Here is a 57,352-nt window from a genome sequence, read left to right on the forward strand (position 1 = left end):
AGCACGTTGCCGATCTTGCGCTTGTCCAGCCCCTTGGTTTTCAGCACCAGATCCAGTGCCTGATCCCACGGCACGTTTTGCAGGCGCAACGTGATGCCGCCCTGCACCGTGTCGCTCGCCACCAGGTTGAGATTGGTGAAGTCCGCGATCAGTTGCAGCACCGAGCGCACGTCGATGTCCTGAAAATTCAGCGAGAGCTTGTCGCCGACATAGGCCTGACGGTCGGCGTTGCGCTTTTGCAGGTCGTCGATGCTCATCGGACGAACGCTCACGGTGAGCTTGTTGTCGGTCTGGAATGTGGAATAGTCGAAGGTGCCGCTGGGCTCGACACTGATCACCGTACGATCGCCGGTGAGCGCTGCGTTGACGAACTGCACCGGGGTGGCGAAGTCCTTGACGTCGAGGCGCACGCGCAGTTTTTCCGGCAGTTGCGTACGGGCGAAGCTGAGGATGATCTTGCCGTCGTGCTCCTGGATATCCGGGGCGATGGTCGGATCAGAGAGATCGATGACCACATTGCCCTCGCCCTCGGTGCCGCGCTGGAAATCGACGCCGCGAATCGCCCTGCTGCGTTGCGCGGCCGGTCTGGCCGGTGCTGCGGCGGCCGTGGCGGCACGCGGTGCAGCGACGGCCGGGCGCGGCGCAGTCGCGGAAGCGCCCTGACCGACCACTACAAACAGATTATTGCCCTCGACCCGCGTGCTGTAAGGCGCCAACTGCGTCAGGCTGACAATCAGCCGCGTGCGATCCTTGGCTTCGGCCACCGTGGCCGTGCGCGCGTTGCCGCTGCCCAGATCAAGATTCTTGTTGGCCATCTGGCTGGTCACGCCCGGCAGATCCAGTGCAATGCGTGCCGGTGACTCGGTTGTGTAGCCCTTGGGCTGTGGTGGCGGGCCGTCGAACGACAGCTTCAGTTCGACGCGGTCACCCGGCAGCGCGGCAACATCCAGCGCTTTCAGACTGGCCGCCATTACCATCGGTGACACCAGCGCTATCCATAGCGAAAAACCGAGGGTGGAGAAAATCCTGTTCATTATTCGACTTCCACTATGAGTGCTCTTTCAAAGGAATGGTGCGCGGCCGCTCCAGCCAGGCGCCGGCGCCGTCGGGCACGATCTCGACGACATCGACCTGGGTAGGGCTGATGGCGACGATGCGGCCGTCGTTGCGGCCCAGGTAGTCTCCGACCTTGAGACGATGCACCCCGCCTGCGCCGCGCAACAGCGCAAACGAGCCCGAGGCATTGGCAATCGTGCCGACCATTTCGAACTGCTCGATATTGAACCCTTCAAGGTATTGCTTGACCCGATTGGGGTCGGGTTTGACGTTGCGCGAACCGTGTTTCTGCCCGGCCAGATCGACCCGCGCCTGCCGCGAAAACGGGCTGCGCAGGTTGGCGGCGCTGTAAGTGAATGTGGGGTAAGACCGGAATGTCGGCGTTGGTTCAATCCTGCCCGCCGGACGCAGGCGCACTTCGTTGAGGTACGCGTCGAGGTCGCTGAAGTCATCGCCGCCACCGCAGCCGCTTAACGCCAGCATCATGGGCAGGACGAGATAACGAATCGGGGTCATTTCTCCAGCCCCTTGTCGTTATAGCGGTACGTCTTGGCAAGAATGCTCATGCGCAGCTTCGTCCCGCCCTCGGGATTGGCTGGCGCCAGTTCGAAATCGTGCAGAGTGACAATTCGTGGCAGCCCGGCGACGCCGCTGACGAAGGTCGCGAGGTCGTGATAGGCGCCTGTCACGGTGATCTGGATCGGCAGCTCGATGTAGAACGGCTGGGTCACTTCCGGCAGCAGCTTGATCTCTTCGAATTCCAGGCCGCTGCCCAGACCGGTGCGAGTGATGTCTTCGAGCAGGCCCGGCACTTCGGTGTCGCTGGGCAATTGCCGCAGCAGCACGCCGAAGGTGTTTTCCATTTCCTTCATTTGCTGGGTATACAGCTCAAGGTTCGCCGACAGCCGCGCCTTGCTGGCGAATTGTTCCTTGAGGGTGGTTTCCTCTTCGCGCTTGAGGTCGAGCTGATTTTCCATATCGCTGATAAAGAAGTAATAGCCAAGCGCGAGGATCAACACCATCACCAGCGCACCGCACAGGGTTTTTACCGCCGGGGGCCAGGAGCCGATGTTGCTGGTGTCGAGGTCGTTGAAATCGATATTGCGCAGGCTTTGCAGCCATTCGGAGGCGTTCATTGCTCGTCCTCCACAACCTTGGGCTGAGTCTGACGGACGGTAAGCTGGAAGACATTAGCCTGTTCGACCTGATCGGCGCTGGTGGCCTTGACCTCATTCAGGCTTGGCGCGTCGAACCAGTCGGACGCGTCGAGATTGCGCATCAGCTCGGAGACCCGGTTGTTCGACTCCGCCGCGCCACTGATGGACAGGGTCTTGCCGGCCATTTTCACATCGGTGAAATACACGCCGTCCGGCAGGGTACGCGCCAGTTGGTCGAACACCCGCCCGCTGATCTGCCGATTGCCCTGCAGGTCCTGGATGATGCGCATGCGCTCGACCAATTGCTGGCGGCGCGCCTTGAGTTCGCTGATCTGTTTGATGCGTTCGTCGACCACGGCAATCTGTTTGCCGATGTAATCGTTGCGCGCCATCTGCCGCTCGATCGCTGCGGTGATGATCTGGTCGGCAATCAGCACCGCGCCGATCGAGCCGGCCAGCACGCCGATAAGTACCAGCAGAAAGCGTTTGCGCCGTTCTTCGCGGCGTTCCTCGCGCCAGGGGAGAAGGTTGATCCGCGCCATCAGTCGAAACTCCTGAGCGCGAGCCCGCAGGCAATCATCAAGGCTGGCGCGTCGCTGGCCAGCGCTCCTGCGTTGACCTTGCTGCCCAAGGCCATGTCGGCGAATGGGTTGGCGACCTGCGTCGGCGTGTCCAGCCGCTGTTCGATCAGACGGTCCAGGCCGGGCACCGAGGCGGTGCCGCCGGCCAACAGGATATGGTCGACCGCGTTGTACTGCCCGGAGGCGAAGAAGAACTGCAGCGAACGCGAGACTTGCTGCACCAGCGCCTCGCGAAATGGCTGCAAGACCTCGCTGACGTAATCGTCAGGCAGCCCGCCCTGTTTTTTCGCTAGGCCCGCCTGTTCGACCGTGAGGCCGTAGCGGCGCTGGATCTCTTCGGTGAGCTGGCGTCCGCCGAACAATTGCTCTCGGGTATAGATGATCTTGCCGTTGTGCAGGACGCTGAGAGTGGTCATGGTCGCACCGATGTCGACCACCGCCACGGTCAGGCGCTCCTGGGAGGCCGCCAGATGCGTCGCCAGCAGACCGAACGAGCGCTCGAGGGCGTAGGCCTCGACGTCCACCACCCGCGCGGTCAGGCCGGCGAGCGCCAGCGCCGCTTCACGCACCTCGACGTTTTCCTTGCGACAGGCGGCAAGCAGCACGTTGACCCGATCCGGGTTGCGCGGCGAGACGCCCTGGACTTCAAAATCGATGGCGACTTCGTCCAGCGGATAGGGAATGTATTGGTCGGCCTCGATCTTGAGCTGGTTTTCCAGTTCGTCGTCAGACAGCCCGGCGTCCATCTCGATGACCTTGGTGATCACCGCAGAACCGGCCACCGCCACCGCCACGCTCTTGACCCCGGTTCGCGCTTTCACCAGCAACCGGCTCAGCGCCTGGCCGACGCCTTCGAGGTCGGCGATGTTCTTTTCGACCACGGCGTTCGCCGGCAACGGCTCCACCGCATAGGCCTCGACCCGGTAGCGCTCGCCCTGACGGCTCAGTTCCAGCAGCTTCACCGACGTGGAGCTGATGTCGATCCCCAGTAACGCATTGGTCTTTTTATTGAAGAGTCCCAGCACTACCAATTCCCTATGACTTTCCGTGAGTTACGGACTCTGTAATACGCATTGCGTTCCTTCACCCCCGTCTTGACAGAAGCGCCAATGACGCCCCCGACGGAAAAGTGCTTATAATGCCCAGCGATTTTTTCCGCTTTTTACTGCCAGCGCGGATGGCTCTGTGTGTAACCGCAGCCCCGTGCCAAATTCATTCTTTGCCCTGGATGTCCAAAAGCCTTGATTCGTCTGCTGAAATTTTTCGGTTGGTCCATCGTCGCCGTTTTCTGCGGACTGCTCTTAGGTCTCAGCGGCGCCTTTCTTTACCTTAGTCCGGGTTTGCCGTCTGTGGAGGCGCTGAGAAGCATTCAGTTGCAGATTCCTCTGCGCGTATACAGCAGCGACAACAAGTTGATCGCAGAATTTGGCGAAATGCGCCGTACACCGATTCGTTTCGCCGACATTCCGCCCAACTTCATCAATGCGTTACTAAGTGCTGAAGACGACAATTTTGCCAACCACTATGGCGTCGACCCGAGCAGCCTGATGCGCGCGGCGACGCAACTGGTCAAGAGCGGGCATATTCAGTCCGGCGGCAGCACCATCACCATGCAGGTGGCGAAGAACTTCTTCCTCACCAGCGAGCGCAGCTTCTCGCGCAAAACCACCGAAATTCTTCTGGCCCTGCAGATCGAGCGACAGCTGACCAAGGACGAGATTCTTGAGCTGTACGTCAACAAGATCTACCTGGGCAACCGCGCCTACGGCATCGAGGCGGCGGCGCAGGTGTATTACGGCAAATCGATCCGTGACATCAGCCTGGCGCAGATGGCGATGATCGCCGGTCTGCCAAAAGCACCGTCGCGTTTCAACCCGCTGGCCAACCCGGCGCGCAGCAAAGAACGCCGCGACTGGATCCTCGGGCGCATGTATAAGCTGGGCAAGATCAGCGAAGCCGACTACACCGCGGCGATCAACGAGCCGCTGAACGCCAGCTACCACGTGCCGACCCCGGAAGTGAACGCACCGTACATCGCCGAAATGGCCCGTGCCGAAATGGTCGGCCGTTATGGCAGCGACGCCTACACCGAAGGCTTCCGTGTCACCACCACGGTGCCAAGCAATCTGCAGGAAATGGCCAACACCGCGCTGCACGAAGGCTTGATGACCTACGACCAGCGCCACGGCTACCGTGGCCCCGAGTCGCGCCTGCCGGGCAAGACCCGCGAAGCCTGGGCCAGCGAGCTGACCAAGCAGCGCACCATCAGCAGCCTCGAACCTGCGATCGTCACCCAGGTCGATAAAACCGGCCTGCAGGTGTTGACCCGCACCGGTGAAGAGCACGTAGCCTGGGACACGATGAAATGGGCGCGACCGTTCCTCAACACCAACAGCATGGGCGCCAACCCGCGCCAGCCGTCGGATGTGGCGCAGGTCGGTGATTTGATCCGCGTGCAGCGCCAGACGGACAATTCGCTGAAATTCAGCCAGATACCACAGGCTCAGGGCGCACTGGTGTCGCTGGATCCGCAAAACGGTGCGATCCGTTCGCTGGTGGGTGGCTTCGCTTTCGAGCAGAGCAACTACAACCGCGCCATGCAGGCCAAGCGTCAGCCGGGTTCGAGCTTCAAGCCATTCGTTTACAGCGCCGCGCTGGATAACGGCTACACCGCTGCCAGCCTGGTCAACGATGCGCCGATCGTGTTCGTCGACGAGTACCTGGACAAGGTCTGGCGCCCGAAGAACGACACCAACACCTTCCTCGGCCCGATCCGCCTGCGTGAAGCGCTGTACAAGTCGCGCAACCTGGTGTCGATCCGCCTGTTGCAGGCCATGGGCGTGGGCAAGACCATCGACTACATCACCCGCTTCGGCTTCAACAAGCAGGACCTGCCGCCGAACCTGTCGCTGGCACTCGGCACCGCAACGCTGACGCCGATGGAAATCGCCACTGGCTGGAGCACCTTTGCCAACGGTGGCTACAAGATCACCCCGTACATCATCGACAAGATCGAAAGCCGTAACGGTGACACTTTGTTCGTCGCCAACCCGCCGACCGTGCCACAGGGTGGCGCGGCGACCGACGGTATCGCTGCGCCGGCTACCGAGTCGTTCACGGTCAATGCCGCTCCGGTTGCCGGTGAAGCGTCGGCCAATCCGGCAGTGCCGCAAGCGCCGGCCGTGGCCGAACGGATTGTCGATGGACGTACCACCTACATCCTCAACAGCATGCTGCAGGACGTAATCAAACTCGGCACCGGCCGGCGCGCACTGGCCATGGGCCGCAGTGACATCGCGGGCAAGACCGGTACCACCAACGAATCGAAAGATGCCTGGTTCTCTGGCTACAACGCTGATTACGTAACCACGGTGTGGACTGGTTTCGACCAACCGGAAAGCCTCGGACGCCGTGAGTTCGGCGGTACTGTGGCGCTGCCAATATGGATGAATTACATGTCGGCCGCGCTGAAAGACAAGCCGCCGCATGTGCAGCCTGAGCCAGAAGGCTTGCTCAGCCTGCGGGTAGACCCGATCAGCGGCCGTGCAGCAACACCGAGCACACCGGGGGCGTACTTCGAACTGTTCAAGGCCGAAGACACGCCGCCATCGGTGAACGAGCTGGGCAACGGCGCCGTACCGGGCAGCCCGCTGCCGGCGGATGAACAGGCGCCGATCGATTTGTTCTGATCCTGATGCCGCAAAAAGGCCCCGTCTTCGTGAGAAGTGCGGGGCTTTTTATTACCCGAAGATCAAAAGCCCCTCACCCTAACCCTCTCCCAGAGGGGAGAGGGGACTTACCGAGTTGTCTGGGGTCAAACACCGACCTGAAAGTGTGGTGTCGATTATGGATTCAAAACCATACATTCAGGTCGGCGTAGCTCCCAAGCGTCCCCCAATCAGTCCCCTCTCCCTCTGGGAGAGGGTTAGGGTGAGGGGCTCTTGATCTTCAGGCATAAAAAAGCCCCGACTCTCACGAGCCGGGGCTTTTGTTTGACACGCTACAACGACTTAGCCGTTGAACACGTCATCCACGCTTTTCAGCGGGTAGTTCTTCGGATACGGCAGGGTGGCCACGCCGGTCTCGATCGCAGCCTTGGCCACGGCGTCGGAGATCAGGGTGATCAGGCGCTTGTCCATTGGCTTCGGAATGATGTACTCACGGCCGAATTCCAGCGGAGCACCGCCGTAGGCATCGCACACGTCCTGTGGAACAGGCAGTTTGGCCAGTTCGCGCAGGGCGTTGGCGGCGGCGACTTTCATTTCTTCGTTGATGCGCTTGGCGCGAACGTCCAGGGCACCACGGAAGATGAACGGGAAGCCCAGTACGTTGTTGACCTGATTCGGGTAGTCCGAACGGCCGGTTGCCATGATCACATCGCTACGGGTGGCGTGCGCCAGTTCCGGGGAGATTTCCGGATCCGGGTTGGAGCAGGCGAACACGATCGGGTTGGCCGCCATCGAGAGCAGGCCTTCGGCGCTCAGCAGGTTCGGACCGGACAGACCGACGAATACGTCAGCGCCTGCCAGTGCGTCTGCCAGGGTGCGCTTCTCGGTAGCGTGGGCGAACACGGCTTTGTACTGGTTCAGGTCGTCACGGCCGGAGTGGATCACGCCGGTACGGTCAACCATGAAGATGTTTTCGATGCGAGCGCCCATGCTCACCAGCAGTTTCATGCAGGAGATGGCGGCAGCGCCGGCGCCGAGGCAGACGATTTTTGCTTCCGGCAGGGTTTTGCCAGCGATTTCCAGGGCGTTGATCATGCCGGCAGCGGTCACGATTGCGGTGCCATGCTGGTCATCGTGGAACACCGGAATGTCGCACTGCTCGATCAGAGCGCGTTCGATCTCAAAGCACTCTGGCGCCTTGATGTCTTCCAGGTTGATGCCACCGAAGGTGATGGAGATGCGCTTGACGGTGTCGATGAAGGCTTGCGGGCTTTCCGAGTCGACTTCGATGTCGAATACGTCGATGCCGGCGAAGCGCTTGAACAGCACGCCCTTGCCTTCCATCACAGGCTTGGAAGCCAACGGGCCGAGGTTGCCCAGGCCGAGAATCGCGGTGCCATCGGAAATGACTGCCACCAGGTTGCCCTTGCCGGTGTATTTGTAGGCCAGTTCAGGATCGCGAGCGATCTCGCGTACTGGTTCAGCTACGCCGGGGCTGTAGGCCAGCGACAGGTCGCGGGCGGTAGCAGTGGCCTTGGTGAGCTCGACACTCAGCTTCCCCGGACGAGGATTGGCGTGGTATTCGAGAGCGGCAGTTTTCAGATCAGACATTTTGGCATTCCGCTTTTTTACTGTTGGACAGACTGGTCAGCGAGGATACGCGCCTCGCAAAGTCCCCACAAGACTGGGCAGTCACCGCTGTCAAGCGCCCTGCCCTACGACTTTGGGCCAAGAGCCACGGCGCACAAGGGCTGGACTGTTCACAATCAGCTGTAAAAATGTCTACAATTTTTCTTCAACGCGGTACGTGCAGCATCGAAGGATCGGTCAACGGCAACAACCAGCGCGCCTGACCCTTTTGCAATCCACCGCGCCGGGATCGGTCAACCACCCAGCCACGCGCCTCGATCTGCCTGCCTTTCAGTGCTTCCAGATCAGCACTGTCAAATCGTCCGAGCAGATTGGGTGCAACCCGCAATACAACCCTGTCCTGCAACTCGATCCAGATTCCGCCGCGATTGCGCTGCACCTTGCTCACCCGACCGCTGACTACGGCAAAGCCTGAACGCTGGATCTCCTGCGCTTTCCGCACCGGCGATTGCCGCCAGAGACCAACCCCGGCCTGTCGAGCGCTGCGTTCGGCGGCCTGCTGGCAGGCGACCAGGTCGACATTCGGCGCGACCGCAACGTGAAAACCCAGGCCATCGGCAAGCATTTGCGCTTCGAGATTCACTCCGCTGGCGCTGTAAACATGCGCGAGCGTACGGCCGTAATGGTCTTTCGCCTGCTTGCCGGGCCGCAAGCCGACCCGGCCGCCGCTGTCATCGACCAGCGCTTGCAGGCGTTTACGCGCCGCCACGGCGAAGGGTTCGTCGCTGCGGCCCTGCTTGCCCAGCTCCGGCGTATTGAGGCCGATCATGCGCACATTGCGCCCGTCGTTCAGGCGCAGGGTGTCGCCATCGACCACCCGCTGCACGGAGACGCTGGTCAGCCCTGCGGGTGTCGGGCAGAACGCCTGGGCGGCGGACAGCCAAATCGCAGACACAAAAAAGGCGCCCGCAAGGGACGCCTTTTTCATCAGTCTGGAGAAGTCGAAACGACCATCCAAAATGATCAGCCTCAGGCTTTTTTGCCGACGCCGAAAGTAGCGAAACGGTCTGCGAACTTCTGCACACGGCCGCCGGTGTCCAGAGTCTTCTGCTTACCGGTGTAGAACGGGTGGCATTCGTTGCAAACGTCGATCGCCAGGGCTTTGCCGTAGGTCGAACGAGTTTCGAACTTGTTACCGCAGCTGCAGGTAACAGCAATTTCCGGGTAGTTCGGATGGATATCGGCTTTCATGGTGTCTTCCTCAGGCTAGCGTGCCGCCACCCAACACTATTGTTGAATACCGCACGTAATTAGGCCGCGGATTCTACCAGACCTTTTCAATCGCGCAAGCTGTCACCGAGACCGACCGTCTGCTAGGCTCCCGGCCTTGAACGCACTTCCCTGTGGGAGCGAGCCTGCTCGCGAAGGCGCCATGGCAGTCGACACATGTGTTGCCTGACCCACCGCCTTCGCGAGCAGGCTCGCTCCCACAGGTCATGCATATCCGATCATTTTGCGTATCGAGATCCCCCCGCGTGCCCGACGCCATTTTGCGCCTTGCCCTGCCTTCGCCTCTGCGCCGCCTGTTCGATTACCGGGCGCCGGCCGGGGTGCGGCGTGAGCAATTGCAGCCGGGCATGCGCTTGCGGGTGCCGTTCGGTCGGCGCGAGATGATCGGGATTCTGGTCGAGGTCACCGACACCAGCGAGGTGCCGGCAGAAAAACTCAAACCGGCACTGGCCCTCCTCGACTCGACTTCACCGCTGCCGCCGGCGCTGTTCAAGCTGTGCCTGTGGACGGCGCAGTATTATCAGCACAGCCTCGGCGACACCTTGAACTGGGCCTTGCCAGTGCTGCTGCGTCAGGGCGAGCTGGCCGAAGCCCGCCAGGAACGCTTCTGGTCGGTGGCCCCCGGCGCCAGCGTCGATGACCCGCGAGTGGCCCGTGCGCCACGCCAGCGCGAGGCGCTGACCACGCTGGCCCAGCACCCCCACGGCGTCGCCCATCAGTTGTTGAGCAAACTGATGCTGAGCAAGGACAGCCTCGATCTGCTGCTGGCCAAGGGGCTGGTGCAGGTCGAAATCCGCCGCCACGCCCCCGGCGCTCGCCATGAACATTGGCTGGCGCAACCGGAGCTGCCGCTCAACAGCGAACAACGCGCGGCGTATGAAGCGATTCGCGCCGGTTTCGACAGTTATCACGCGTTTCTCCTGGCCGGCGTCACCGGCAGCGGCAAGACCGAAGTCTATCTGCAACTGATCCGCGAAACCCTCGAAGCCGGCAAACAGGCACTGGTGCTGATCCCGGAAATCAACCTCGGCCCGCAGACCCTGGCGCGTTTCGAACAGCGTTTCAATGCGCGCATCGCCCTGCTGCATTCGGCAGTGAATGATCGCGAACGCCTCGACGCGTGGCTCGCCGCCCGTGATGGCGAGGCCGATATTATTATCGGCACCCGCTCGGCGCTGTTCACGCCAATGAAAAATCCCGGGCTGATCATCATCGATGAAGAGCACGACGGCTCCTATAAACAGCAGGAAGGTCTGCGCTACCACGCTCGCGATCTGGCACTGGTACGCGCGCGGCAGGAAAACATCCCGATCGTGCTCGGCTCCGCCACGCCGTCGCTGGAAAGTCTGCATAACGCTTACACCGGTCGCTATGGCCTGTTGCGCCTGAACGAACGCGCCGGCGGCGCCAAGCAACCGCGCTTCCTGCGGCTGGACGTGAAAAGCCGTCCGCTCGACAGCGGTATTTCCGGGCCGATGCAGCAAGCCATCGGCCAGACCCTCGCCAACGGCCAGCAGGTGCTGGTGTTCCTCAACCGTCGCGGCTTTGCCCCGACCCTGCTCTGCCACGATTGCGGCTGGATGTCCGAGTGCTCGCGCTGCGATGCGCGCATGACCGTGCATCAACGTTACGGCGAGTTGCGCTGCCACCACTGCGGCAACGTCGAGCGCACGCCGCGCCAGTGCCCGAAGTGCAGCAAGGTCGATCTGCGCCCCGTCGGCGCCGGCACCGAACGCGCCGAAGAACGCCTGGCGATTCTGTTCCCGGATTACCCGGTACTGCGCGTCGATCGCGACAGCACCTCGCGCAAGGACGCGATGAATCAGCTGTTTGCGACGATTCAAAAGGGTCAGCCGTGCATTCTGGTCGGCACGCAGATGTTGGCCAAAGGGCACCATTTCCCCCGGGTGACGCTGGTATCGATTCTGGATGCCGACGGTGGCCTGTTTTCCGGCGACTTCCGCGCCAGCGAGCGCATGGCGCAGTTGATCGTCCAGGTCGCCGGGCGCGCCGGCCGGGCTGAGGAGCCGGGCAGGGTGATCATCCAGACGCATTTGGCCGACCATCCTTTATTGGTGCAACTGACCGAGCAGGGTTATTTCGCCTTCGCCGAACAAGCCTTGAGCGAGCGCCGCGCGGCCGGGTTGCCGCCGTTTGCCCATCTGGCGCTGCTGCGCGCCGAAGCGCACAAGCCGGGGCAGGCGGAAGGCTTTCTCGATGAAGCGTGCAGCGCGGCCGAACGCTTGCTGGCCGAATTGAATCTGAGCGGCATCGAGTTGCTCGGGCCGGTGCCGGCGCCGATGGAGCGCCGAGCCGGGCGTTATCGCGCCCAGCTGTTGTTACAGGCGACCGCGCGGGCACCGCTGCACCGCTTGCTGGCGAGCTGGATGCTGGTGCTGGAGCAGATGCCGAGTGGGCGGGCAGTGCGCTGGTCGCTGGATGTTGATCCCGTCGACTTGTACTGATTGATCGATTGCTATCGCTGGCAAGCCAGCTCCCACAGGGACTGCGCCGCTCTTGTGGGAGCTGGCTTGCCAGCGATAACGGTCGAATTGTCACCACAAATCCATAAGCTGCCTGCTAAGGTTGGCAAGCCCGTCTTCGCAACGGATAATGCCCAGTTTTTCCACCCGCGCATCGATGCGCCCGCCGCGCTTGCGGTCGAAAGAGAAGACCATGAAAGACACCATTCGCCAGCTGATCCAGCAAGCCCTCACCCAACTCGTCAACGAAGGTGTGTTGCCTGAAGGCCTGACGCCGGCGATCCAGGTGGAGAACGCCCGCGACAAGACCCACGGCGACTTCGCCAGCAACATCGCCATGATGCTGGCCAAGCCGGCCGGCATGAAGCCACGGGATCTGGCGGAGAAAATCATCGCCGCCCTGCCCTCTGACGAGAACGTCACCAAGGCCGAAATCGCCGGCCCGGGCTTCATCAATTTCTTCCAGAACACCCAGGCACTGGCCTCGCGCCTCGACGCCGCACTGGCCGACGCCCATGTCGGCGTGCGCAAGGCCGGCCCGGCGCAACGCACCGTGGTCGACCTGTCGGCGCCGAACCTGGCCAAGGAGATGCACGTCGGCCACTTGCGCTCGACCATCATCGGCGACGGCGTGGCCCGCGTGCTTGAGTTCCTCGGCGACGAAGTGATCCGCCAGAACCACGTCGGCGACTGGGGCACCCAGTTCGGCATGTTGATGGCGTACCTGCAGGAAAACCCGATCACCAGCGACGAATTGTCCGATCTGGAAAACTTCTACCGTGCGGCCAAGCAGCGTTTCGACGAGTCCGAAGAATTCGCCGATCGCGCGCGTGGCCTGGTGGTCAAGTTGCAGGCTGGCGATGCCGAATGCCTGGCACTGTGGACCAAGTTCAAGGACATCTCGCTGTCGCACTGCCAGAAGATCTACGAACTGCTCAACGTCAAACTGACCATGGCCGACGTGATGGGCGAAAGCGCCTACAACGACGACCTGATCAACGTGGTCAACGACCTGAAAGCAGCGGGCATGCTGGTCGAGAGCAACGGCGCCCAGTGCGTGTTCCTCGACGAGTTCAAGAACGCCGATGGCGACCCGCTGCCGGTGATCATCGTCAAGGCCGATGGCGGTTACCTGTACGCCACCACTGACCTGGCGGCCGTGCGCTACCGCAGCGGCAAGCTCAAGGCTGATCGCGCGTTGTATTTCGTCGACCAGCGCCAGGCCCTGCACTTTCAGCAGGTCTTCGCGGTGGCGCGCAAGGCCGGTTTCGTCACCCATCCGATGGAAATGGAACACATGGGGTTCGGTACCATGAACGGCGCCGATGGCCGTCCGTTCAAGACCCGTGATGGCGGCACCGTGAAGCTGATCGACCTGCTGACCGAAGCCCAGGAACGTGCCTACAACCTGGTGAAAGAGAAGAACCCGACCCTGGCCGAAGACGAGTTGCGCAACATCGCCAAGGTCGTCGGCATCGGCGCGGTGAAATACGCCGACCTGTCCAAGCATCGCACCAGCGACTACAGCTTCAACTTCGACCTGATGCTCAATTTCGAAGGCAACACCGCGCCGTATCTGCTGTACGCCTACACCCGTGTGGCCGGTGTGTTCCGCAAACTGGGCAAGGACTTCAGCGAAGTCGACGGCCAGATCGTCCTCGAAGCGGCGCACGAGCAGGAGCTGGCGGCGAAGCTGGCGCAGTTCGGCGAAGTGCTGAACAACGTGGCTGAAAAAGGCACGCCGCACATTCTCTGCACCTACCTGTACGACGTCGCCGGCCTGTTCTCCAGCTTCTACGAGAACTGCCCGATCCTCGCCGCCGACACCCCGGCGCAGATGCAGAGCCGTCTGCGTCTGGCCGCACTGACCGGTCGCACCCTCAAGCAAGGCCTGGAGCTGTTGGGTCTGGAAACTCTGGAGCGTATGTAAGTTGGCTGCCAAGAAAAAACCTGCACCCAAACGCGGCGCCAGCCGCTATCAGGCCCCGGCGAAACAACCGATTCCGGGCTGGCTGTGGATGGCCATCGGCCTGACCGTCGGCGCGTTCATCGTGTTTCTGATGAAACTGGAACCGGGCAAGGGCAGCGACACGGTCAAGCGCGAGAAGGTCGAACAGCAGCAGAAAGCGTCAAAGATCGCCGAGGCCAACAAGACCCCGCCGAGCCCGACGCAACCGGTGAAACCGAAGTACGACTTCTACACCCTGCTGCCGGAATCGGAAGTGATCGTGCCGCCGGACGCGGTACCGGAGAAGACCCTGCCGACGCCGCAAGTGCCGGCCGTCCCGACCACGCCGGTAACCCCGGCCGAAGCGGCGAAGATCGACACCGCACGGGCTCAAGCGGCTTTGGCCGGGATCACGCCGCCGCCAGCGCCACCGGTGAGCAAGGCCGCGCCAGTGACCAAGTTCTTCCTCCAGGCCGGTTCGTTCCGCAAGGAAACCGATGCCGACAAGGTTCGCGCGCAGATCATTCTGCTCGGCCAAGCCGTGGCGGTGGAGTCCGGCACGGTCAAGGATGAAACCTGGTATCGCGTGCTGGTCGGCCCGTTCAGCAACCGTGAACAACTGACCACGGCGCAGAAACAACTGGCTGGTGCCGGCTTCAGCAACCTGTTGTTACAACAACGCCAGAGCCGCTAAGGCTCTCAGAGGTCAGCTGCAACTTGCAGGTGACCTTCAAACTTTGTGGTGAGGGGATTTACCCCCGTTTGGCTGCGAAGCAGCCCTGAAACCAGCCATTGCGGTGCAGCAGGCATACCGCAAATGATGGTTTAGCGACTGCTCCGCAGCCGAACGGGGATAAATCCCCTCGCCACAGTCATCACACACACCATTCGTCTCCCATCGTCCCTGCCGGTTGAAATCCCCTCCAGCACCCCCATATGAATGGGCATAAGGCATTTTCGCCCCGCTGCGTGGAGACTCTTCCCTTGACCACCATCGTTTCAGTCCGCCGCCACGGCAAAGTCGTCATGGGCGGCGACGGCCAGGTTTCTCTCGGCAACACCGTGATGAAAGGCAACGCCAAAAAAGTCCGTCGCCTGTACCACGGCCAGGTCATCGCCGGTTTCGCCGGTGCCACCGCCGACGCCTTCACCCTGTTCGAACGTTTCGAAGGCCAGCTCGAAAAACATCAGGGTCACCTGATCCGCGCCGCCGTCGAACTCGCCAAAGAATGGCGCACCGACCGCTCCCTGAGCCGCCTCGAAGCGATGCTCGCGGTCGCCAACAAGGACGCCTCGCTGATCATCACCGGCAACGGTGACGTGGTCGAACCCGAAGATGGCCTGATCGCCATGGGTTCCGGCGGCGCCTACGCGCAAGCCGCCGCCAGCGCCCTGCTGAAAAAGACCGACCTGTCGGCGCGCGAGATCGTCGAAACCGCTCTCGGCATCGCCGGCGACATCTGTGTATTCACCAACCACACCCAGACCATTGAGGAGCAGGATCTCGCTGAGTAAGCCTGTTGCGGCCCGTGTGCCACGGCTTGTTTCTGCTTGAGGACCGTCAATTATTATGTCCATGACTCCCCGCGAAATCGTCCACGAACTCAACCGCCATATCATCGGCCAGGACGATGCCAAGCGCGCCGTCGCGATTGCCCTGCGCAACCGCTGGCGCCGCATGCAGCTGCCTGAAGAGCTGCGCGTTGAGGTGACCCCGAAGAACATCCTGATGATCGGCCCGACCGGTGTCGGTAAAACCGAGATCGCCCGTCGCCTGGCGAAACTGGCCAATGCGCCGTTCATCAAGGTCGAAGCGACCAAATTCACCGAAGTTGGTTATGTCGGCCGTGACGTCGAGTCGATCATTCGTGATCTGGCCGATGCCGCGATCAAAATGCTCCGCGAACAGGAAATGACCCGCGTACGTCACCGGGCCGAAGACGCCGCCGAGGATCGCATCCTCGACGCGTTGCTGCCGCCAGCACGCATGGGCTTCAGCAACGAAGAAGCGCCGAGCTCCGATTCCAACACCCGTCAGCTGTTCCGCAAGCGCCTGCGCGAAGGCCAGCTGGACGACAAGGAAATCGAAATCGAAGTCGCCGAAGTCTCCGGCATCGAAATCGCCACGCCGCCAGGCATGGAAGAGATGACCAACCAGCTGCAATCGCTGTTTGCCAACATGGGCAAGGGCAAGAAGAAGTCGCGCAAGCTCAAGGTCAAGGAAGCGCTGAAACTGGTGCGCGATGAAGAAGCCGGGCGTCTGGTCAACGAAGAAGAACTGAAGGCCAAGGCGCTGGAAGCGGTCGAACAGCACGGTATCGTCTTCATCGACGAGATCGACAAGGTCGCCAAGCGCGGCAATGTCGGCGGCGCCGATGTCTCCCGTGAAGGCGTACAGCGCGACCTGCTGCCGCTGATCGAAGGCTGCACCGTCAACACCAAGCTGGGCATGGTCAAGACTGACCACATCCTGTTCATCGCTTCCGGTGCGTTCCACCTGAGCAAGCCGAGCGATCTGGTACCGGAGCTGCAAGGTCGTCTGCCGATCCGCGTCGAGCTCAAGGCGCTGAGCCCGGAAGACTTCGAACGCATCCTCAGCGAACCGCATGCATCGCTCACCGAGCAATACTGCGCGCTGCTGAAAACCGAAGGCCTGAACATCCAGTTCCAGCCCGAGGGCATCAAGCGTCTGGCGGAGATCGCCTGGCAGGTCAACGAGAAAACCGAGAACATCGGTGCCCGTCGCCTGCACACCCTGCTCGAGCGCCTGCTCGAAGAGGTGTCGTTCAGCGCCGGCGACCTCGCCAGCGCCCACGATGACAAGGCGATTCTGATCGACGCCGAATACGTCAACAGCCACCTCGGCGAATTGGCGCAGAACGAAGATCTGTCCCGTTATATCCTGTAAGCCATACTTACAGCGGTAGCGGACCCTGTGGGAGCGAGCCTGCTCGCGAAGAGGTCGTGTCAGGCGGTATCAATGCCGTCTGACCCGCCGCTTTCGCGAGCAGGCTCGCTCCCACATTTGAATCAGGGTCGCCCACACATCGGACGCCAGCCCATGAATCGAATCCCCACCGACATCAAACTGCACAAAGCCTCGAAAACCCTGACGCTCACTTACGCGTCCGGCGAGGAATTCACCCTGCCCGCGGAGTTTCTGCGCGTGCACTCCCCCTCCGCCGAGGTCCAGGGCCACGGCAAACCGATCCTGCAATTCGGCAAGCTCAACGTGGGTCTGAGCAAGCTGGAGCCGGCCGGCAACTACGCACTGAAACTGACCTTCGACGACGGTCATGACAGCGGCCTGTTCACTTGGGAATACCTCTACGAACTCGGCAAACGCCAGAACGAACTCTGGGACGATTATCTTGCCGAGCTGCGCGCGGCCGGAAAATCCCGCGATCCGAACGAGTCGTTCGTCAAGCTGATGCTCTAGGCCGTGGCTCTCGCTCTTTAGAGGGCATTTTCTAACTTCATCTGTTTGAATGCTCCGCGCATATGGCCCCGGATCGGCCGCTTGCGAAAAAAATTAAACTCGGGTAACCAATGGAGCTGGCAAGTTCCCTGCAGTGCTCTACGACTGTAAAGCAGCTATGCAGAATCAACGGTCACCCGAGCAGTAGTACCCGGCATTGGCTGTGGAAGCGACAGCGTGAAACCGGGTACTCGTCTCAGGACAATGGAGCGTCGTAGATGAGTGACAAGAATAACGATGACCTGAAGTACCAAGCCTCGGAAAACACTCTGGGGCTTAACCCCGTCGTCGGGCTGCGCGGAAAGGATCTGCTGGCCTCTGCTCGGATGGTGCTGAAACAGGCCATCCGACAACCGATTCACAGCGTCAGGCACGTGACCCATTTCGGCCTCGAGCTGAAAAACGTGCTGCTGGGTAAGTCCGCGCTGCAACCGGCCGGTGATGACCGCCGTTTCGCCGACCCGGCGTGGAGCCAGAACCCGCTGTACAAACGTTATCTGCAAACCTACCTGGCCTGGCGCAAGGAACTGCATGCCTGGATCGATGACAGCAGCCTGTCCCCCAAGGACATCGCTCGCGGGCATTTCGTCATCAACCTGATGACCGAAGCCATGGCGCCGACCAACACGGCGGCCAACCCGGCGGCGGTAAAACGCTTCTTCGAAACCGGCGGCAAAAGCCTGCTCGATGGTCTCTCGCATCTGGCCAAGGATCTGGTGCACAACGGCGGCATGCCGAGCCAGGTCAACATGGGCGCGTTCGAAGTCGGCAAGAGCCTCGGCGTCACCGAAGGCGCGGTGGTGTTCCGCAATGATGTGCTGGAGCTGATCCAGTACCGGCCGATCACCGAGCAGGTCCACGAACGCCCACTGCTGGTAGTGCCGCCGCAGATCAACAAGTTCTACGTCTTCGACTTGAGCCCGGACAAGAGTCTGGCGCGCTTCTGCCTGCGCAACAATGTGCCGACCTTCATCATCAGCTGGCGCAACCCGACCAAGGCCCAGCGCGAATGGGGCCTGTCTACCTACATCGAAGCGCTGAAAGAAGCCGTCGATGTGGTCACGGCGATCACCGGCAGCAAAGATGTGAACATGCTCGGCGCCTGCTCCGGCGGCATCACCTGCACCGCCCTGCTCGGCCACTACGCTGCGCTCGGCGAGAACAAGGTCAACGCCCTCACCCTGCTGGTCAGCGTGCTCGACACCACCCTGGACAGCGACGTCGCCCTGTTCGTCGATGAGCAGACTCTGGAGACCGCCAAGCGCCACTCCTACCAGGCCGGCGTGCTCGAAGGCAAAGACATGGCCAAGGTCTTCGCCTGGATGCGCCCCAACGATCTGATCTGGAACTACTGGGTCAACAACTACCTGCTCGGCAATGAGCCGCCAGTGTTCGACATTCTGTTCTGGAACAACGACACCACCCGCCTGCCCGCTGCGTTCCACGGCGACCTGATCGAGATGTTCAAAAACAATCCACTGATCCGCCCCAATGCACTGGAAGTGTGCGGCACGCCGATCGACCTCAAGCAGGTCACCGCCGACATCTTCTCGCTGGCCGGCACCAACGATCACATCACGCCGTGGAAGTCCTGCTACAAGTCGGCGCAGCTGTTCGGCGGCAAAGTTGAATTCGTGCTGTCGAGCAGCGGCCATATCCAGAGCATTCTCAACCCGCCGGGCAATCCGAAATCGCGTTACATGACCAGCGAAGAGATGGCGGCGACTGCCGATGACTGGCAGGAAAACTCGACCAAGCACACCGATTCCTGGTGGCTGTACTGGCAGGCATGGCTGGCCGAGCGCTCGGGCAACCTGAAAAAGGCCCCGACGAAACTGGGCAACAAAGCGTACCCGGCAGGCGAGGCTTCGCCGGGCACTTACGTTCACGAGCGGTAACTGACACCACCCATTGTGGGAGAGGGCCTTGTGGCGAGGGGATTTATCCCCGTTGGGTTGCGAAGCGACCCCGAATCCTGAAACCGTGATTTGTCAGACGCACCGCGGCTACTCGATTCACGACTGCTTCGCAGCCGAACGGGGATAAATCCCCTCACCACAAGGTCCGCTCCTACAGGAATACGGGTCTACTTGAAATCTACAGGGCCTGAAGCATGCCGCAACCGTTCATATTCCGCACCGTCGATCTGGATGGCCAGACCCTTCGCACGGCGGTGCGTCCCGGCAAGCCTCATTTGACGCCTCTGCTGATTTTCAACGGCATCGGCGCCAACCTGGAGCTGGTGTTCCCGTTTGTCGCTGCGCTCGACCCGGATCTGGAAGTGATCGCCTTCGACGTGCCCGGGGTCGGCGGCTCGTCGACGCCGAACCGGCCGTATCGCTTCCCCGGCCTGGCCAAACTGACGGCGCGGATGCTCGACTATCTTGACTACGGTAAGGTCAATGTGATCGGCGTGTCGTGGGGCGGAGCTCTGGCGCAGCAGTTTGCCTACGACTATCCCGAGCGCTGCAAGAAACTGGTACTGGCGGCCACTGCGGCCGGTGCGGTGATGGTGCCGGGCAAACCGAAAGTGCTGTGGATGATGGCCAGCCCGCGCCGCTACATTCAGCCATCCCATGTGATCCGCATCGCGCCGATGATCTACGGCGGCTCGTTCCGTCGCGACCCGACGCTGGCTGCCAGCCATGCGGCGAAAGTGCGCTCGGCGGGCAAGCTCGGTTACTACTGGCAACTGTTCGCCGGCCTCGGCTGGACCAGCATCCACTGGCTGCACAAGATCCATCAGCCGACGCTGGTGCTGGCCGGCGATGACGATCCGCTGATTCCGCTGATCAACATGCGCATGCTCGCCTGGCGCATTCCCAACGCCCAGTTGCACATCATCGATGACGGCCATCTGTTCCTGATTACCCGCGCCGAAGCGGTGGCGCCGATCATCATGAAGTTTCTCGAAGAGGAGCGTCTGCGCGCAGTCATGCACCCGCATCCGACCCCGCTGGGCAGCTGATCGCGGCGGCCTGCTTTATGCAGCACTTTCCAAATCAAGCGCGCGGCAGGACGCCGCGCAGGCAGCAACCGGTTACAGCGTCTATGGTGTTCTGGTTCGGTGAGTGTGTTTTTGCCCTGAAGACGAAGGAGTGTTGAGTCATGCGCGAAAAACCAGCGACGGGCGTGGTGCCCAGCCCCGCCGTGTTTATCAACGCCCAAAGTGCGATCGCCGGTCTGCGTGGCAGGGATCTGCTGTCGACACTGCGCAGCGTCGCCGCCCACGGCTTGCGCAATCCGTTGCACAGCGCAAAGCATGCGCTGAAGCTTGGCGGACAGCTGGGCCGCGTACTGCTCGGCGAAACCCTGCACCCGACCAATCCGCAAGACAGCCGCTTCGCCGATCCGGCCTGGAGCCTAAACCCGTTCTACCGGCGCAGCCTGCAGGCGTATCTGGCCTGGCAGAAACAGGTCAAGAGCTGGATCGATGAAGGCGACATGAGCCCTGAAGATCGTGCCCGTGCGCACTTCGCTTTCACTCTGCTCAATGACGCCGTGGCGCCCTCCAACACCCTGCTCAATCCGCTGGCGGTCAAGGAGCTGTTCAATTCCGGCGGGCAGAGTCTGGTGCGTGGCCTGAGCCATCTGTTCGATGATCTGTTGCACAACGACGGCCTGCCACGGCAAGTGACCAGGCAGGCGTTCGAGGTCGGCAAAACCGTAGCGACCACCACTGGGGCTGTGGTGTTTCGCAATGAAATGTTCGAGTTGATCCAGTACAAATCGATGAGCGAAAAGCAGTACGCCAAGCCCTTGCTGGTGGTGCCGCCGCAAATCAACAAGTACTACATCTTCGATCTGAGCCCGCAGAACAGCTTCGTCCAGTACGCCCTGAAAAACAGCCTGCAGACCTTCATGATCAGCTGGCGCAACCCTGATGTGCGCCATCGCGAGTGGGGCCTGTCGAGTTACGTCGAAGCGGTCGAAGAAGCGATGAACGTCTGCCGGGCGATTACCGGCGCCCGCGAAGTGAACCTGATGGGCGCCTGCGCCGGCGGCCTGACCATTGCCGCCCTGCAAGGGCATTTGCAGGCCAAACGGCAACTGCGCCGGGTCGCCAGCGCGACGTACCTGGTCAGTCTGCTCGACAGCCAGATCGAAACTCCGGCGACGTTGTTTGCCGATGAACAAACACTGGAAGCGGCCAAGCGTCGCTCGTACCAGCGAGGCGTGCTCGACGGTCGCGACATGGCCAAGGTCTTCGCCTGGATGCGCCCCAACGATTTGATCTGGAGCTATTTCGTCAACAACTACTTGCTGGGCAAGGAGCCGCCAGCCTTCGACATCCTCTACTGGAACAACGACAACACGCGCCTGCCGGCGGCGCTGCACGGCGATCTGCTGGACTTCTTCAAGCACAACCCGCTGATCCACGCGGGCGGTCTCGAGGTGTGCGGTACGCCGATCGACCTGCAGAAGGTCAATGTCGACAGCTTCAGCGTCGCCGGCATGAACGACCACATCACGCCGTGGGACGCGGTGTATCGTTCGACCCTGCTGCTCGGTGGCGAACGACGTTTCGTGCTGTCCAACAGCGGCCATGTGCAGAGCATCCTCAACCCGCCGAGCAACCCGAAAGCTGCCTACGTCGAGAACGCCAAACTGAGCAGCGACCCGCGTGCCTGGTACTACGATGCCAGACACGTCGACGGCAGCTGGTGGCCGCAGTGGCTGGAATGGGTCGCCCAGCGCTCCGGCGCCCTGAATGAGACTCGCACCACCCTCGGCAATCCGAACTATCCACCGATGGAAGCAGCACCTGGCACCTATGTGCATGTGCGCTGACGCTCAACCGAAATTTTCTAAGAAGACTGGATGAAAACCCGCGACCGGATCCTCGAATGTGCGCTGCAACTGTTCAACGAAAAGGGTGAACCGAACGTTTCCACCATGGAGGTGGCCAACGAAATGGGGATCAGCCCGGGCAATCTCTACTACCACTTCCACGGTAAGGAACCGCTGATTCTCGGCCTGTTCGAACGCTTCCAGCACGAGCTCGCGCCCCTGCTCGACCCGCCGCCGGACGTGGAGCTTGCACCGGAGGATTACTGGCTGTTTCTGCATTTGATCGTCGAGCGCCTGGCGCAGTATCGGTTCCTGTTCCAGGACCTGTCGAACCTCGCCGGGCGCTTGCCGAAACTGGCCAAGGGGATTCGCAATCTGCTCAATGCGCTGAAGCGCACGCTGGCGTCGTTGCTGGCGCGATTGAAGGCTTCGGGGCAACTGGTCAGCGACACCCAGGCGCTGGGGCAACTGGTCGAGCAGGTGACCATGACGCTGCTGTTCTCGCTGGATTACCAGCGGATTCTGGATCGTGAGGGCGAGGTCAGGTTGGTGGTTTATCAGATCATGATGCTGGTGGCGCCGCATTTGCTGCCGCCAGTGAAGGTGGCGACAGAGCGGATGGCGCTGCAATACCTTGAGGATCACGACTGACCCGAAAAGCCCCTCACCCTAACCCTCTCCCGGAGGGGAGAGGGGACTGATTGGGGGATGTTCGCGAGCTACGCCGACCTGAGCGAGCTTCTTTGAATCGATAATCGACTCGATTTGTTCAGGTCGACGTATGACGCAGGACACCTCGGTCGGCTCCCTCTCCTTGGGGAGAGGGCTGGGGTGAGGGGCCGCTTGGAATGCACAAACAAAAACGCCCGACCTTCACAGGCCGGGCGTTTTTGATTTGCCCTGAAATCAGGACTGACTGGATGGCGTCGACGGTGTCGATGCTGCAGTCGGAGTAGCGGCTGCCGTAGGTGCCGCAGCGGAGTTTGCCGCGTTGGCCGGAGCTGTTGGAGCAGTCGATGGTGCGGCGGCCGGTTTCGGCGCAGCGGCTTTCGGCGCGGCCGGTTTTTTCACTGCTGGCTTTTTCGCCGCAGCCGGTTTGGCCGCAGGCTTCGCAGCGGGTTTGGCGGCAGCAGTTTTCGCTGCTGGCTTGGCCGCTGGTTTCGCTGCAGCTTTAGCCGCAGGTTTTGCTGCTGCTTTGGTTGCCGGTTTGGCAGCGGCCTTGGCGGCAACCGGTTTGGCTGCCGCTTTGGCCGCAGGCTTGGCGGCCGCAGTTTTGGTCGCAGCTTTCGCAGCCGGTTTTGCTGCCGCTTTGGTCAGTGGCTTGGCTGCGGTTTTCGCCGCAGGTTTGGCCGCTGCAGTTTTACTGGCAGGTTTCGCCGCAGCGGTTTTCGCCGCCACAGGCTGAGCTTTCAGACCGGTGAGTTTTTCAATCTGCCTGGTCAGCGTATCGACCTTGGCGTTGAGCGCCTTGACCTCATTGCGGCTCGGCACACCCAGGCGCGAAATCGCGCTGTTCAGGCGCTTGTCGAAAGCCCCTTCCAGCTCGTCCCACTTGCCCAGTGCGCGATCTTTCACGCCGCTGATACGCGACTTGGCCGAGGAGGTCGAGTCCTCGACTTTCTTGCCGACGGCAGTCTTGGTGAGCTTCTCGGCTTTCTCGCCGTCTTTGACCAATGCATCGAAGAGTTTGCTGCCGTCAGTGTCGATCTTCGAGTACACGCCTAAACCAGCCAGCCAGATTTTGCGGGAGTAGGACTCGACCTTCCCGACCCACGAGCTGCTTTCTTTATCGGTGTTCTTTTTGCCAGCCATCCCGTTCTCCTTAAGATTTTCGCGCGACGCGTTCGAGCAATGCCGTCAGCTCATCGAGCTTAGCAGAGAGTGCCTCAACGTCATGTTTAGACGGAATGCCGATCCGATTCAAGGCGCTGGCCACACGGTTGTCGAAGGCCTTCTCGACCTTGTCGAGCTGAACTTCAACGCGACCCTTGAACGAGCTGACCTGAGTGGCCGCGTCATCGATCTCGGCGTTGGCCGCATGGAGTTTTTCGCTGACGGCTTTTTTGCCTTTCTTTTCAACAGTTTGACCGGCGGCTACGAGCTCTTGAAAGTACTCGCTGCCCTCTTGGCCGACCTTAGTGTAGGCGCCCAGGCCTGCCAGCCAGATCTTGCGGGCATAGGATTTGACGTCGCTCAGAGTGGAAGTCGGAGCGTCGATTTTTTTCTTCAAAATGACTTTGGCCATGGTGCACCTCACGCGCAGAAGGTTTGAGGAACTGCCGGACGAGTGTCGGGCTCAGGCACAAAGTAGGGAGAAAAATTAGAAAGGGCACCCTAACCAGCGGGAGCATCACTAAACAAATGTGGGAGCGAGCCTGCTCGCGAATGCGTCATATCAGCCAACATTTCAGTCAACTGATACACCGCTTTCGCGAGCAGGCTCGCTCCCACAGGGGACTGGATTTCAACCTGGAAATCAGGCGAGGGCTTTATCCAACGCCTTCTCGATCTCGGCTTTGATCATGCCGCTCATGGCCGACATCATCAGGCCCAGTTCGACGTCGACCCTGATCGAATCGTCCGCCACATGCACTTCGCCTTTCACGCCGGAGCGCTTGAGGTTCAGGGTGTCGCCTGACCATTGCGGCTCCAAGCCGTATTGTTCATTGAGCTTTGTGGCCAGTTTGTCGGCCTTTTCGCGGGCGGCTTCCTTGCCCAGGGTGTGGGCGCGCTCAACACTGATTTTGGCCATGGAATGACTCCTGATGATTGAATGGCTTACGTTGAATCTTGACCGCATCTGCGGCAAATCGTCCCGAAGGTTGCCCATCTTACCTTTAGCCATTCCAAGACAAAGCATGGCTTGGGGATTAGAATGTCGCGCATTCTCTTTTGGTGACAGCGATATGACTGATCAGCGCAAAGGCAGCGATGCCGAACCCACCACTCACTTCGGCTTCAAAAACGTTCCGGAAAGCCAGAAAGCGGAAAAAGTCGCTGAGGTTTTCCATTCCGTAGCCGCGAAATACGACCTGATGAACGACCTTCTGTCGGGCGGCATGCACCGTCTGTGGAAGCGTTTCGCGATCGAGCTTTCCGGCGTGCGCAGCGGCAACCGCGTGCTCGACATCGCTGGTGGCACCGGCGACCTGACCCGCAAGTTCTCGAACCTCGTCGGCCCGACCGGCCAGGTCGTGCTGGCCGACATCAACGAGTCGATGCTCAAGGTCGGCCGTGATCGTCTGCTCGATCTGGGCGTTGCCGGCAACGTCGAATTCGTCCAGGCCGACGCGGAAAAACTGCCATTCCCGGACAACCATTTCGACTGCGTGACCATCGCCTTCGGCCTGCGCAACGTGACGCACAAAGAGGACGCGTTGCGTTCGATGCTGCGCGTGCTCAAGCCTGGCGGCCGCCTGCTGGTGCTGGAATTCTCCAAGCCGACCAACGCGCTGATGTCGAAAGCCTACGACGCCTACTCGTTCGCCTTCATGCCGCTGATGGGCAAGCTGATCACCAATGACTCGGAAAGCTATCGCTACCTGGCCGAATCGATCCGCATGCACCCGAATCAGGAAACCCTGAAGTCGATGATGGTCGAGGCCGGTTTCGACCGCGTGACCTATCACAACATGACCGCAGGCATCGTCGCCCTGCACCGCGGCATCAAACCCTGATGTTGCTCACCGGGCTGCTCGCCAGCGTCGAACTCGGCCTCAACCGGGTGCTGCGTCTTGACAGCACGGCGCTGCCGCGCCTGGCGCATCTGACCGGCAAGGTGATTGCCGTCGACTGCCGCAGCCCGGCGCTGCAACTGTTCATACTGCCCAGTGACGAAGGCCTGATGCTCGCCTCGCAGTGGGCAGCGGATGTCGATTGCACGTTGCGTGCACCGGCCTCAAGCCTGCTGAAACTGGCCCTGAGCAAGGACAAGACCGCCGTGCTGCACGCTCCGGAAGTCGAGCTCGATGGCGACAGCGGTGTGTTGCTGGAGCTGGCCGGCGTGCTGCAAAACCTCGAGCTGGACTGGGAGTACGAACTCTCGCGCTGGCTCGGTCCGGTCGCAACGCAATTGCTCGGTGGCCATCTGCGCAGCCGCGCACGCTGGTATCAACAAGGATTTGCCAGCCTCAACCAGAATCTTGCCGAATACCTCGCCGAAGAATCGCGCACCCTTGTCGGGCAGCGTGAAGCCGAAGCGCGGTTCAGCGAACTGGACCGGATCAAACTTGATCTGGAACGACTCGAGGCGCGTTTCGAGCGCCTTTCCCGATCCCTCGACCCAAGCGATAACGCATGAAGCTGCTTGCCGTCCGCCGTCTGTTGCGCATCCAGCGCGTCGTGATCCGCTACCGCCTCGATGACCTGCTGTTCGATCTGCCGCTGCCCTGGTTCCTTCTGGCCGTGCGCTTTTTGCTGCCGTGGCGCTGGCTGCCCCGCAAGCCGCTGGAACTCAATCGTGGTGCGCGCTTGCGTCTGGCGTTGCAGGATCTGGGGCCGATTTTCATCAAGTTCGGGCAGATTCTTTCGACCCGCCGCGACTTGCTGCCGGAAGACATCGCCGATGAGCTGATGCTGCTGCAGGACCGCGTGCCGCCGTTCGATTCGCAAGTGTCGATCAAGCTGATCGAAGAACAGCTGGGCAAGAAAATCAGCGAAGTGTTCAGCCGTTTCGACGTCGCCCCGCTGGCCTCGGCCTCGGTAGCGCAGGTGCATGCGGCGCAGCTCAAAAGCGGCGAAGAAGTCGTGGTCAAGGTCATTCGCCCAGGCCTGAAACCGATCATCGCGCAGGATCTGGCGTGGCTGTTCATCCTCGCCCGCGCCGCCGAGAAGTTCTCTGCTGACGCGCGCCTGCTGCACCCGGTCGATGTGGTGCAGGACTACGAAAAAACCATTTACGACGAACTCGATCTGTTGCGCGAGGCGGCCAACGCCAGCCAGTTGCGCCGCAACTTCGAAGGCTCGCAGCTGCTGTACGTGCCGCAAGTCTATTGGGACTGGTGCCGGCCGAAAGTGCTGGTCATGGAGCGCATTTACGGCATTCAGGTCACCGATCTGGCGACCCTCGCTGACCAGCGCACCGACATGAAAATGCTCGCCGAGCGTGGCGTGGAGATTTTCTTCACTCAAGTGTTCCGCGACAGCTTCTTCCACGCCGACATGCACCCGGGCAACATTTTCGTCAGCACCGTCAATCCGTGGAGCCCGCAATACATCGCGATCGACTGCGGCATCGTCGGCAGCCTGACCCCGGAAGACCAGGACTATCTGGCGCGCAACCTGTTCGCCTTCTTCAAGCGTGACTACCGTCGTGTGGCGCAACTGCACATCGACTCGGGCTGGGTGCCGGCGGAAACCAAACTCAACGAATTCGAAGCGGCGATCCGTACGGTGTGCGAACCGATCTTCGAAAAACCGTTAAAAGATATTTCATTTGGCCAGGTGCTGATGCGCCTGTTCCAGACCGCACGCCGCTTCAACATGGAAGTGCAGCCGCAACTGGTGCTGTTGCAGAAGACCTTGCTGAACATCGAAGGCCTCGGTCGTCAGTTGTATCCGGATCTGGATCTGTGGAACACCGCGCAGCCGTTTCTCGAGCGCTGGATGCGCGAACGCGTCAGCCCGAAAGCCTTGCTGGGCAACGTGCAGAGCCAGCTGGAGCAGATTCCGCACCTGTCGAACATGGCCCGCGATCTGCTCGAACGCATGTCGCAACCCCACGCCAAAGACCCTCCGCCGCCGTGGCACAAACGCAAGGACGACTGGTTCCTGCGCCTGCTCGGCTGCGCGCATCTGGCCGGCGGCGCGATCCTCGCAGCGGGTGGTCCGTTGACCGAGTGGGCGCACTGGCCCGCCGGAATCATGATCGCGGTCGGTTTGTATCTGGTCGTTCGCCGATAGCACGATTGAGCTGCAAGTTATAAGCTGCCAGCTTCAAGCTTGACGCTACAGGCACGCCGCAACGTGCGTTTACTTGCAGCTCGAAGCTCATGGCTTGCTGCTGCTTTTCGAGATTTGACGATGAAAAACTGGCTGGACGAGATCAAGTGGGATGCTGACGGCCTGGTGCCGGCGATTGCCCAGGATCACAAGACCGGGCGCGTATTGATGATGGCCTGGATGAACCGCGAAGCGCTGGAACTGACCGCTGCGGAGAATCGTGCAATCTACTGGTCACGTTCCCGTGGCAAGCTGTGGCGCAAGGGCGAAGAGTCCGGCCATGTGCAGACCCTGCATGAAATGCGTCTGGACTGTGACGCCGACGTGATCATCCTGATGGTTGAACAGATCGGCGACATCGCCTGCCACACCGGCCGTCAAAGCTGCTTTTACCGGGTCTTCGAAAACGGCGACTGGAAAACGGTCGACCCGGTACTGAAAGACCCGCACGCTATCTATGCCGCAGGACACACACATGAGTGACACCCTGACCCGCCTCGCTCAGGTACTTGAAGAGCGCAAAGGCGCAGCCGCCGACAGTTCGTATGTCGCCAGCCTGTATCACAAGGGGCTGAACAAGATTCTGGAGAAAGTCGGCGAAGAGTCGGTCGAAACCATTATTGCCGCCAAGGATGCCGCCATCAGCGGCGATTGCAGTGATGTGATCTACGAGACCGCCGACCTGTGGTTCCACAGCATGGTCATGCTCGCCCAACTGGGGCAGCATCCGCAGGCCGTGCTGGATGAACTGGACCGTCGCTTCGGCTTGTCCGGACACGTCGAGAAAGCCTCGCGTCCGTCCGCCTGAACAACTTTTAGAGAGGAATCGCCACATGGGCATTTTTGACTGGAAACACTGGGTCGTCATTCTGATTGTCGTGGTGCTGGTGTTCGGTACCAAAAAACTGAAAAACCTCGGCACCGACGTTGGCGAATCGATCAAGGGCTTTCGCAAAGCCATGAACGACGACGAAAAACCGGCCGAGCCGAGCGTGACCCCGCCGGCCCAGCCAGTGCCACCGGTGCAGCCGCAAACCACTGCTCAGGCCAACCCGCCGCACACCATCGATGTGCAGGCGCAGAAAGTCGAAGAGCCGATCCGCAAAGACGTGTGAGCACTGACTAATGTTTGGTATCAGCTTCTCTGAACTGCTGCTCGTCGGCCTCGTCGCCCTGCTGGTGCTCGGCCCCGAGCGTCTGCCGGGCGCTGCGCGCACCGCCGGTCTGTGGGTCGGCCGCCTGAAGCGCAGCTTCAACGCGATCAAACAGGAAGTTGAACGTGAAATCGGTGCCGACGAGATCCGTCGGCAACTGCACAACGAACATATTCTGTCGCTGGAGCAAGAGGCGCGGAAGATCTTCAATCCGAACCAGCAGGAGCCGTCGCCGGTCGAGCCTGTGGGCGAGCAGACGATTCACAGCGCTGCCGCTCCGACTCCTGCACCTGTTGTAACACCGCCAGGACCGGCGCCGGTTACCACAGACACATCGGTTGAACACGTAGCGCCCTCCGCCGCGCCGACTACACCAGCGCCTCAAGACCCTACACTGCCGCCGCGAGCCCCATGAGCGATCTTCCGGAAAACGACCAGCACATGCCGCTGGTATCGCACCTCACCGAGTTGCGCACCCGCCTGCTGCGTTGCGTGGCGGCGATCTTCATCATCTTTGCCGGGCTGTTCGCGTTCACCCAGCAGATCTACACCTTCGTCTCGACGCCGCTGCGCCAGTACCTGCCGGTCGGCGCGACGATGATCGCCACAGACGTGTCGTCGCCGTTCCTGACGCCGCTGAAACTGACGATGATGGTTTCGCTGTTTCTTGCGATTCCGGTGATCCTGCATCAGATCTGGGGCTTTATCGCTCCGGGCCTGTACAAGCATGAAAAACGCGTCGCGGTACCGCTGCTGATCTCCAGCATCCTGCTGTTCTACATCGGCATGGCGTTCGCCTATTACTTCGTCTTTCCATTGATCTTCAAATTCTTCGCCGCTGCCACCCCGGCCGGCGTGGAAATGATGACCGACATCGCCAGCTACCTCGATTTCGTCATGACGCTGTTCTTCGCTTTCGGCGTGGCGTTCGAGATTCCGGTGGCCGTGGTCCTGCTGGTGTGGATCGGCGTGGTCGACGTCAAATACCTGAAGAAGATCCGCCCGTACGTGATCATCGGCTGCTTCGTGGTCGGCATGATCCTGACCCCGCCGGACATCTTCTCGCAGACCCTGCTGGCTGTGCCGATGTGGATGCTGTTCGAGATCGGCATCCTCTTCGGCGCGCTGGTCAGCAAGCGCGAACGCCCGGACGAAACGCCGGCCGACGACCACAACGACCAGCCGCCAGCGACCCAGGCATGAACCTGCTGCTGCTCGAAGAGGCCGACTTCATTGCGGCCGACCGCGTGGTCCTGCGCGACCGGCGCCTGACCCACATGCAGGAAGTTCATCGCTCGGAAGTCGGCGACAGCCTGCGCGTCGGGCGCATCAACGGACTGATGGGTTCGGCTGAGCTGCTGCGTCTGGAAGCGGGCGAAGCAGAGTTGCGTGTCAGCCTTGATCAGCCACCGCCGGCCAAGCTGCCGCTGACCCTGGTACTGGCCCTGCCCCGGCCGAAAATGCTCCGCCGCGTGTTCCAGACCGTCGCGACCATGGGGGTGGCCAAGGTGATTCTGGTCAACAGCTATCGCGTCGAAAAAAGCTTCTGGCAGACGCCATTTCTCGAGCCGGAAGCGATTCGTGAGCAGTTGATCCTCGGGCTCGAACAGGCTCGCGACACGGTGTTGCCGGAGATCGTCATCGAAAAGCGCTTCAAGCCTTTCGTTGAGGATCGGCTGCCGGCGATCAGCGCGGGCACCCTCGGCCTGGTCGGGCACCCCGGCCACTTCCCGCCCTGCCCGCGCGCCCTGAACGAACCGGTGACCCTGGCCATTGGCCCCGAGGGTGGCTGGATTCCCTACGAAATCGATCTGCTGGCCAAATCCGGCCTGCAACCGGTGCAATTGGGCGAGCGCATCCTGCGCGTCGAAACCGCCGTCACCGCCCTGCTCGCACGCCTGTTCTGACGCGACCCCGATCCTGTGTAGGAGCTGCCGAAGGCTGCGATCTTTTGATCTTGTTTTTAAAAGCAAGATCAAAGATCGCAGCCTCGTTGCACTCGTCAGCTCCTACAAGCCCCTACAGTCGCAGACAAGTGGCGTTACAGATTGCCACCACCCAGCCGATACAGCCCCTATAAGTCCAATTAAGTGGTCCGAAGGGAGTGGTCGCATGTACCGTTGGTTAGCCGAGAGTCTTGGAAACGTCAGCGTCAAACGCAAGCTGGGCATCGGTTTCGGCCTGGTGCTGTTGCTGACGCTGTTGATCACGTTCACCGGCTGGACCGGCATGAGCGGCATCATCAGCCGTGGCGACAAGCTCGGCTTCATTTCCAGCCTCAATGAGCTGACCAAAGACCTGCGCCTGGCGCGCATGGACTACGACATGCGTCGTGGTGAACAGGGTCCGGGCGCGGTCAATGAATTGCTCAGCAAACTCGAAAGCGGTCTGCAGTCGGCACGCGGCATGATCGAGCAGCCGTCGGATGTGGCAATGGTCGATCAACAGCTTGCTGCGGTCGCCGAATACAAACGCGCTTTCGGCGAAATGACCCAGGCCACCGTGCACCGTGAAGATGCGCGCAGCAAGCTTGGCGCCAACGCTGACAATGCTGTGGCCAAGGTCGGCGAAGTCGAAAGTGCGCTGCTGCAAGGCGACAGCGTTGCGCAGTACAACGCTGTCATCGAGCTGAGCAAACTGTTGCAGCAGGCGCGCTATCAGGTGCGCGGTTACACCTACAGCGGCAAGGCCGATGCCGAGCAACCGGCGCTGACCGCCATCGACAACGCCTTGAAGAACCTCGAAAGCCTGCCGACCCGCGTGCCAGAGCAGCACATCGCCAACCTGCAGCAAGCCACCGACTCGCTCAAGGCTTACCGCGCCGCTGTCGCTCAGTTCCGCGATTCACAGGTCAAGAACGCCGCCGCACTGGCCAACATGTCGGCTCAGGGCGACATCCTGATCGCGGCGAGCAAAAAGCTCACCGAATCGCAAACCGTGGTGCGCGACACCGATGCCGCCCACGCCAAGAACATGCTGCTTATCGCTACTGCGCTGGCGCTGGCCTTCGGTCTGATTGCCGCTTGGGCGATCACCCGACAAATCATCATTCCGCTGACCCAGACCCTGAAAGTCGCCGAGCGCGTGGCCGCCGGTGACCTGACCCACAACCTGGTTTCCCTGCGTCGCGACGAACTCGGGCAATTGCAGCGCTCGATGCAAAGCATGACCCAAGGCCTGCGCGAGTTGATCGGCGGTATCAGCGACGGCGTCACGCAGATCGCCAGCGCCGCTGAAGAACTTTCGGCGGTGACCGAGCAGACCAGCGCCGGGGTCAACAATCAAAAGGTCGAGACTGATCAGGTCGCCACCGCCATGAACGAGATGGCCGCCACCGTGCAGGAAGTCGCACGCAATGCTGAAGAAGCCTCAGAGGCCGCTGTCGCCGCTGACCAACAGGCCCGTGAAGGCGACAAGGTCGTCGGCGAAGCCATCGCGCAGATCGAGCGTCTGGCAATCGAGGTGGGTCACTCCACTGAAGCCATGGGCGAGCTCAAGCGTGAAAGCGACAAGATCGGCAGCGTCCTCGACGTGATCAAGTCTGTCGCCCAACAAACCAACCTGTTGGCCCTCAACGCTGCCATCGAAGCGGCCCGTGCCGGGGAAGCCGGACGTGGTTTCGCCGTGGTTGCCGACGAAGTGCGCAGCCTCGCCCAGCGCACGCAGAAGTCCACCGAAGAGATCGAGGAGCTGATCGTCGGTCTGCAAAACGGTACCCAGCAAGTGGCGACGATCATGGACAACAGCCGCAGCCTCACCGACAGCAGCGTCGAACTGACCCGGCGTGCCGGTGGCTCACTGGAGAGCATCACCCGCACCGTCTCGGCGATCCAGGCGATGAACCAGCAGATCGCCGCAGCCGCCGAGCAACAGAGCGCCGTGGCCGAAGAGATCAACCGCAGCGTACTGAACGTGCGCGATGTGTCGGATCAGACCTCGGCGGCGAGTGAAGAGACCGCCGCGTCCAGCGTTGAACTGGCGCGGTTGGGCACGCATCTGCAGATGCTGGTGGGCCGCTTCAAAGTCTGAGTTGATGCACAACCCCGGTTCGCCTGTAACCGAGGTGATGCCATTCGCGAGCAGGCTCGCTGCCACCTTGGAATGCGTTTCCCTGTGGGAGCGAGCCTGCTCGCGAAGGCAGCGGCGCGGTATGCGCGTCGTAGGTAACGGGCGCGCCAATTCGGCGACGGATGCTTTGCACTGGTTTTAGGTTTGATCGGTGTTTGCTCGCAGCTCAACAGCGGACATAAAAAAACCCCGCTGATTCAGCGGGGTTTTCTTCATCAGGCCGGCTGAGCCTGCAGGCTCACCGGTCGCAGCGGCAGCAACGGCGCATGCGGATCGGCTTTCACCGAAGCGCGCCAGGCGTCCAGCCACTCAGCGTGACCTTCGGCCCAGACCTGCTCGTGCAAACGTGCCAGTGCAACAGGGTCGCTGAGCAGTTGCAGGCGATCATGGTTGTTCAGCCCGGCCGGGCCGACCTTGATCGCGTGACGCACACGTTCCTGACGCAGCCACTCGATCGGCTCGGCCTGGCCGTGACGCGAGGTCGCCAGCGAGCACGCCAAGGCGTTCTGCTGTGGATCGACCACGGCGCGGACGAAGCCGTCGTTGAGGGCGTGATAACGGTTTTCGTGGGTGTACTGATCGGTTGCCAGCAAAGCCTGTGGCGGATTGTATTCCTCGGGGATGAGGAACAGGCTCTCGTCACGGGTCTTCAGGCCCAGGCCGACACGGCTGGAGATCACCGATACCGGGATCGACAGCATCAGCGAACCGACGATCGGCACCAGCCACCAGAGGAAGCTCGGGTTCAGCCAGATCACCAGCAGCGCCCACAAGAAGCCCAGCAACGTCTGCGGACCGTGGCGCTTGACCGCTTCGCTCCACGGCGTCGAGTCGTCGTCACGCTGCGGCGAGTTCCAGGTCGCGGCCCAGCCGAGGAACGCGGCGAGGACGAAGCGGGTGTGGAAAATCATCCGCACCGGCGCCAGCAGCATGGAGAACAGCATCTCCAGCAGCATCGACAGGGTCACCTTGAACTTGCCGCCGAACTCTTTCGCGCCCTTGGCCCAGATCAGGATGATGCTCAACAGCTTCGGCAGGAACAGCAGCACGATGGTCGTCGAGAACAGCGCGATGGCCTTGTCCGGGTGCCATTGCGGCCACAGCGGATAGAGCTGGCGCGGTTCGAGGAAGTACTGCGGCTCCATCAGCGTGTTCACCGCCAGCAGCGCGGTCGACAACACCAGGAAGAAGAACCACAACGGCGCCGACAGGTAGGACATCACGCCGGTCAGGAACACCGCGCGGTGCACCGGGTGCATGCCCTTGACCAGGAACAGGCGGAAGTTCATCAGGTTGCCGTGGCACCAGCGACGGTCACGCTTGAGCTCGTCGAGCAGGTTCGGCGGCAACTCTTCGTAACTGCCCGGCAGGTCGTAGGCAATCCACACGCCCCAGCCGGCACGGCGCATCAGCGCAGCTTCGACGAAGTCGTGGGACAGGATCGCACCGGAGAACGCGCCTTTGCCCGGCAACGGCGCCAGGGCGCAGTGGTCGATGAACGGCTTCATGCGGATGATCGCGTTGTGCCCCCAGTAGTGCGATTCACCCAACTGCCAGAAGTGCAGGCCGGCGGTAAACAGCGGGCCGTACACGCGGGTCGCAAACTGCTGCATGCGCGCATACAAAGTGTCCATGCCCGACGCACGCGGCGCGGTCTGGATGATCCCGGCGTCCGGCGTGGCTTCCATCAGGCGCACTAGACTGGTCAGGCACTCGCCACTCATCACCGAGTCGGCGTCGAGCACGACCATGTACTTGTAGTCACCGCCCCAACGACGGCAGAAGTCGTCGAGGTTGCCGCTCTTGCGCTTCACACGACGGCGACGACGGCGATAGAAGATCTTGCCGAAGCCCTTGGCCTCGCGGCAGACATCCAGCCAGGCCTGTTGCTCGGCGACGCAGATATCGGTGTCGTTACTGTCACTGAGGACGAAGAAGTCGAAGCGATCCAGATCACCGGTGGCCGCTACCGATTCGAACGTCGCACGCAGACCGGCGAATACACGCGGCACGTCTTCGTTGCAGATCGGCATCACCAGCGCAGTACGCGCATCTTTCGGAATCGGCTCGTTACCCGCGCTTTTCCCGGAGATACGGTATTTATCGTGGCCAGTGAGCAACTCGAGGAAGCCCATCAGTGCGGTCCAGAAACCGGCCGATACCCAGCAGAACAGAATCCCGAACAGAATCAGGATGCTGGTTTGCAGCGCATACGGCAGCACTTGCGTGGCGGTTTGCAGCAGCGGCTGATGCAGGACTTCTTCCAGATCGACGAACGACCAGCCTTGGTACGGCATGATGCCTTTCATGTACCAACCGGCAACGATGGTCTGGCCGAGCATCAGCAGCAACAGAATGTAGCGGCGGATCGAACCGACCGTGCGCCAGCGCGCGGCCGGCAGGACATTGGCGTCCTTCGGTGGCTGCGGCGGGTTGGTGCGCCCGGTCAGACGGCGCCAGCCACGCACCAGGATATTGGTGCGCCATGGCTCCGGCACGACCTTGGTGCGGCGGATCGGCGGGGTCGCCTTGAGGCTGACCCGACCGCTGGCATCGAGCACCAGCATTTCCGCTTCAGCCAGTTCTTCGGCAGTGCTCAGGGTCAGACGCTTGCCCACCGAAGCCTGGGCGGCTTCGGCAGGGGCGTCGAATGTCGAGGACGACAGGCGTTCATGCAGCTCGCTGAACGACTGGCAACCCGCGAGTTCCGCGCGTTGCTCGTCGGTCATCGGCAGATGCGCCAGATACTCGGACAGAGTCTCTGGCTGTACTGGTGAATTACTCATCGGCAGGCAACTGATAGCTCCAGGTCTCGGTCAGGACTTCTTCAGTCGGCGCCGATTCCGGTGTGGCTGGGGCCGCGTCGGCAGCGACTGGCTGCTTGGCGTCTTTGTTGGCCTTGTCCTTGGCGTCGGCTGCAGGCTTGGCTTCAGCCTGTTTGGCTTCGGCGGCCTTGGCTTCCTTGTCGAGTTTTTCCTGTTGCTTGGCAGCAACCTTGTCAGCCTTGGCGACCGACGAGTTGGAGGCCGGGACCGATTTGCCCAGATCCGCGGTGACCACCGGCTGAACCAGAGCAGCGCGCATCTCGGTTGCCTTGCTCGGATCCTTAATCTTCATCCGCAGGGTCAAACGCCAGCCCTTGGTTTCCGGGTTGTAGCGCACGCTGTTCTCGACCAGTTCGGCGTTGTCACCGACGCTGACCTGACTGCGCACGTCGGCATCCGGCGTCAGGGCCGCCAGCGACGGGCCTTCGAAGTCGACCAGATAGGCCACGCTGCCATCGGGCTGACGGATCAGGTTCGATTGCTTGACGTCACCGGTCGAACGCAGGGTCTGCGCCACCCAGGCGCTGTCCGGCGCATGGAGTGCTGCTTCGTCCATGGTCCAGTGCATACGGTAGGCGAAGTCCAGCGGCTGGCCTGGCTCCGGCATTTTTTCCGGGCTCCAGAACGCAACGATGTTGTCGTTGGTTTCGTCAGCGGTCGGAATCTCTACCAGATCGACAGTGCCCTTGCCCCACTCGCCCTTCGGCTCGATCCAGGCACTTGGGCGCTTGTCGTAGCGGTCGTCGAGGTCTTCGTAGTGGCTGAAATCACGGCCACGCTGCAGCAGACCGAAACCACGCGGGTTCTCGACGCTGAAGTTGCTCACAGCCAGATGTTTCGGGTTGTTCAGTGGGCGCCAGATCCACTCGCCGTTGCCGGCATGGATCGACAGACCGCTGGAGTCGTGCAGTTCACGACGGTAGTTGAGGACTTTCGACGGCTGGTTGGCGCCGAACAGGAACATGCTGGTCAGCGGCGCGATGCCCAGTTTGCCGACCTTGTCACGCAGGAACATCTGCGCCTTGACGTCGACGATGGTGTCGCTGCCCGGACGCAGGATCAAACGGTAGGCACCAGTGGCACGCGGCGAGTCGAGCAGAGCAAAGATCACCAGGTGCTTGTCGCCCGGCTTGGGCTGCTGAATCCAGAACTCGCGGAAACGCGGGAACTCTTCACCCGACGGCAGCGCGGTATCGATCGCCAGACCACGGGCCGACAGACCATAGGTGTGGCCCTTGCCGACGACGCGGAAGTAGCTCGCGCCGAGCATGGTCATGATCTCGTCTTGCTTGTCGGCCTTGTTGATCGGGTACAGCACACGGAAACCGGCATAACCCAGTTGCTCAGTGGCTTTCGGATCGAATTTCAGATCGCCGAAATCGAAGCGGCTCGGATCGTATTTGATCTCCGAGACGGTATTGGTGGTGATTTCGTTGATTTTCACCGGTGTATCGAAGTGCATACCCTGGTGATAGAAGGAGAGCTTGAACGGCGTCTTCTGATCGGCCCACTCAGCCTTTTCGGTGAGGAAGCGGATCTTCTGATAGTCCGCGAACTTCATTTCGCGGAATTCGTTCGGCAGGTTGCTGCGCGGGGCTTCGAACTTCTGCCCGGCCAGCTCTTTGGCCTTGGCCGATACGTCGTCAAGATTGAACGCCCAAAGCTGACCGGCGCTGAGCAGGCACAGGAGCGCCGAACCCGCTACCAGAGCACTTCGCATGCGTTTGGCAGACATTTTTGCTGCATTACAGGGACTAACAATCACGAGCAACCCTCGCCGAAAACAGATCAATAAACCAACGGCCAGCTATCTTTATGCCAGGTTGGCGAGCATTGTTCCGACTCCGCCGGGGCAAAATGATTCCCCAATCGGATCCAGACAAGTCTCTACCTAAGTCAAAACGGATCAACGAATGTCGATCCCCGCAGCGCGCGATTATCTAGTAGCCCGGATGACAACGCATCAGGGGTAACAAAGTATTTATCGCGAAAACAGCCTAAAAACAGTCGAAATTTCCGAAAAAGGTGTTTCAGGCACTGTCAGGTCTGTAACAAAAAGGTAACCGGGCCATCGTTGACCAGGTGCACCTGCATATCGGCGCCGAATCTACCTGATGCCACACTGCCATGCACCTGTTTCGCCTGGCTCAATAAATAGTCGAACAATTCCTCACCCAGTGCCGGCGGTGCGGCCGTGGAAAAGCTCGGGCGCAGGCCGCTTTTGGTATCGGCAGCGAGGGTGAACTGAGAGACCAGCAGCAACCCGCCACCCACATCCGCCAGGGACAGATTCATCTTGCCCTGGGCGTCACTGAATACTCGATAGTTAAGCAGCTTATGCAGAAGTTTGTCGGCGCTGGTACGCGTATCGTCGGGTTCTACCGCGACCAGCACGAGCAAACCCTGATCGATTGCGCCGACTACCTCGCCAGTGACTTCAACCCGCGCGCCGCTTACGCGTTGTAACAGCGCCTTCATGCTTCTTCGAGTGGCAAGTCGAGCAGGCGCTGGGCCATTTTGCTCGCCGCGCGCACCAGCGCATCGGTGATGCCTGGCTCGGACGCGGCGTGGCCGGCGTCGCGGATCACCTGCAATTCGCTGTTCGGCCAGGCCTGGTGCAATTCCCAGGCGTTGTCGAGCGGGCAGATCACGTCGTAGCGACCGTGAATGATCACGCCGGGCAGATGAGCGATCTTGCCCATGTCGCGGATCAGCTGGTTCGGCTCAAGGAAGGCGTTGTTGGTGAAGTAGTGGCATTCGATCCGCGCGATCGACAGCGCGCGCTGCGGCTCGGAGAAACGATCGACCACCAGCGGGTTCGGCCGCAGGGTCGCGGTACGCCCTTCCCAGGTCGACCACGCCTTCGCTGCATGCATCTGGGCGATCTGGTCGTTGCCGGTCAGGCGTTTGTGGAAAGCACTGAGCAGGTCGTCGCGCTCGTCCAGCGGGATCGGCGCGATGTAGTCCTGCCAGTAATCCGGGAATAGACGGCTGGCGCCGGCCTGATAGAACCATTCGATTTCCTGCGGACGGCAGAGGAAAATCCCGCGCAGAATCAGACCGTGCACGCGCTCCGGGTGGGTTTGCGCGTAGGCCAGGGCCAGGGTCGAACCCCAGGAGCCGCCGAACAGCACCCATTTTTCAATGCCCAGGTGTTTGCGGATGCGCTCAAGGTCTTCGACCAGATCCCAGGTGGTGTTGTTTTCCAGGCTGGCGTGCGGGGTGGAGCGACCGCAGCCGCGCTGGTCGAAGGTGACGATGCGATACAGATTCGGATCGAAATAGCGTCGGCTCTGGGCGTCGCAGCCGGCGCCGGGGCCACCGTGGATGAATACGACCGGCAATCCTTCCGGCGAGCCGCTTTCATCGACGTACAGCGTATGGGTGTCATCGACAGCCAGATCGTGCCGGGCGTGGGGTTTGATCTGCGGAAACAAAGTCTGCATTGCGCGCTCCGTAAGGGGTCGAGGTCATCCCTGGGGGGACTCGTATTATTCTGCCGTTGGGCATCATAAACCCGATTTGCGTCAATGAGCATGCTCCGGGGCCTGATCGTTCCCACGCTCTGCGTGGGAACGCCTCTTGGGACGCTCCGCGTCCAGTGACGCGGAGCGTCACGGGCTGCATTCCCACGCAGAGCGTGGGAACGATCAAACGGACGCCTTCGCGAGCAGGCTCGCTCCCACAGGGGTTAGGCGCTGTAGTGAGATTTTGCCCAGGCCAGATAGCCCTGCAGCAATTCCCTGAGCACCACCCGCGTCGGTTCGGCCAGATCGGCGCGGTAGCGGAACGGTTCGAACTCTTCCATGTAGGTGGACTGGCACAGTTCCAGCTGCACGGCGTGGATGTTCTGCGCCGGATCGCCGTACTGGCGGGTGATGTGCCCGCCTTTGAAGCGACCGTTGAGCACATGAGTAAACTGCTCGTGCCGCGCGCAGATCACTTCCAGTTCAGCAGCCAGTTGCGGATCACAACTGGCGCCATTGAACGTGCCAAGGTTGAAGTCCGGCAGTTTGCCCTCGAACAGGTGCGGGATGAGCGAGCGGATCGAGTGCGCATCGAACAACAGCGCGTAACCGAATTCGGCTTTCAGTCGCGCCAGTTCCTCCTGCAAGGTGCGGTGGTACGGCGTCCAGATCTGCTCCAGGTATGTTGCGCGCTCCTCTTTCGACGGTTCCAGACCTTCCTGAAACAACGGAATGCCGTCGAACAACGTCGCCGGATACAACCCGGTGGTCGCCCCGGCATACAACGGCTTGTCGTCGGACGGCCGGTTGAGGTCGATGACGAAACGCGAATACTCGGCAGCCAGGGTGCTGGCGCCCAGTTCCTCGGCAAAATCGTAGAGCAGCGGAATATGCCAGTCGGTGTCCGGCAGGCTTCTCGCAGCGGGGATCAGCCCGGCCTCGACCGTTGGGGTCAGACGCACACCCGCATGGGGCATGCTGATCAGCAGCGGCACGCGACCTTGTTTGAAACTCAGAACCTTGTCCACAACCGCCCTCCTAGAAATTCGATTCGACGCCGTGACGCACGACGCGCTTGTCCAGATCGCCACCGAGCCAATAGGCCAGATCCGCCGGACGCTCGATGTCCCACGCCACGAAATCAGCGACCTTGCCGACCTCCAGCGAGCCGTGGGTATCGGCCATGCCCAACGCCTGCGCGGCATGGATGGTCGCCCCGGCCAGAGCTTCTTCCGGGGTCATGCGGAAACAGGTGCAGGCCATGTTCAGCATCAGGCGCAACGACAGCGCTGGCGAGGTGCCGGGGTTGAGGTCGCTGGCGATGGCGATCTTCACCTTGTGCTTGCGCAGCGCTTCCATCGGCGGCAACTGGGTTTCGCGCAGGAAATAGAACGCGCCGGGTAGCAGCACGGCGACGGTGTCGGCAGCGGCCATGGCGATCGCGTCGTCCTCGTCCATGAACTCCAGGTGATCGGCGGACAAGGCTTTGTAGCGTGCGGCGAGGCTGGAGCCGTGCAGCGAGGACAATTGCTCGGCGTGCAGCTTCACCGGCAGTCCGAGTTGTTGCGCGGCGACGAAGACCCGCTCGACCTGCTCCGGCGAAAACGCCAGGTATTCGCAGAACGCATCCACGGCATCGACCAAACCTTCGGCGGCGAGGGCCGGAAGCATCTGCTCGCAGACCAGATCGATGTAATCGTCGGCGCGATCCTTGTACTCCGGTGGCAACGCGTGCGCCGCCAGGCAAGTGCTGCGCACGCTGATCGGCAGCTCTTCGGCCAAGCGCCGGATGACCCGCAGCAGCTTGCGCTCGTTGGCCAGATCGAGACCGTAGCCGGATTTCATTTCCACCGTGGTCACGCCGTCGCGCATCAGGCTTTTCAGGCGTTTGGCGGCGCTGGCGAACAACTCGTGCTCAGTGGCTTCGCGAGTGGCGCGCACGGTGCTGGCGATGCCGCCGCCCTGCGCGGCGATCTCGGCATAGCTGACGCCTTGCAGGCGCTGCTCGAATTCGCCGCTGCGGTTGCCGCCGAACACGGTGTGGGTGTGGCAGTCGATCAGACCGGGGGTGACCCACGCACCCTGCAAATCATTGACCGCCGGGTATTCGCCGGATGGCAATTGAGTGCGTGGGCCAATCCACTCGATCAGCGTGCCGGACGTCACGATCGCGGCATCCTCGATGATCGAATAGGCGCCGTTGGCCATGGTTGCGACGTGGCAGTGTTGCCAGAGGGTTTTCACTGTTGGCCTCCGTTTGGGTTTGTATGGTGAGCAGCCTCAAAAGCCCCTCACCCTAGCCCTCTCCCAAAGGGAGAGGGGACTGACCGTGTTGTTCTGTCGAGATATGCCGACCTGAAATTTCTCAGCCGAACTCACGTTGCGAAAACAATGAAGATCGGCTCCCTTCCCCCTCTCCCCCTTGGGGGAGAGGGCTGGGGTGAGGGGGATCGATTTAACTAACAATACAAATCTCCCCGTAAAGCGCTTACAAACTAGGCAACAACTGCCCAGCAACAAGCTCGGTCAAGCACCGCGACGCCAGCAATTCAGTCGCCGCATTGATGTCCGGCGCAAAGAAGCGGTCCTTCTCATAGAACGGCACTTCCTTGCGCAAGATCGCCCGCGCCTGTTCCAGCTTCGGCGAAGTCTTCAGGCCGTTGCGCAGATCCAGGCCCTGCACTGCCGCCAGCCACTCCACGGCGAGAATGCCGCGAGTGTTCTCAGCCATTTCCCACAGGCGCTTGCCTGCCGCCGGGGCCATCGACACGTGGTCTTCCTGGTTGGCCGAGGTCGGCAGGCTGTCCACCGAATGCGGGTGGGACAACGCCTTGTTTTCGCTGGCCAGCGCCGCAGCGGTGACCTGGGCGATCATGAAACCGGAGTTCACCCCGCCATTGGCCACCAGGAACGGCGGCAGTTGCGACATGTGCTTGTCCATCATCAGCGAGATGCGGCGTTCGCTCAGCGAGCCGATTTCAGCGATGGCCAGGGCCATGTTGTCAGCGGCCATGGCTACCGGTTCGGCGTGGAAGTTGCCGCCGGAAATCACGTCGCCTTCAGCGGCGAAGACCAAGGGGTTGTCGGAAACCGCGTTGGCTTCGACCGCCAGCACTTCAGCGGCCTGGCGGAACTGGGTCAGGCAGGCGCCCATGACTTGCGGCTGGCAGCGCAGCGAATACGGGTCCTGGACCTTGTCGCAGTTCTGATGCGAGGCGGAGACTTCGCTGCGCTCACCGAGCAGATCGCGGTAGGCCGCAGCGGCATCGATCTGCCCTCTCTGCCCACGCGCGGCATGAATGCGCGCGTCGAACGGCGAGCGCGAACCGAGCACGGCTTCTACGGTGAGACTGCCCAGCGCCACTGCACCGGCAAACAGATCTTCGCCTTCGAACAGGCCGCGCAGGGCAAACGCTGTGGAAACCTGGGTACCGTTGAGCAGCGCCAGACCTTCTTTAGCCGCTAAAGTCAGCGGCGCCAGGCCTGCGACTTTCAGTGCTTCGGTGGCTTCAAGCCATTCGCCCTTGTAGCGCGCCTTGCCCTCGCCCAGCAGCACCAGCGACATGTGCGCCAACGGCGCCAGATCCCCCGACGCACCGACCGAACCTTTCAGCGGAATGTGCGGATAGACCTCGGCATTGATCAGCGCGATCAGCGCATCGATCACCTGCCGACGGATGCCGGAAAAACCACGGCTGAGACTGTTGACCTTGAGCACCATGATCAGTCGCACAAGGTCATCGCTGATCGGCTGGCCGACGCCGGCAGCGTGCGAGAGCACCAGCGAACGCTGCAGGTTCTCCAGGTCTTCGCTGGCGATGCGCGTCGAGGCCAGCAGGCCGAAACCGGTGTTGATGCCGTAGGCGGTGCGGTTCTCGGCGAGGATCTGTTCGACGCAGGCGACGCTGGCCTCGATCTGCGCGCTGGCGCTGTTGTCGAGGGTCAGTGTGACCGGGTTCTGATAGACGTCACGCAGTTGGGCCAGGCTCAGTTGGCCGGGGATCAGATTCAGCGCAGTCATTAAAATGCTCCTGTCAGGCATTGTTATTAACTACCAGTCGCTCCGGAGCATTCCGTTATCCGTCGTTTCTCGTCTTGTGAACGATCCACGCCTTGGCACGCTGGTATGGGTAGTTGTCAGTGCAAATTCGGTAGAACGTTGTGCGGCAGATTCGGGTCTTTCAGCACGGTCGCAGCGGCAGCGATATCCGGCGCCAGCCAGCGATCCTGATCGTAGGCGGGGACCGTTTCGCGCAGCAGTTTCCACGCGCGGTCAGTGCCCACGCCAAAGCGCTGTTCCTTGAGGAATTCAAACGCCTGCGCCGCCAGCAGGTATTCAATCGCGAGGATCTGCGTGCAGTTTTCCAGCGCGCGATGCAGCTTCAGCGCGGCGTTGGTGCCCATGCTCAGGTGATCTTCCTGCAGGCCCGAGGTGATGTAGTTGTCGAGTACCGCCGGTTGCGCCAATTGACGGTTTTCCGCACACAGCGAGGCGGCGACGTATTGCACGATCATCATCCCCGAGTTGACCCCGGGATTGGCCACCAGAAACGCCGGCAGACCGCTGACGTGCGGATTGACCAAACGGTCCAGACGGCGCTCGGCAATCGAGCCGATTTCGGCCATGGCAATCGCCAGCAGATCCGCCGCCATCGCCACGGATTGACCGTGCGGGTTGGCCTGCGACATCACCCGGAAATTGTCCGGTGTGCCGAGCAGTAACGGGTTGTCGGTGCAGCCGTTTAGTTCGGCTTCCACCTGTTTGATTGCGTGCTCCAATTGATCACGCGCGGCGCCATGCACCTGCGGGATCGAGCGGATGCTCAGCGCGTCCTGAGTGCGAACGCCTTTGCTTGCGGCGATCACTTGGCTGCCATCGAGTAATGCACGCAGATTTTCGCCGACCTGCTGCATGCCCGGATGCGGCTTGAGCGCAATGATCTCGGCATCGAAGGCATCGATCTGGCCGCGCTGGGCTTCGAAACTCATCGCACCAATGACATCGGCCCATTGCAACAGCCGCGTAGCATCGGCAATCGCCAGGCAACTGAGGCCGGTCATGCAGGGCGTGCCGTTGACCAGACACAAGCCATCCTTCGCGCCGAGCTGCACAGGTTGCAGGCCCTCTTCGGCCAGCGCCTGTTGCGCCGAAATGATCTGCCCGCGATAACTGACATTGCCAACGCCGAGCAGCGCGATGCCGATGTGCGCCATGTGCGTCAGGTAACCCACCGAACCCTGCGACGGCACCTGCGGGGTGATGCCGCGATTGAGCAGCGCCAGCAGCCCTTCGACCACACGCCGATGCAGGCCGGACTTGCCGTGGCTGTAGTTGTGGATCGCAGCGCAGATGATTGCGCGGGTCTGCTCGTCGCTGAGCACCGGGCCGACACCGCAGGCATGGCTGAGCAAGGTGTTGCGCGAGAGTTGGCTGAGCTGTTCGTCCTGCAGCGAGACGTTGGACAGACCGCCCAGACCGGTGTTGACGCCATAGGCGCGCTCGCCGCTGGCGACGATGCGCTGGACGATGGCCTGAGCGTTATCGATGCGCGCCCAGGTTTCGCTGGACAGTTCCAGTGGCGCACCGTGCCGGGCAACGGCGACCACGTCCTGCCAACGCAGAGGGCTGCCTGTGATAGCGATTTTTTCAGCCTGGGACATCTAAAACCTCATACCAATTCTGTTGATGCAGGTAACCCAGTGGTGAGGGGATTTATCCCCGTTCGGCTGCGAAGCAGTCGTAAAACCGGCCACCGCGGTCTGTCTGACAGATTTGCGGGCATGGTTTGGGGCGGCTTCGCCACCCAACGGGGATAAATCCCCTCACCACATAGGCCACTCAGTTTTAGACCACCGCCGCCCGCCGCTGCACGAACCGGTCGACATACTCATCGGCCGGTGAATGCAGGATCTCTCTTGGCGTGCCCACCTGGATCAACCGGCCATCCTTGAGAATCGCGATGCGATTGCCAATGCGCACGGCTTCGTCGAGGTCGTGGGTGATGAAGACGATGGTTTTGTGCAGGGTCTTTTGCAGTTCCAGCAACTGGTCCTGCATCTCGGCGCGGATCAACGGATCCAGCGCACTGAACGCTTCGTCCATGAGGATGATGTCGGTGTCCGCCGCCAATGCACGGGCGAGGCCGACGCGCTGACGCATGCCGCCGGAGAGCTGGTGCGGGTATTTGTTTTCGTAGCCTTTTAGACCGACGGTGTTGATCCAGTGCAGCGCGCGTTCGGCGCAGACCTGCTTGCTTTCGCCACGTACTTTCAGGCCGTAGGCGACGTTATCGAGCACGGTTTTGTGCGGCAGCAGGCCGAAGCTCTGGAACACCATGCTGATCTTGTGTCGGCGAAATTCGCGCAGGGCGTCCATGTCGTACTGCAGGATGTCCTCGCCATCGACCAGAATCGCCCCGCTGGTAGGATCGATCAGGCGATTGAAGTGGCGCACCAGGGTGGATTTGCCCGAGCCGGACAGGCCCATGATCACAAAGATTTCACCGGTGCCGATGCTCAGCGACAAGTCGTTCACGCCGACCACGCAACCGGTTTCGTTGAGCACCTGGTCCTTGCTCTTGCCCTGGCCGACCATGGCCAGCGCGTCCTTGGCGCGGTTGCCGAAAATCTTGAAGACGTTGCGCACTTCGATCTTGCTCACGCTTGCGTTGCTCATTTGCTCACCTCGTGGCGTGGCCGACCGTACGCTTGAGTAATGCGGTCGATGACCACCGCGAGAATCACGATCGCCAGCCCGGCTTCAAGACCACGGCCGACGTTGAGCGTCTGAATCCCCACCAGCACGTCTTCACCGAGGCCGCGGGCGCCGATCATCGAGGCGATCACCACCATCGACAGGGCCATCATCGTCGTCTGGTTGATCCCGGCCATGATGCTCGGCAGCGCCAGCGGCAGTTGCACACCGAACAGTTGCTGCCAGCGGTTGGCGCCGAAGGCATTGATCGCTTCCATGACTTCGCCGTCGACCTGGCGAATGCCCAGATCGGTCAAGCGAATCAGCGGCGGCGCGGCGTAGATCACCGTGGCGAAAATCGCCGGCACCTTGCCCAGGCCGAACAGCATCAGCACCGGAATCAGGTAAACGAAACTCGGCATGGTCTGCATGATGTCGAGCAGCGGCATCAGCACCGAACGCAGGCGATTGCTGCGCGCCGAGAGAATCCCCAGCGGGATGCCGATCAGCACCGAAATGATCGTCGCGACCATCATCAGCGCCAGGGTCTGCATGAGTTTGTCCCAGAGGCCGACCGCGCCCACCAGAAACAACAGACCGACAATCACGGCGGTGGTCACGACTTTGCGCGTGGCGTGCCAGGCGATGACACCGACGATTGCCAGCATCAACCACCACGGCGCCGCACGCAGCAAACCTTCGAGACTGACGATGGCCCACAACAGCGTGTCGGAGATATGCCGGAACACGTCGCCGTAGTTGGTCACCAGCGAATCGACCCAACCGTTGACCCAGTCGGCGATGGAAAAGGTAAAGCTTTCGGGAAACATAAGGGACTCTCAATCAAGGGGTTGCGATCAAGCGTCCGGCTGCCGTGGCTGGCAGCCGGGGAAACCTGACCTACAAGGCCGCGTCGATTTTCTTGGCTGCGTCGTCGCTCACCCATGCGTGCCAGACTTCAGGATGTTCCTTGAGGAAGATTTTCGCCAGTTTTGCCGACTCGATGCGTTCCTTGGCCATGCGCCCGAGGTTCTGATTGAGCAGGTCGATCGGCAGGTTGACCTTTTCCAGCACGGCGACCAGTTCCGGGGCTTCGTCGTGGAAGGTTTTCGACAGGCCGACCTTGATGCTGACGGTCTTGTCGACGCCGGGTTTCTCTTCCAGTTTGACTGCATCGATCTGGCCCATCAGCGGAGTCGGCGACCAGTAGTAGAAGAGGATCGGCTCGCCACGCTTGTAGCTCGACAGCACCGCTGCATCCAGCGCAGGTCCGGTGCCCGGACGGAAGTTGGTGTAACTGTTTTCCAGGCCATAACTCTTGAGCATTTCGCTGTTGTCGAGCTCGCAGGTCCAGCCGGCCGGGCAGTTATAGAAGCGGCCCTTGGACGGCTCTTCAGCGTCCTTGAACACGGCGGAATACTTGCCCAGATCAGCGATGTTTTTCAGCTCCGGGGCTTTCGCCTCGAGCTTGCGCTTGGCGTCGCCTTCGATCACGTAACGCGGCACGTACCAACCTTCGACCGCGCCCACCACCGGTGCACCGACGCCAACGACCTTGCCGGCCTTCTCGGCCTTGTTCCAAACCTCGCTACGGCCGACCCACTCTTCGGCGAACACTTGAATATCGTTGCTGCTCAGGGCGTTTTCCATGGTGATGGAATTGCCCGGCAGGCTGTCGGTCTTGCAGCCGTAACCTTTCTCCAGCACCACTTGCAGCACGTCGGTCAGAAGCATGCCGCTTTCCCAATTCAGCCCGGCGAATTTCACCGGTTTGCCCGATTCGCACCAGCCGGCGGCTTGCGTCGCACCGGCACTGGCCAGCAGGCCCATGGACAGCAATGTGGTCAGCAGGGTCTTGTTCGATTTCATTGTCGTGACGCTCCTAATCATGAATGGGCTTACGGCAGTTCAAGAGGCATCCAGCCTGGTCCACGTCCAGATCAGGCCTGCGCCGCAGCGCGACCGGCCCCGCTCGTTTTTGCTTGTAGGGTGCTGTTCTGCTCGACCGGCAGAATCAGGCGATCGGGCACTGCGCTGTGCCATTTCTTTGCGCAGAAGTAATAGACGGCGGCCGGGAGAACCAGACCGATGATCCAGGAAATGTCGACATCACCGAGGGCGGCCACCAGTGGGCCGGTGTAGAACTTGGTCGAGATGAATGGCAACTGCACCAGCACGCCGAACACGTAGACGCTGATACCGAGCAGGTTCCAGCGGCCATAGCGACCGTCCGGATCGGCCAGCGCCGGCACGTCGTAACGCTCGCGGGTGATGCAGTAGTAGTCGACCAGATTGATCGCGCTCCACGGGGTGAAGAAGGCGAGCAGAAACAGGATGAACGACTTGAACGCACCGAGGAACGAGTGCTGTCCGAGCAAGGCAATCAGGGTTGCCGCACCGACGATGAACAGCACGAACACCAGCCGTTGCATGCGGGTAACCGTCAGGTGCCCTTTGAAGCCACTGATGATGGTGGCGATGCACATGAAGCTGCCGTAGGAGTTCAAAGTGGAGATGGTCACCTTGCCGAACGCGATGCTGAAATACAGCAGTGCGGCAGTGGCGCCGGTACCGCCGAGTCCGACGATGTAGGCGACTTCATGGCCAGCGAATTGACCGTTGGCGGACGCGGCGGCAAATACACCGAGAACCATCGCCACCTGCGCGCCGATCACCGAACCTGCGCCAGCGGCGAAAAAGGTTTTCACCGATGAAGTGGCGCTCGGCAGGTAACGCGAGTAGTCCGCTACATACGGGCCGAAAGCGATCTGCCAGGACGCAGCCAGCGACACCGCCAGCAGAAAGCTGCTCAAGCTGAAATGACGAATCTGCAGGAGCGCACCAACGTCGGTCTGGCTCATCAGCCGCCAGAACAGGAACACGAAAGCGATCACGCCAATCACACTGGCGACGCGGCCGATCCAGTGGATTACCCGGTAGCCAAGCACCGTGACCAGCACGATGACGCTGGCGAAAATCAGGATGCCTACACTGTCGCTGACACCGAACAACTGGCCCAGCGCTTGCCCGGACAGCACCGTTCCGGTGGCGGTGAAGCCGAGGTACATCAGGCACACCAGCACGATCGGAATCGCCGCGCCATAAACGCCGAATTGCACACGACTGGAGATCATCTGCGGCAAGCCCAGTTTCGGCCCTTGCGCGGCATGCAGCGCCATCACACCACCGCCGAGCAACTGACCGATCAACAGACCGATCAGCGACCAGAACACATCACCGCCGAGCACCACGGCCAAGGCCCCGGTGACGATCGCAGTGATCTGCAGGTTGGCGCCCATCCACAGGGTGAACTGACTGAACAGACGACCGTGTCTTTCCGCTTCCGGGATGTAGTCGATCGAACGCCTTTCGATCAACGGAGTACTGCCTGCACGTTCGTTGTTAACCGCCATGATTCAACCTCTGTGGATTGCTATTCGGGTTCACTGAAATTCCTCTGTGGGAGCGAGCCTGCTCGCGAATCGGTGTATCAGGCACAGCAGTAGCGACTGACACGACGCCTTCGCGAGCAGGCTCGCTCCCACATAAAACCAGAGCGTGTTACCCGCCAGTGATCATCGGCAGATTCAGCCCCTGCTCTTTCGCGCAGTCGATGGCGATCTGGTAACCGGCATCGGCGTGGCGCATGACGCCAGTCGCCGGGTCGTTATGCAGCACACGAGCAATGCGCTCGGCAGCCTCATCGGTACCGTCGCAGACGATCACCATCCCCGAATGTTGCGAGAAGCCCATGCCGACACCGCCGCCGTGATGCAATGAGACCCAGGTCGCGCCGCTGGCGGTGTTCAGCAGTGCGTTGAGCAGCGGCCAATCGGACACGGCGTCGGAGCCGTCCTGCATCGATTCGGTTTCGCGGTTGGGACTGGCGACCGAGCCGGAGTCGAGGTGATCGCGACCGATCACCACCGGTGCCGACAGCTCACCGCTACGGACCATTTCGTTGAAGGCCAGACCGAGCTTGGCGCGCTGGCCCAGACCGACCCAGCAGATACGTGCCGGCAGACCCTGGAAGCTGATGCGCTCGCGGGCCATGTCCAGCCAGTTGTGCAAATGCGCGTCGTCCGGGATCAGCTCTTTGACCTTGGCGTCGGTTTTGTAGATGTCCTGTGGATCACCCGACAGCGCCGCCCAACGGAACGGGCCGATGCCACGGCAGAACAGCGGACGGATGTAGGCCGGCACGAAGCCCGGGAAATCGAAAGCGTTTTCGACGCCTTCTTCCTGAGCCATCTGACGGATGTTGTTGCCGTAGTCGAAGGTCGGAATGCCTTGCTTCTGGAACTCCAGCATGGCTTTGACGTGCACCGCCATCGACTGCTTGGCGGCTTTGATCACAGCGGCCGGTTCGGTCTTGGCGCGGGCGCGGTATTCGTCCCAGCTCCAGCCGGCCGGCAGGTAACCGTTGAGCGGATCGTGGGCGCTGGTCTGGTCGGTGACCATGTCCGGGCGCACACCACGCTTGACCAGTTCCGGGAGGATTTCCGCCGCGTTGCCGAGCAGCGCGATGGAAATCGCTTTGCCTTCTTTGGTGTATTTGTCGATGCGCGCCAGTGCGTCGTCGAGGTCTTTGGCTTGCTCATCGACGTAACGGCTCTTCAGGCGGAAATCGATGCTGACCTGCTGGCATTCGATGTTCAGCGAGCAGGCGCCGGCCAGGGTGGCGGCCAGCGGTTGCGCGCCGCCCATGCCACCGAGGCCGGCGGTGAGCACCCAGCGGCCCTTGAGGTCAGCGTTGTAATGCTGGCGCCCGGCTTCGACGAAGGTTTCATAGGTGCCCTGAACGATGCCCTGGCTACCGATGTAGATCCAGCTGCCGGCGGTCATCTGGCCGTACATGGCCAGGCCTTTGGCGTCGAGCTCGTTGAAGTGTTCCCAGCTCGCCCAGTGCGGCACCAGGTTGGAGTTGGCGATCAGCACGCGCGGCGCGTTGCTATGGGTCTTGAATACGCCGACCGGCTTGCCCGACTGCACCAGCAGGGTTTCGTCGTCGTTCAGATTAGTCAGGCTCTCGACGATCTTGTCGTAGCACTCCCAGTTCCGCGCAGCGCGGCCGATGCCACCATAGACCACCAGTTCTTTCGGGTTCTCGGCGACTTCCGGGTCGAGATTGTTCATCAACATGCGCAGCGGCGCTTCGGTCAGCCAGCTCTTGGCGGTCAGCGTGTTACCGCGTGCGGCGCGAATCTGCACGTCACGAAACTTGTTGCTGTTCTGGGTATTGTCAGTCACGAAAAAGACTCCTCAGCGATCAATTCAAACCAACCCTGGCAGTGGGCAGCAGCCTGCGCGCTGTGCTGCGCGACAAGCGAATCAGTGGACGCTGCGGAGAGTCTCGACCGACTCATACGCATACGTCTTTACTTGTACATACAAGCATATGCAATCAAGCGGCCAACTTGCTGGAGGAGTGTTCAGGAAAAATCAGGGGTAGGGCTGGAGAGCGCCTGAATCGAGGGTTCTGGCGTGAATGAAATTTTCTTCGCAGTTATTTTGGGGAGGTTGGGATTGGCTACGACAGCGTGGTTTTGCGCCACGCTGGGGCGTTCGGTAACAAGTTGGTGCGTGGAGGGAAACAAGAGTGGGGATGGCTTTTGTGGCGAGGAGATTTATCCCCGCTGGGCTGCGCAGCAGACCGCTTTTTTATTCAAGAATGGGGCCGCTTCGCGACCCAGCGGGGATAAATCCCCTCGCCACAGGGGTGTGTTCAGTTGTGGAGGAGTTCGATCACGCAGCATGCGGCGTTGGTAGAGACTTCGACTAGCCCACTGTTGCCGTCCAGTTGCAGGCAATCATGCCGACCGAGCTGTGAAACGCCGTCGCCAACACGCACGTCCATCAGCTCACTGACACTGAACACCAGCACTGTCGATGCCGAACTGAAGAACCGCTGCTCACCGTCCAGCCACTGCAATCGCGCGCTGTAACGTTGCGGCGCGTAGATCAGATTGAAGTCGCGAATCGCACCGCCGAGCAAGGTGCAGGACACTTGGCTTTCGCCGCTGAAAGCAAACGGGTCCAAGGGTAACAGTGGACGGGTAGCGTCACCGTCGACGCACAGAGTCATGCCGTCGCCCTGCAACACGGTGATCACTCGCTGGTAACCGGCGAATGTCGAGAAACCGCCCGATTCGGCGATGTCGGCAATTGACAGGCGCCAGCCGAAACCGTCCAGGCCAGCGCCGGCATCACGGGTGATTTCCTCGGTGCTGCCGCCGCCGTTTTTCCACGGCATGCGCGGGTAGCCTTCGGCGCGTAGAACCTTTATTTCATTCATTTGTGGAAGCGCCCTTCCAGACGATGGCGGGAACCCGGGTGAATCAAACGTGCCGCCGTCACCGGTTGACGCCCCGACCAAGTCCGCCGACGGATCAGCAGACACGGCTCGCCCTTTTCGATCTGCAGCAACTTGCACTCCGACGGCTCGGCAAGAATCGCTTCGACCACGTGCTCGCCCTCGGTCAGCGGCGCGACCTGATTGAGATAGGCATAGGGCGTTTGCAGGGTGAAATCCTGCTTGAGGTATTCCGGCGCGACCAAAGCGTTGACGAAACGGTCTTCGATTTGCACCGGAATGTCGTTTTCGTAGTGCACGATCAGCGAGTGGAAGACCTTCTGGCCTTCGCGCATGTCCAGCGCCAGCGCGCGTTCGGAACCGGCGGCCTCTTCTTCGAGGGTGATGACCTGGCAAGTGTGGCGATGGCCGCGCGAGGCGATTTCATCGGCGATGTTGTGCACCTCGAACAGCGCGGACTGGCTCTTCGGTTCGGCGACAAACGTGCCCACGCCTTGCATGCGCACCAGCAGGCCATCGGCGGTCATCTCGCGCAGGGCGCGGTTGATGGTCATGCGGCTGAAGCCGAGCTGGCTGACCAGTTCGCTTTCGGACGGCACGCGGTAGTGCGGCGGCCAATTACCGCTGTCGATCTGCTGGGTGATCATCTGTTTGACGCGGGCGTACAAGGGCGCCGGACTGTCGCCCATGTTCGCGGCCAACGGAGAAACTGGAGGCGGAGTCGGCACGGTTGATCCCTGTTCATTGGATGAAAGTGACTAGCTTGCCGGAGTTTACCGGGCAGGCAAACGTCTGTATATGTATATACAAATAACACACGATGGGGTGCCGAACGATGTCCGCCTTCTTTGCCGAACGCGCACTGCTGCCTAACGGATGGGCCAACAATGTACGTCTCGAGGTCAGCGCCGATGGCGTGTTGACCCGAATCCAGGCCGATTCCAGCGCAGACGGCGCCGAACGGCTGCGCGGGCCGTTGCTGCCGGGTATGCCCAACCTGCACTCCCACGCCTTCCAGCGCGCCATGGCTGGATTGGCCGAAGTGGCCGGCAACCCCAACGACAGTTTCTGGACCTGGCGCGATCTGATGTACCGCCTCGTCGGAAAAATCAGCCCCGATCAGCTCGGCATCATCGCCCGTCAGCTGTACATCGAAATGCTCAAGGCCGGTTACACCTCGGTCGCCGAATTTCACTATGTGCACCACGACAGCAACGGCCAGCCGTATGCCGATCCTGCCGAACTGGCTTTGCGTATCAGCCAGGCCGCCAGCGAAAGCGGCATCGGTCTGACCCTGCTGCCAGTGCTCTACAGTCATTCCGGTTTCGGTGGGCAAACACCTAACGATGGCCAGCGTCGCTTTATCAACAGCACTGAGAACTATCTGAATCTGCAAGCGCGGTTGCAGCCATTACTGGCGCAGCAAAAGGCGCAATCGCTGGGCCTGTGTTTCCACTCGCTGCGGGCGGTGACGCCACAACAAATCAGCGAAGTGTTGGCGGCCAGTGACAAACAATGCCCGGTGCACATACACATCGCCGAACAGCAAAAGGAAGTCGACGATTGCCTGAGCTGGAGCGGTCGTCGTCCGCTGCAATGGCTGTACGAGAACACTGAAGTCGATCAGCGCTGGTGTCTGGTCCACGCCACCCACGCCAATCCGCAAGAAGTCACGCTGATGGCCAACAGTCGCGCGATCGCCGGGCTGTGCCTGACCACTGAAGCGAATCTGGGTGACGGGATTTTCCCGGCGGTGGACTTTCTTGCCCAGGGCGGGCGCATGGGCATTGGCTCCGACAGCCATGTGTCGCTGAGCGTGGTGGAAGAATTGCGCTGGCTGGAATATGGCCAGCGTCTGCGTGACCAGCGGCGCAATCGCTTGTATGGCGCGCAGCAGCCGATGGTCGGTCGCACACTATATGACGCCGCGCTGGACGGCGGCGCGCAAGCGTTGGGGCAACCGATTGGTGCGCTGAAAGTGGGCAAGCGCGCGGACTGGATTGTCCTGGACGGTAGCGATCCGTATCTGGCGACGGCTGCGGGGGACGGGATTCTCAATCGCTGGTTGTTCGCCGGCGGCGATCGCCAGGTGCGCGATGTGCTGGTCAATGGTCAATGGGTGGTGCGTGATGGCCGGCATGCCGGCGAAGAGCAAAGCGCCCGAGCTTTCACCCAGGTCCTGCGTGATCTCTTGGGCTGACCCAAAACCAAACTGTGGGAGCGAGCCTGCTCGCGAAAGCGGTGTATCAGTCAACATTCATATCGACTGATACACCCTCTTCGCGAGCAGGCTCGCCCCCACATTTGATTTGTATAGCGGCTTAATTGGATGTCTTGGCCATCTGCCGATCCGACGCCCGCCAGATCAGGCGTGTGGTGTCGTAACCCTGCTGACGCGCCTTGCTCAGCAATTCTTCACGCACTACACCGTTGACGGTCGGTGTGCGTGACAGCAGCCACAAGTACTTGCGACTCGGATCGCCGACGATGGCGGTCTTGTAATCGTCGCTGACGTACAACACCCAGTACTCGCCCTTCGCCACACCCGGCACCAGGCGCGAGAACCAGTTATCGAATTCGACCCAGAGCTTGTCGGTCTTGCCCGGCACTTGTGGATAAGCCGTGCCCTTGGCTTCTTCCCACTGCCACTCCGGGGTCAGGCAACGGTTGAGCACGCCGACATTACCGTCAGGCTTGAGGGTGTAATGGGCTTCGGATTGCGCGCAGTGGCGCTGGAAGTACATCGGCAAGCGTGCCAGTTCATACCAGGTGCCCTGATAACGCTTGAGATTGACGCTGTTGACGGTCTTGGGCGCCAACGGGTCGACGCCGGAAGTGGCGCAGCCAGCCAGTACCAGGCCAGCAAAAAGGATCAGCAATAACCGCTTCATTTTTTTCTCCGTGGGCGCGAAGCCCCGGTTTACTTCAGGCCTTGGCCGGAAAACATCAGCACTTTGTCACCGGCGTATTGCACGCTGATAAAGCTGTTCTTGTCGCCCCAGGTGCAGCTGGACATACCGAGCGCGCCCGAGCAATCGGTGGGCTTGCCGAGGAGGGTTTCCACTTCGGACTTGGTCATGCCGGCCGAGAGCTTGGAGTAGTTTTCCTGATTGACCTTACTGCATGCGGCCAACAGCACGCAAAACGACAGCAGGGCGATAGATCGCAGCGACATGGTGAAACTCCTGGAACGAGGGGGGATGGCATGGTGCCAACCAGAAGCTTAGAAGAGAAAAGTGTCATCTGGTTCCGTGACCGAACGCCTATTTATCAGCCCGCCTGTCCGGCTTTTGTCGGTAAATCAAAAACTTTGTGAAGCCGTCGAGCATTTCGTCGACTTTCCCTGCAAGCGCCTAATCTTTGGCGCGGCGCGGTCGAAATAAGAGCAGCGCAACGCTGCCGAATATGGCAAATTGCCGCCCTTTCCTGACCAGCCCCTTCGCGGTAGTTCATTCGATGACCAGAAACATGAAATTCAGCCACAAGATTCTGCTGGCTGCTGCCCTTGTGGTGGCCGTTGCGTTCGCCTGTTTCATCTTCTTCAACGACTATCGCCAGCGTCAGGCCTTGAGCAGCAGCACCGAAGCGACCATGCAGGAGCTGGGAAGCCTGACCACCAGCAACATTCAGACGTGGCTGGAAAGCCGCATTCAACTGCTGCAATCGTTGTCGCAGCAAGTCGCCGTCGACGGCAACGCGCCCGCCAGCCTCAAGCGCATCATTGACCTGCCCGCCTACACCGGCAATTTCCAGCTCAGCTATTTCGGTGGCGCTGACGGCGTGATGTTCTCGGTGCCGGCCGGCAACCGTGCGCCGGACTACGACCCACGGGCGCGTGGTTGGTACAAAGCGGCCAACAGCGCGCAGCAGACCATCGTCACCGAACCGTACATCGCCGCTTCGTCGGGCAAACTGGTGATCACCGTCGCCACCCCGGTGCAGCGTCAGGGCCAAATGCTCGGCGTCGCCGGTGCCGACATCGATCTGACCAGCGTCAGCGCGATCATCAACTCGCTGAACTTCGGCGGCCACGGTCATGCGTTCATCGTCAGCGCCGAAGGCAAGATCCTGATTCACCCGGACAGCAAGCTGGTGCTCAAGTCCCTCGCCGAGGCCTATCCGAACGGCGCGCCTCAAGTCAGCCCGGGCCTGAAAGAAGTCGAGTTCGACGGCAAGACCCAGTTGATTTCCTTCACCCACGTCAACGGCGTGCCGTCGGCTGACTGGTACGTGGCGCTGGTGCTCGACAAAGACACCGCGTTCTCGATGCTCAGCGAATTCCGCACCTCGGCACTGATCGCCATGGTCATCGCCGTGCTGATCATCATCGGCCTGCTCGGCATGCTGATTCGCGTGCTGATGCAACCGCTGCTGACCATGGGCCGTGCGATGCATGACATCGCTGAAGGCGAAGGCGATCTGACCAAGCGTCTGGTGATTCACGGCAACGATGAATTCGGCGCATTGGGTACGTCGTTCAACCGCTTCGTCGAACGCATTCATACGTCGATCCGCGAAGTGTCCTCGGCCACCGGCCAGGTCAACGAAGTCGCCCTGCGTGTGGTCGCTGCCTCGAACTCGTCGATGTACAACTCCGACCAGCAGGCCAGCCGCACCAACAGCGTCGCCGCCGCGATCAATCAGCTCGGCGCCGCCGCTCAGGAAATCGCCCAGAACGCCGCCCTCGCCTCGCAGCATTCCAGCGATGCGCGCAGCCTCGCGGTCGACGGCCAGCAGGTGGTGGATAAAACCATCCACGCCATGCAACAACTGTCGGCGAAGATCAGCGATTCCTGCGGCAATATCGAAACGCTGAACAGCAACACGGTGAACATCGGCCAGATTCTCG

52 protein-coding genes and 2 pseudogenes (2 of these 54 running past the window's edge) are annotated in these 57,352 nt (G+C 61.2%); 25 read left to right on the forward strand and 29 right to left on the reverse strand.

Translation table 11 applies throughout. The annotated features are described in order from the left end of the window. The 5 genes in view from pilQ to AB4N48_RS22430 are tightly spaced (at most 13 nt apart) and all read right to left on the reverse strand, a layout consistent with a single transcriptional unit that may run on beyond the window. Window positions 1–1,034: the 5' end (the start) of a type IV pilus secretin PilQ gene (gene pilQ / locus AB4N48_RS22410; RefSeq protein WP_315434785.1), read on the reverse strand. Its footprint begins 1,045 nt before the window's first position; 1,034 of the gene's 2,079 nt are visible here — the first part of the coding sequence; the start codon lies at window positions 1,032–1,034; the stop codon falls past the left edge of the window. 13 nt (window positions 1,035–1,047) lie between these two features. After that, on the reverse strand, window positions 1,048–1,572 hold the full coding sequence (locus AB4N48_RS22415; RefSeq protein WP_041477571.1) for a pilus assembly protein PilP: 525 nt from the start codon (window positions 1,570–1,572) through the stop codon (window positions 1,048–1,050). Then, on the reverse strand, window positions 1,569–2,192 hold the full coding sequence (pilO, locus tag AB4N48_RS22420; RefSeq protein ID WP_041477570.1) for a type 4a pilus biogenesis protein PilO: 624 nt from the start codon (window positions 2,190–2,192) through the stop codon (window positions 1,569–1,571). Before pilO ends, AB4N48_RS22415 begins: the two co-directional genes overlap by 4 nt. Then, the gene (locus AB4N48_RS22425) at window positions 2,189–2,755 is read right to left on the reverse strand and encodes a PilN domain-containing protein (RefSeq protein WP_056787334.1); all 567 of its coding nucleotides are present in this window, start codon (window positions 2,753–2,755) and stop codon (window positions 2,189–2,191) included. The genes pilO and AB4N48_RS22425 overlap by 4 nt, the downstream gene beginning before the upstream one ends. After that, window positions 2,755–3,819 (reverse strand): pilus assembly protein PilM, encoded by a 1,065-nt coding sequence (locus AB4N48_RS22430; RefSeq protein ID WP_056787331.1) that lies wholly within the window; start codon window positions 3,817–3,819, stop codon window positions 2,755–2,757. The genes AB4N48_RS22425 and AB4N48_RS22430 overlap by 1 nt, the downstream gene beginning before the upstream one ends. A 219-nt stretch (window positions 3,820–4,038) precedes the next feature. On the opposite strand from AB4N48_RS22430, the gene AB4N48_RS22435 reads away from it, so the two are divergent. Continuing rightward, complete coding sequence (locus AB4N48_RS22435) at window positions 4,039–6,483, forward strand: penicillin-binding protein 1A (RefSeq protein ID WP_375123749.1); 2,445 nt, start codon at window positions 4,039–4,041, stop codon at window positions 6,481–6,483. Window positions 6,484–6,804: 321 nt separating this feature from the next. On the opposite strand, the gene AB4N48_RS22440 is transcribed toward AB4N48_RS22435, so the two are convergent. From AB4N48_RS22440 to rpmE, 3 genes are all read right to left on the reverse strand, one after another. Further along, entirely contained in the window at window positions 6,805–8,073 is a 1,269-nt protein-coding gene (locus AB4N48_RS22440) for a malic enzyme-like NAD(P)-binding protein (protein WP_016772053.1), read from the reverse strand. A 184-nt stretch (window positions 8,074–8,257) separates the two neighbouring features. Continuing rightward, entirely contained in the window at window positions 8,258–9,040 is a 783-nt protein-coding gene (locus tag AB4N48_RS22445) for a thermonuclease family protein (protein ID WP_460095575.1), read from the reverse strand. A 41-nt stretch (window positions 9,041–9,081) separates the two neighbouring features. Beyond that, on the reverse strand, window positions 9,082–9,303 hold the full coding sequence (gene rpmE, locus AB4N48_RS22450; protein ID WP_041477565.1) for a 50S ribosomal protein L31: 222 nt from the start codon (window positions 9,301–9,303) through the stop codon (window positions 9,082–9,084). Between the two features lie 284 nt (window positions 9,304–9,587). Between rpmE and AB4N48_RS22455 the strand changes: the two genes are divergently transcribed. Beyond that, window positions 9,588–11,807: a primosomal protein N' gene (locus AB4N48_RS22455; protein WP_056787322.1), complete on the forward strand. Its 2,220-nt coding sequence runs from the start codon at window positions 9,588–9,590 to the stop codon at window positions 11,805–11,807. Window positions 11,808–11,897: 90 nt separating this feature from the next. Here AB4N48_RS22455 and AB4N48_RS22460 read toward each other — a convergent pair whose 3' ends face one another. After that, on the reverse strand, window positions 11,898–12,020 hold the full coding sequence (locus AB4N48_RS22460) for a hypothetical protein (protein WP_256674698.1): 123 nt from the start codon (window positions 12,018–12,020) through the stop codon (window positions 11,898–11,900). On the opposite strand from AB4N48_RS22460, the gene argS reads away from it, so the two are divergent. The 9 genes from argS to AB4N48_RS22505 all read left to right on the forward strand — a co-directional run bounded on the left by argS (window position 12,019) and on the right by AB4N48_RS22505 (window position 22,693). Next, a complete protein-coding gene (gene argS / locus AB4N48_RS22465; RefSeq protein ID WP_095181033.1) occupies window positions 12,019–13,755 on the forward strand; it encodes an arginine--tRNA ligase in 1,737 nt (578 codons plus the stop codon). The two genes, AB4N48_RS22460 and argS, sit on opposite strands and share 2 nt — an antisense overlap. 1 nt (window position 13,756) lies before the next feature. Beyond that, a complete protein-coding gene (locus AB4N48_RS22470) occupies window positions 13,757–14,467 on the forward strand; it encodes an SPOR domain-containing protein (RefSeq protein WP_041477562.1) in 711 nt (236 codons plus the stop codon). A 290-nt stretch (window positions 14,468–14,757) separates the two neighbouring features. Then, the gene (hslV, locus tag AB4N48_RS22475) at window positions 14,758–15,288 is read left to right on the forward strand and encodes an ATP-dependent protease subunit HslV (RefSeq protein WP_007968352.1); all 531 of its coding nucleotides are present in this window, start codon (window positions 14,758–14,760) and stop codon (window positions 15,286–15,288) included. Window positions 15,289–15,343: 55 nt separating this feature from the next. Further along, the gene (gene hslU, locus AB4N48_RS22480; RefSeq protein ID WP_122693250.1) at window positions 15,344–16,681 is read left to right on the forward strand and encodes an ATP-dependent protease ATPase subunit HslU; all 1,338 of its coding nucleotides are present in this window, start codon (window positions 15,344–15,346) and stop codon (window positions 16,679–16,681) included. Window positions 16,682–16,834: 153 nt separating this feature from the next. Beyond that, window positions 16,835–17,212: a gamma-butyrobetaine hydroxylase family protein gene (locus AB4N48_RS22485; protein WP_133337328.1), complete on the forward strand. Its 378-nt coding sequence runs from the start codon at window positions 16,835–16,837 to the stop codon at window positions 17,210–17,212. 257 nt (window positions 17,213–17,469) lie between these two features. Beyond that, complete coding sequence (gene phaC / locus AB4N48_RS22490) at window positions 17,470–19,149, forward strand: class II poly(R)-hydroxyalkanoic acid synthase (protein WP_041477559.1); 1,680 nt, start codon at window positions 17,470–17,472, stop codon at window positions 19,147–19,149. A 215-nt stretch (window positions 19,150–19,364) separates the two neighbouring features. Continuing rightward, window positions 19,365–20,219 carry a poly(3-hydroxyalkanoate) depolymerase gene (gene phaZ, locus AB4N48_RS22495; protein WP_252877283.1) on the forward strand — a complete coding sequence of 285 codons (855 nt, stop codon included), beginning with the start codon at window positions 19,365–19,367 and terminating at the stop codon, window positions 20,217–20,219. Window positions 20,220–20,359: 140 nt separating this feature from the next. Beyond that, window positions 20,360–22,042 carry a class II poly(R)-hydroxyalkanoic acid synthase gene (gene phaC, locus AB4N48_RS22500; RefSeq protein ID WP_460094336.1) on the forward strand — a complete coding sequence of 561 codons (1,683 nt, stop codon included), beginning with the start codon at window positions 20,360–20,362 and terminating at the stop codon, window positions 22,040–22,042. 30 nt (window positions 22,043–22,072) lie between these two features. After that, window positions 22,073–22,693: a TetR/AcrR family transcriptional regulator gene (locus AB4N48_RS22505; RefSeq protein WP_024011259.1), complete on the forward strand. Its 621-nt coding sequence runs from the start codon at window positions 22,073–22,075 to the stop codon at window positions 22,691–22,693. A gap of 255 nt (window positions 22,694–22,948) precedes the next feature. Here AB4N48_RS22505 and AB4N48_RS22510 read toward each other — a convergent pair whose 3' ends face one another. The 3 genes from AB4N48_RS22510 to AB4N48_RS22520 form a co-directional block, all read right to left on the reverse strand. Next, window positions 22,949–23,854, reverse strand: a complete 906-nt coding sequence (locus AB4N48_RS22510) for a phasin family protein (RefSeq protein WP_460066105.1) — start codon at window positions 23,852–23,854, stop codon at window positions 22,949–22,951. A 10-nt stretch (window positions 23,855–23,864) separates the two neighbouring features. After that, entirely contained in the window at window positions 23,865–24,287 is a 423-nt protein-coding gene (locus tag AB4N48_RS22515) for a phasin family protein (RefSeq protein ID WP_076565216.1), read from the reverse strand. A 231-nt stretch (window positions 24,288–24,518) separates the two neighbouring features. Continuing rightward, the gene (locus AB4N48_RS22520; protein WP_150638023.1) at window positions 24,519–24,794 is read right to left on the reverse strand and encodes a polyhydroxyalkanoic acid system family protein; all 276 of its coding nucleotides are present in this window, start codon (window positions 24,792–24,794) and stop codon (window positions 24,519–24,521) included. Window positions 24,795–24,948: 154 nt separating this feature from the next. Between AB4N48_RS22520 and ubiE the strand changes: the two genes are divergently transcribed. The 11 genes and pseudogenes from ubiE to AB4N48_RS22575 all read left to right on the forward strand — a co-directional run bounded on the left by ubiE (window position 24,949) and on the right by AB4N48_RS22575 (window position 33,165). Next, the gene (ubiE, locus tag AB4N48_RS22525) at window positions 24,949–25,719 is read left to right on the forward strand and encodes a bifunctional demethylmenaquinone methyltransferase/2-methoxy-6-polyprenyl-1,4-benzoquinol methylase UbiE (RefSeq protein WP_016772069.1); all 771 of its coding nucleotides are present in this window, start codon (window positions 24,949–24,951) and stop codon (window positions 25,717–25,719) included. Beyond that, window positions 25,719–26,342: a ubiquinone biosynthesis accessory factor UbiJ gene (locus tag AB4N48_RS22530; RefSeq protein WP_056787305.1), complete on the forward strand. Its 624-nt coding sequence runs from the start codon at window positions 25,719–25,721 to the stop codon at window positions 26,340–26,342. The genes ubiE and AB4N48_RS22530 overlap by 1 nt, the downstream gene beginning before the upstream one ends. After that, window positions 26,339–27,943 carry a ubiquinone biosynthesis regulatory protein kinase UbiB gene (ubiB, locus tag AB4N48_RS22535; RefSeq protein ID WP_150741728.1) on the forward strand — a complete coding sequence of 535 codons (1,605 nt, stop codon included), beginning with the start codon at window positions 26,339–26,341 and terminating at the stop codon, window positions 27,941–27,943. The genes AB4N48_RS22530 and ubiB overlap by 4 nt, the downstream gene beginning before the upstream one ends. Before the next feature lie 120 nt (window positions 27,944–28,063). Next, the gene (hisI, locus tag AB4N48_RS22540; RefSeq protein ID WP_460094337.1) at window positions 28,064–28,465 is read left to right on the forward strand and encodes a phosphoribosyl-AMP cyclohydrolase; all 402 of its coding nucleotides are present in this window, start codon (window positions 28,064–28,066) and stop codon (window positions 28,463–28,465) included. Then, window positions 28,458–28,790, forward strand: coding sequence for a phosphoribosyl-ATP diphosphatase (locus tag AB4N48_RS22545; RefSeq protein WP_003220849.1), 333 nt, complete (start codon window positions 28,458–28,460; stop codon window positions 28,788–28,790). Before hisI ends, AB4N48_RS22545 begins: the two co-directional genes overlap by 8 nt. A 25-nt stretch (window positions 28,791–28,815) precedes the next feature. Further along, window positions 28,816–29,097, forward strand: a complete 282-nt coding sequence (locus AB4N48_RS22550; protein WP_016772073.1) for a twin-arginine translocase TatA/TatE family subunit — start codon at window positions 28,816–28,818, stop codon at window positions 29,095–29,097. A gap of 10 nt (window positions 29,098–29,107) precedes the next feature. Beyond that, the gene (gene tatB, locus AB4N48_RS22555; protein WP_082228540.1) at window positions 29,108–29,551 is read left to right on the forward strand and encodes a Sec-independent protein translocase protein TatB; all 444 of its coding nucleotides are present in this window, start codon (window positions 29,108–29,110) and stop codon (window positions 29,549–29,551) included. Beyond that, window positions 29,548–30,339 (forward strand): twin-arginine translocase subunit TatC, encoded by a 792-nt coding sequence (gene tatC / locus AB4N48_RS22560; protein ID WP_016772075.1) that lies wholly within the window; start codon window positions 29,548–29,550, stop codon window positions 30,337–30,339. Before tatB ends, tatC begins: the two co-directional genes overlap by 4 nt. Further along, a complete protein-coding gene (locus AB4N48_RS22565; RefSeq protein WP_056787298.1) occupies window positions 30,336–31,043 on the forward strand; it encodes a 16S rRNA (uracil(1498)-N(3))-methyltransferase in 708 nt (235 codons plus the stop codon). The genes tatC and AB4N48_RS22565 overlap by 4 nt, the downstream gene beginning before the upstream one ends. A 322-nt stretch (window positions 31,044–31,365) precedes the next feature. Next, window positions 31,366–32,262, forward strand: a pseudogene (locus AB4N48_RS22570) (methyl-accepting chemotaxis protein); the annotation flags it as partial. Between the two features lie 198 nt (window positions 32,263–32,460). Then, window positions 32,461–33,165: a methyl-accepting chemotaxis protein gene (locus AB4N48_RS22575; protein ID WP_457265529.1), complete on the forward strand. Its 705-nt coding sequence runs from the start codon at window positions 32,461–32,463 to the stop codon at window positions 33,163–33,165. 254 nt (window positions 33,166–33,419) lie between these two features. On the opposite strand, the gene mdoH is transcribed toward AB4N48_RS22575, so the two are convergent. The 15 genes from mdoH to hutC form a co-directional block, all read right to left on the reverse strand. Further along, a complete protein-coding gene (gene mdoH / locus AB4N48_RS22580) occupies window positions 33,420–35,990 on the reverse strand; it encodes a glucans biosynthesis glucosyltransferase MdoH (protein ID WP_073471586.1) in 2,571 nt (856 codons plus the stop codon). After that, window positions 35,983–37,764 (reverse strand): glucan biosynthesis protein G, encoded by a 1,782-nt coding sequence (locus AB4N48_RS22585; protein ID WP_162098724.1) that lies wholly within the window; start codon window positions 37,762–37,764, stop codon window positions 35,983–35,985. The genes mdoH and AB4N48_RS22585 overlap by 8 nt, the downstream gene beginning before the upstream one ends. A gap of 305 nt (window positions 37,765–38,069) precedes the next feature. Next, window positions 38,070–38,507, reverse strand: a complete 438-nt coding sequence (gene dtd / locus AB4N48_RS22590; protein WP_460094338.1) for a D-aminoacyl-tRNA deacylase — start codon at window positions 38,505–38,507, stop codon at window positions 38,070–38,072. Beyond that, window positions 38,504–39,475 (reverse strand): prolyl aminopeptidase, encoded by a 972-nt coding sequence (pip, locus tag AB4N48_RS22595; protein ID WP_056787286.1) that lies wholly within the window; start codon window positions 39,473–39,475, stop codon window positions 38,504–38,506. Before pip ends, dtd begins: the two co-directional genes overlap by 4 nt. Before the next feature lie 245 nt (window positions 39,476–39,720). Beyond that, window positions 39,721–40,524: an N-formylglutamate deformylase gene (gene hutG, locus AB4N48_RS22600; protein ID WP_460094340.1), complete on the reverse strand. Its 804-nt coding sequence runs from the start codon at window positions 40,522–40,524 to the stop codon at window positions 39,721–39,723. Window positions 40,525–40,534: 10 nt separating this feature from the next. Further along, entirely contained in the window at window positions 40,535–41,740 is a 1,206-nt protein-coding gene (gene hutI, locus AB4N48_RS22605; protein WP_460094341.1) for an imidazolonepropionase, read from the reverse strand. 244 nt (window positions 41,741–41,984) lie between these two features. After that, window positions 41,985–43,517 carry a histidine ammonia-lyase gene (gene hutH / locus AB4N48_RS22610; RefSeq protein WP_056787278.1) on the reverse strand — a complete coding sequence of 511 codons (1,533 nt, stop codon included), beginning with the start codon at window positions 43,515–43,517 and terminating at the stop codon, window positions 41,985–41,987. Window positions 43,518–43,633: 116 nt separating this feature from the next. Beyond that, a complete protein-coding gene (hutH, locus tag AB4N48_RS22615; protein WP_460094342.1) occupies window positions 43,634–45,157 on the reverse strand; it encodes a histidine ammonia-lyase in 1,524 nt (507 codons plus the stop codon). A 184-nt stretch (window positions 45,158–45,341) separates the two neighbouring features. Next, the gene (locus AB4N48_RS22620) at window positions 45,342–46,172 is read right to left on the reverse strand and encodes a quaternary amine ABC transporter ATP-binding protein (RefSeq protein WP_016772086.1); all 831 of its coding nucleotides are present in this window, start codon (window positions 46,170–46,172) and stop codon (window positions 45,342–45,344) included. Then, window positions 46,169–47,020, reverse strand: a complete 852-nt coding sequence (locus AB4N48_RS22625; protein WP_016772087.1) for an ABC transporter permease — start codon at window positions 47,018–47,020, stop codon at window positions 46,169–46,171. The genes AB4N48_RS22620 and AB4N48_RS22625 overlap by 4 nt, the downstream gene beginning before the upstream one ends. 70 nt (window positions 47,021–47,090) lie before the next feature. Continuing rightward, entirely contained in the window at window positions 47,091–48,059 is a 969-nt protein-coding gene (locus AB4N48_RS22630) for an ABC transporter substrate-binding protein (protein ID WP_460094343.1), read from the reverse strand. Between the two features lie 71 nt (window positions 48,060–48,130). Then, on the reverse strand, window positions 48,131–49,603 hold the full coding sequence (locus AB4N48_RS22635) for a purine-cytosine permease family protein (protein ID WP_256808466.1): 1,473 nt from the start codon (window positions 49,601–49,603) through the stop codon (window positions 48,131–48,133). Window positions 49,604–49,751: 148 nt separating this feature from the next. After that, complete coding sequence (gene hutU / locus AB4N48_RS22640) at window positions 49,752–51,440, reverse strand: urocanate hydratase (protein WP_016772090.1); 1,689 nt, start codon at window positions 51,438–51,440, stop codon at window positions 49,752–49,754. Window positions 51,441–51,915: 475 nt separating this feature from the next. Further along, window positions 51,916–52,485, reverse strand: a complete 570-nt coding sequence (locus AB4N48_RS22645; RefSeq protein WP_460094345.1) for a HutD/Ves family protein — start codon at window positions 52,483–52,485, stop codon at window positions 51,916–51,918. Then, complete coding sequence (hutC, locus tag AB4N48_RS22650; RefSeq protein WP_162803449.1) at window positions 52,482–53,192, reverse strand: histidine utilization repressor; 711 nt, start codon at window positions 53,190–53,192, stop codon at window positions 52,482–52,484. Before hutC ends, AB4N48_RS22645 begins: the two co-directional genes overlap by 4 nt. Window positions 53,193–53,338: 146 nt before the next feature. Here hutC and AB4N48_RS22655 point away from each other — a divergent pair, with 146 nt between their 5' ends. Further along, window positions 53,339–54,703: a formimidoylglutamate deiminase gene (locus AB4N48_RS22655; protein ID WP_460094346.1), complete on the forward strand. Its 1,365-nt coding sequence runs from the start codon at window positions 53,339–53,341 to the stop codon at window positions 54,701–54,703. A 121-nt stretch (window positions 54,704–54,824) separates the two neighbouring features. On the opposite strand, the gene AB4N48_RS22660 is transcribed toward AB4N48_RS22655, so the two are convergent. Together AB4N48_RS22660 and bamE are read right to left on the reverse strand one after the other, a co-directional pair. Next, complete coding sequence (locus tag AB4N48_RS22660) at window positions 54,825–55,394, reverse strand: lipocalin family protein (protein ID WP_016772094.1); 570 nt, start codon at window positions 55,392–55,394, stop codon at window positions 54,825–54,827. A gap of 29 nt (window positions 55,395–55,423) precedes the next feature. Continuing rightward, entirely contained in the window at window positions 55,424–55,678 is a 255-nt protein-coding gene (gene bamE, locus AB4N48_RS22665) for an outer membrane protein assembly factor BamE domain-containing protein (RefSeq protein ID WP_315434795.1), read from the reverse strand. A 416-nt stretch (window positions 55,679–56,094) separates the two neighbouring features. On the opposite strand from bamE, the pseudogene AB4N48_RS22670 reads away from it, so the two are divergent. Together AB4N48_RS22670 and AB4N48_RS22675 are read left to right on the forward strand one after the other, a co-directional pair. Further along, window positions 56,095–56,946, forward strand: a pseudogene (locus tag AB4N48_RS22670) (cache domain-containing protein); the annotation flags it as partial. A 141-nt stretch (window positions 56,947–57,087) separates the two neighbouring features. Then, on the forward strand, window positions 57,088–57,352 hold the beginning of the coding sequence (locus AB4N48_RS22675) for a methyl-accepting chemotaxis protein (protein WP_371915145.1). 500 nt of this gene lie beyond the right edge of the window; only the first 265 of its 765 coding nucleotides appear in the window; it begins with the start codon at window positions 57,088–57,090; the stop codon falls past the right edge of the window.

Source organism: Pseudomonas sp. S2_C11 (genome assembly GCF_054668395.1).

Bases quoted from the DNA above. Each gene is read 5' to 3' on its own strand.
- AB4N48_RS22550 (WP_016772073.1), top strand. From the start codon at position 28,816: ATGGGCATTTTTGACTGGAAACACTGGGTCGTCATTCTGATTGTCGTG.
- AB4N48_RS22620 (WP_016772086.1), bottom strand. From the start codon at position 46,172: ATGAGCAACGCAAGCGTGAGCAAGATCGAAGTGCGCAACGTCTTCAAG.
- tatC (WP_016772075.1), top strand. From the start codon at position 29,548: ATGAGCGATCTTCCGGAAAACGACCAGCACATGCCGCTGGTATCGCAC.
- hutH (WP_056787278.1), bottom strand. From the start codon at position 43,517: ATGACTGCGCTGAATCTGATCCCCGGCCAACTGAGCCTGGCCCAACTG.
- AB4N48_RS22645 (WP_460094345.1), bottom strand. From the start codon at position 52,485: ATGAATGAAATAAAGGTTCTACGCGCCGAAGGCTACCCGCGCATGCCG.
- AB4N48_RS22510 (WP_460066105.1), bottom strand. From the start codon at position 23,854: ATGGCTGGCAAAAAGAACACCGATAAAGAAAGCAGCTCGTGGGTCGGG.
- AB4N48_RS22415 (WP_041477571.1), bottom strand. From the start codon at position 1,572: ATGACCCCGATTCGTTATCTCGTCCTGCCCATGATGCTGGCGTTAAGC.
- AB4N48_RS22425 (WP_056787334.1), bottom strand. From the start codon at position 2,755: ATGGCGCGGATCAACCTTCTCCCCTGGCGCGAGGAACGCCGCGAAGAA.
- hutH (WP_460094342.1), bottom strand. From the start codon at position 45,157: ATGTCCCAGGCTGAAAAAATCGCTATCACAGGCAGCCCTCTGCGTTGG.
- mdoH (WP_073471586.1), bottom strand. From the start codon at position 35,990: ATGAGTAATTCACCAGTACAGCCAGAGACTCTGTCCGAGTATCTGGCG.
- dtd (WP_460094338.1), bottom strand. From the start codon at position 38,507: ATGAAGGCGCTGTTACAACGCGTAAGCGGCGCGCGGGTTGAAGTCACT.
- AB4N48_RS22530 (WP_056787305.1), top strand. From the start codon at position 25,719: ATGTTGCTCACCGGGCTGCTCGCCAGCGTCGAACTCGGCCTCAACCGG.
- AB4N48_RS22660 (WP_016772094.1), bottom strand. From the start codon at position 55,394: ATGAAGCGGTTATTGCTGATCCTTTTTGCTGGCCTGGTACTGGCTGGC.
- argS (WP_095181033.1), top strand. From the start codon at position 12,019: ATGAAAGACACCATTCGCCAGCTGATCCAGCAAGCCCTCACCCAACTC.
- AB4N48_RS22460 (WP_256674698.1), bottom strand. From the start codon at position 12,020: ATGGTCTTCTCTTTCGACCGCAAGCGCGGCGGGCGCATCGATGCGCGG.
- AB4N48_RS22440 (WP_016772053.1), bottom strand. From the start codon at position 8,073: ATGTCTGATCTGAAAACTGCCGCTCTCGAATACCACGCCAATCCTCGT.
- AB4N48_RS22515 (WP_076565216.1), bottom strand. From the start codon at position 24,287: ATGGCCAAAGTCATTTTGAAGAAAAAAATCGACGCTCCGACTTCCACT.
- AB4N48_RS22565 (WP_056787298.1), top strand. From the start codon at position 30,336: ATGAACCTGCTGCTGCTCGAAGAGGCCGACTTCATTGCGGCCGACCGC.
- AB4N48_RS22575 (WP_457265529.1), top strand. From the start codon at position 32,461: ATGGCCGCCACCGTGCAGGAAGTCGCACGCAATGCTGAAGAAGCCTCA.
- ubiE (WP_016772069.1), top strand. From the start codon at position 24,949: ATGACTGATCAGCGCAAAGGCAGCGATGCCGAACCCACCACTCACTTC.
- AB4N48_RS22655 (WP_460094346.1), top strand. From the start codon at position 53,339: ATGTCCGCCTTCTTTGCCGAACGCGCACTGCTGCCTAACGGATGGGCC.
- AB4N48_RS22625 (WP_016772087.1), bottom strand. From the start codon at position 47,020: ATGTTTCCCGAAAGCTTTACCTTTTCCATCGCCGACTGGGTCAACGGT.
- hslU (WP_122693250.1), top strand. From the start codon at position 15,344: ATGTCCATGACTCCCCGCGAAATCGTCCACGAACTCAACCGCCATATC.
- pilO (WP_041477570.1), bottom strand. From the start codon at position 2,192: ATGAACGCCTCCGAATGGCTGCAAAGCCTGCGCAATATCGATTTCAAC.
- AB4N48_RS22630 (WP_460094343.1), bottom strand. From the start codon at position 48,059: ATGAAATCGAACAAGACCCTGCTGACCACATTGCTGTCCATGGGCCTG.
- hisI (WP_460094337.1), top strand. From the start codon at position 28,064: ATGAAAAACTGGCTGGACGAGATCAAGTGGGATGCTGACGGCCTGGTG.
- phaZ (WP_252877283.1), top strand. From the start codon at position 19,365: ATGCCGCAACCGTTCATATTCCGCACCGTCGATCTGGATGGCCAGACC.
- AB4N48_RS22635 (WP_256808466.1), bottom strand. From the start codon at position 49,603: ATGGCGGTTAACAACGAACGTGCAGGCAGTACTCCGTTGATCGAAAGG.
- tatB (WP_082228540.1), top strand. From the start codon at position 29,108: ATGTTTGGTATCAGCTTCTCTGAACTGCTGCTCGTCGGCCTCGTCGCC.
- AB4N48_RS22545 (WP_003220849.1), top strand. From the start codon at position 28,458: ATGAGTGACACCCTGACCCGCCTCGCTCAGGTACTTGAAGAGCGCAAA.
- AB4N48_RS22585 (WP_162098724.1), bottom strand. From the start codon at position 37,764: ATGTCTGCCAAACGCATGCGAAGTGCTCTGGTAGCGGGTTCGGCGCTC.
- AB4N48_RS22505 (WP_024011259.1), top strand. From the start codon at position 22,073: ATGAAAACCCGCGACCGGATCCTCGAATGTGCGCTGCAACTGTTCAAC.
- AB4N48_RS22445 (WP_460095575.1), bottom strand. From the start codon at position 9,040: ATGAAAAAGGCGTCCCTTGCGGGCGCCTTTTTTGTGTCTGCGATTTGG.
- rpmE (WP_041477565.1), bottom strand. From the start codon at position 9,303: ATGAAAGCCGATATCCATCCGAACTACCCGGAAATTGCTGTTACCTGC.
- phaC (WP_460094336.1), top strand. From the start codon at position 20,360: ATGCGCGAAAAACCAGCGACGGGCGTGGTGCCCAGCCCCGCCGTGTTT.
- AB4N48_RS22485 (WP_133337328.1), top strand. From the start codon at position 16,835: ATGAATCGAATCCCCACCGACATCAAACTGCACAAAGCCTCGAAAACC.
- phaC (WP_041477559.1), top strand. From the start codon at position 17,470: ATGAGTGACAAGAATAACGATGACCTGAAGTACCAAGCCTCGGAAAAC.
- ubiB (WP_150741728.1), top strand. From the start codon at position 26,339: ATGAAGCTGCTTGCCGTCCGCCGTCTGTTGCGCATCCAGCGCGTCGTG.
- AB4N48_RS22520 (WP_150638023.1), bottom strand. From the start codon at position 24,794: ATGGCCAAAATCAGTGTTGAGCGCGCCCACACCCTGGGCAAGGAAGCC.
- bamE (WP_315434795.1), bottom strand. From the start codon at position 55,678: ATGTCGCTGCGATCTATCGCCCTGCTGTCGTTTTGCGTGCTGTTGGCC.
- pip (WP_056787286.1), bottom strand. From the start codon at position 39,475: ATGCAGACTTTGTTTCCGCAGATCAAACCCCACGCCCGGCACGATCTG.
- hutC (WP_162803449.1), bottom strand. From the start codon at position 53,192: ATGGGCGACAGTCCGGCGCCCTTGTACGCCCGCGTCAAACAGATGATC.